Origin of the sequence: Leptospira terpstrae serovar Hualin str. LT 11-33 = ATCC 700639 (assembly GCF_000332495.1) — a bacterium.
GTDB lineage: Bacteria > Spirochaetota > Leptospiria > Leptospirales > Leptospiraceae > Leptospira_A > Leptospira_A terpstrae.
This window is the reverse complement of sequence record NZ_AOGW02000009.1, coordinates 56,319-113,989: the sequence shown is the minus strand read 5'-3', so window position 1 is coordinate 113,989 and position 57,671 is coordinate 56,319. Positions and strand designations below refer to the sequence as shown.

General features: G+C 37.9%; 53 protein-coding genes and 1 riboswitch (2 of these 54 cut by a window edge). Of the genes, 37 read left to right on the top strand and 16 right to left on the bottom strand.

What is annotated here, in order from left to right:
* Nucleotides 1–654, bottom strand: the 5' portion of a protein-coding gene (locus tag LEP1GSC203_RS07255) for a lysophospholipid acyltransferase family protein (RefSeq protein WP_002973430.1). 105 nt of this gene lie to the left of the window's left edge; the window shows 654 of its 759 coding nt (coding positions 1–654); it begins with the start codon at nucleotides 652–654; its stop codon lies off the left edge, out of view.
* A gap of 136 nt (nucleotides 655–790) precedes the next feature.
* Nucleotides 791–924, top strand: a riboswitch (cobalamin riboswitch).
* A 1-nt stretch (nucleotide 925) separates the two neighbouring features.
* Entirely contained in the window at nucleotides 926–1,093 is a 168-nt protein-coding gene (locus LEP1GSC203_RS19755; protein ID WP_002973541.1) for a hypothetical protein, read from the bottom strand.
* 18 nt (nucleotides 1,094–1,111) lie between these two features.
* On the opposite strand from LEP1GSC203_RS19755, the gene LEP1GSC203_RS07250 reads away from it, so the two are divergent.
* The 6 genes from LEP1GSC203_RS07250 to LEP1GSC203_RS07225 all read left to right on the top strand — a co-directional run bounded on the left by LEP1GSC203_RS07250 (nucleotide 1,112) and on the right by LEP1GSC203_RS07225 (nucleotide 6,335).
* Nucleotides 1,112–1,741 (top strand): hypothetical protein, encoded by a 630-nt coding sequence (locus tag LEP1GSC203_RS07250; RefSeq protein WP_002973234.1) that lies wholly within the window; start codon nucleotides 1,112–1,114, stop codon nucleotides 1,739–1,741.
* A gap of 28 nt (nucleotides 1,742–1,769) precedes the next feature.
* Nucleotides 1,770–2,633, top strand: a complete 864-nt coding sequence (locus LEP1GSC203_RS07245; protein ID WP_002973320.1) for an LIC_13355 family lipoprotein — start codon at nucleotides 1,770–1,772, stop codon at nucleotides 2,631–2,633.
* Between the two features lie 169 nt (nucleotides 2,634–2,802).
* Complete coding sequence (locus LEP1GSC203_RS07240) at nucleotides 2,803–3,417, top strand: slr1658 superfamily regulator (RefSeq protein WP_002973504.1); 615 nt, start codon at nucleotides 2,803–2,805, stop codon at nucleotides 3,415–3,417.
* A 13-nt stretch (nucleotides 3,418–3,430) separates the two neighbouring features.
* Nucleotides 3,431–3,778: a slr1659 superfamily regulator gene (locus LEP1GSC203_RS07235; protein WP_002973273.1), complete on the top strand. Its 348-nt coding sequence runs from the start codon at nucleotides 3,431–3,433 to the stop codon at nucleotides 3,776–3,778.
* Nucleotides 3,779–3,971: 193 nt separating this feature from the next.
* The gene (locus LEP1GSC203_RS07230; protein WP_002973315.1) at nucleotides 3,972–5,483 is read left to right on the top strand and encodes a PP2C family protein-serine/threonine phosphatase; all 1,512 of its coding nucleotides are present in this window, start codon (nucleotides 3,972–3,974) and stop codon (nucleotides 5,481–5,483) included.
* Between the two features lie 267 nt (nucleotides 5,484–5,750).
* Nucleotides 5,751–6,335, top strand: a complete 585-nt coding sequence (locus tag LEP1GSC203_RS07225) for a DUF6272 family protein (protein ID WP_002973402.1) — start codon at nucleotides 5,751–5,753, stop codon at nucleotides 6,333–6,335.
* Here the strand turns inward: LEP1GSC203_RS07225 and LEP1GSC203_RS07220 are convergent.
* A complete protein-coding gene (locus LEP1GSC203_RS07220; protein ID WP_002973505.1) occupies nucleotides 6,310–6,981 on the bottom strand; it encodes a TetR/AcrR family transcriptional regulator in 672 nt (223 codons plus the stop codon). The two genes, LEP1GSC203_RS07225 and LEP1GSC203_RS07220, sit on opposite strands and share 26 nt — an antisense overlap.
* A gap of 70 nt (nucleotides 6,982–7,051) precedes the next feature.
* Between LEP1GSC203_RS07220 and LEP1GSC203_RS07215 the strand changes: the two genes are divergently transcribed.
* Both LEP1GSC203_RS07215 and LEP1GSC203_RS07210 read left to right on the top strand, forming a co-directional pair.
* Nucleotides 7,052–7,975: a hypothetical protein gene (locus LEP1GSC203_RS07215; protein ID WP_002973462.1), complete on the top strand. Its 924-nt coding sequence runs from the start codon at nucleotides 7,052–7,054 to the stop codon at nucleotides 7,973–7,975.
* A complete protein-coding gene (locus LEP1GSC203_RS07210) occupies nucleotides 7,972–8,409 on the top strand; it encodes an ABA4-like family protein (protein WP_002973429.1) in 438 nt (145 codons plus the stop codon). Before LEP1GSC203_RS07215 ends, LEP1GSC203_RS07210 begins: the two co-directional genes overlap by 4 nt.
* Here the strand turns inward: LEP1GSC203_RS07210 and LEP1GSC203_RS07205 are convergent.
* Entirely contained in the window at nucleotides 8,406–10,046 is a 1,641-nt protein-coding gene (locus LEP1GSC203_RS07205) for an ankyrin repeat domain-containing protein (protein WP_002973253.1), read from the bottom strand. The two genes, LEP1GSC203_RS07210 and LEP1GSC203_RS07205, sit on opposite strands and share 4 nt — an antisense overlap.
* A gap of 86 nt (nucleotides 10,047–10,132) precedes the next feature.
* On the opposite strand from LEP1GSC203_RS07205, the gene LEP1GSC203_RS07200 reads away from it, so the two are divergent.
* From LEP1GSC203_RS07200 to LEP1GSC203_RS07170, 7 genes are all read left to right on the top strand, one after another.
* Nucleotides 10,133–10,960: a hypothetical protein gene (locus LEP1GSC203_RS07200; RefSeq protein ID WP_002973544.1), complete on the top strand. Its 828-nt coding sequence runs from the start codon at nucleotides 10,133–10,135 to the stop codon at nucleotides 10,958–10,960.
* 57 nt (nucleotides 10,961–11,017) lie between these two features.
* The gene (locus tag LEP1GSC203_RS07195) at nucleotides 11,018–12,040 is read left to right on the top strand and encodes a zinc-dependent alcohol dehydrogenase (RefSeq protein WP_002973270.1); all 1,023 of its coding nucleotides are present in this window, start codon (nucleotides 11,018–11,020) and stop codon (nucleotides 12,038–12,040) included.
* Nucleotides 12,037–12,882: a DUF4846 domain-containing protein gene (locus LEP1GSC203_RS07190; RefSeq protein ID WP_039937571.1), complete on the top strand. Its 846-nt coding sequence runs from the start codon at nucleotides 12,037–12,039 to the stop codon at nucleotides 12,880–12,882. Before LEP1GSC203_RS07195 ends, LEP1GSC203_RS07190 begins: the two co-directional genes overlap by 4 nt.
* Nucleotides 12,879–13,997 (top strand): hypothetical protein, encoded by a 1,119-nt coding sequence (locus LEP1GSC203_RS07185; protein ID WP_002973536.1) that lies wholly within the window; start codon nucleotides 12,879–12,881, stop codon nucleotides 13,995–13,997. The genes LEP1GSC203_RS07190 and LEP1GSC203_RS07185 overlap by 4 nt, the downstream gene beginning before the upstream one ends.
* Nucleotides 13,998–14,005: 8 nt before the next feature.
* A complete protein-coding gene (locus LEP1GSC203_RS07180; protein WP_002973445.1) occupies nucleotides 14,006–14,596 on the top strand; it encodes an LOG family protein in 591 nt (196 codons plus the stop codon).
* A 27-nt stretch (nucleotides 14,597–14,623) separates the two neighbouring features.
* Nucleotides 14,624–15,415: a hypothetical protein gene (locus LEP1GSC203_RS07175; protein ID WP_002973237.1), complete on the top strand. Its 792-nt coding sequence runs from the start codon at nucleotides 14,624–14,626 to the stop codon at nucleotides 15,413–15,415.
* Between the two features lie 84 nt (nucleotides 15,416–15,499).
* Nucleotides 15,500–16,348, top strand: a complete 849-nt coding sequence (locus tag LEP1GSC203_RS07170) for a class I SAM-dependent methyltransferase (RefSeq protein WP_002973314.1) — start codon at nucleotides 15,500–15,502, stop codon at nucleotides 16,346–16,348.
* A gap of 220 nt (nucleotides 16,349–16,568) precedes the next feature.
* Here LEP1GSC203_RS07170 and LEP1GSC203_RS07165 read toward each other — a convergent pair whose 3' ends face one another.
* Nucleotides 16,569–16,898 (bottom strand): hypothetical protein, encoded by a 330-nt coding sequence (locus LEP1GSC203_RS07165; protein ID WP_002973379.1) that lies wholly within the window; start codon nucleotides 16,896–16,898, stop codon nucleotides 16,569–16,571.
* 269 nt (nucleotides 16,899–17,167) lie between these two features.
* Here LEP1GSC203_RS07165 and LEP1GSC203_RS07160 point away from each other — a divergent pair, with 269 nt between their 5' ends.
* The 7 genes from LEP1GSC203_RS07160 to LEP1GSC203_RS07130 all read left to right on the top strand — a co-directional run bounded on the left by LEP1GSC203_RS07160 (nucleotide 17,168) and on the right by LEP1GSC203_RS07130 (nucleotide 25,218).
* Complete coding sequence (locus LEP1GSC203_RS07160; protein ID WP_002973276.1) at nucleotides 17,168–18,508, top strand: adenylate/guanylate cyclase domain-containing protein; 1,341 nt, start codon at nucleotides 17,168–17,170, stop codon at nucleotides 18,506–18,508.
* Between the two features lie 96 nt (nucleotides 18,509–18,604).
* Nucleotides 18,605–19,240: a hypothetical protein gene (locus LEP1GSC203_RS07155; protein WP_002973405.1), complete on the top strand. Its 636-nt coding sequence runs from the start codon at nucleotides 18,605–18,607 to the stop codon at nucleotides 19,238–19,240.
* A 66-nt stretch (nucleotides 19,241–19,306) separates the two neighbouring features.
* Nucleotides 19,307–20,482, top strand: a complete 1,176-nt coding sequence (mreC, locus tag LEP1GSC203_RS07150) for a rod shape-determining protein MreC (RefSeq protein WP_039937470.1) — start codon at nucleotides 19,307–19,309, stop codon at nucleotides 20,480–20,482.
* The gene (mreD, locus tag LEP1GSC203_RS07145) at nucleotides 20,479–20,994 is read left to right on the top strand and encodes a rod shape-determining protein MreD (RefSeq protein WP_002973337.1); all 516 of its coding nucleotides are present in this window, start codon (nucleotides 20,479–20,481) and stop codon (nucleotides 20,992–20,994) included. Before mreC ends, mreD begins: the two co-directional genes overlap by 4 nt.
* Nucleotides 20,991–22,928: a penicillin-binding protein 2 gene (mrdA, locus tag LEP1GSC203_RS07140; protein WP_002973463.1), complete on the top strand. Its 1,938-nt coding sequence runs from the start codon at nucleotides 20,991–20,993 to the stop codon at nucleotides 22,926–22,928. The genes mreD and mrdA overlap by 4 nt, the downstream gene beginning before the upstream one ends.
* Complete coding sequence (rodA, locus tag LEP1GSC203_RS07135) at nucleotides 22,928–24,442, top strand: rod shape-determining protein RodA (RefSeq protein ID WP_002973239.1); 1,515 nt, start codon at nucleotides 22,928–22,930, stop codon at nucleotides 24,440–24,442. The genes mrdA and rodA overlap by 1 nt, the downstream gene beginning before the upstream one ends.
* A gap of 8 nt (nucleotides 24,443–24,450) precedes the next feature.
* The gene (locus LEP1GSC203_RS07130; protein WP_002973305.1) at nucleotides 24,451–25,218 is read left to right on the top strand and encodes a hypothetical protein; all 768 of its coding nucleotides are present in this window, start codon (nucleotides 24,451–24,453) and stop codon (nucleotides 25,216–25,218) included.
* Here the strand turns inward: LEP1GSC203_RS07130 and LEP1GSC203_RS07125 are convergent.
* The gene (locus tag LEP1GSC203_RS07125; protein ID WP_039937468.1) at nucleotides 25,204–26,136 is read right to left on the bottom strand and encodes a bifunctional riboflavin kinase/FAD synthetase; all 933 of its coding nucleotides are present in this window, start codon (nucleotides 26,134–26,136) and stop codon (nucleotides 25,204–25,206) included. The two genes, LEP1GSC203_RS07130 and LEP1GSC203_RS07125, sit on opposite strands and share 15 nt — an antisense overlap.
* Nucleotides 26,137–26,172: 36 nt before the next feature.
* Between LEP1GSC203_RS07125 and LEP1GSC203_RS07120 the strand changes: the two genes are divergently transcribed.
* Nucleotides 26,173–26,742 (top strand): LIC10729 family protein, encoded by a 570-nt coding sequence (locus LEP1GSC203_RS07120; RefSeq protein WP_232225822.1) that lies wholly within the window; start codon nucleotides 26,173–26,175, stop codon nucleotides 26,740–26,742.
* Here the strand turns inward: LEP1GSC203_RS07120 and LEP1GSC203_RS07115 are convergent, their stop codons facing one another.
* Nucleotides 26,743–27,087 (bottom strand): STAS domain-containing protein, encoded by a 345-nt coding sequence (locus LEP1GSC203_RS07115; protein ID WP_002973307.1) that lies wholly within the window; start codon nucleotides 27,085–27,087, stop codon nucleotides 26,743–26,745.
* 118 nt (nucleotides 27,088–27,205) lie between these two features.
* Between LEP1GSC203_RS07115 and LEP1GSC203_RS07110 the strand changes: the two genes are divergently transcribed.
* Genes LEP1GSC203_RS07110 through LEP1GSC203_RS07095 form a run of 4 tightly spaced genes read left to right on the top strand, consistent with a single transcriptional unit; the run spans nucleotide 27,206 to nucleotide 30,037 of the window.
* Nucleotides 27,206–27,925 (top strand): LIC_12936 family protein, encoded by a 720-nt coding sequence (locus LEP1GSC203_RS07110; RefSeq protein WP_002973510.1) that lies wholly within the window; start codon nucleotides 27,206–27,208, stop codon nucleotides 27,923–27,925.
* 15 nt (nucleotides 27,926–27,940) lie between these two features.
* Complete coding sequence (locus LEP1GSC203_RS07105; protein ID WP_002973532.1) at nucleotides 27,941–28,651, top strand: J domain-containing protein; 711 nt, start codon at nucleotides 27,941–27,943, stop codon at nucleotides 28,649–28,651.
* A gap of 11 nt (nucleotides 28,652–28,662) precedes the next feature.
* Nucleotides 28,663–29,679, top strand: a complete 1,017-nt coding sequence (locus tag LEP1GSC203_RS07100) for a type I phosphomannose isomerase catalytic subunit (RefSeq protein ID WP_002973310.1) — start codon at nucleotides 28,663–28,665, stop codon at nucleotides 29,677–29,679.
* Between the two features lie 55 nt (nucleotides 29,680–29,734).
* Nucleotides 29,735–30,037 (top strand): hypothetical protein, encoded by a 303-nt coding sequence (locus LEP1GSC203_RS07095; RefSeq protein WP_002973260.1) that lies wholly within the window; start codon nucleotides 29,735–29,737, stop codon nucleotides 30,035–30,037.
* 17 nt (nucleotides 30,038–30,054) lie between these two features.
* Here LEP1GSC203_RS07095 and LEP1GSC203_RS07090 read toward each other — a convergent pair whose 3' ends face one another.
* From LEP1GSC203_RS07090 to LEP1GSC203_RS07075, 4 genes are read right to left on the bottom strand one after another with little or no spacing between them, the layout of a single operon-like run.
* Complete coding sequence (locus tag LEP1GSC203_RS07090; protein WP_002973497.1) at nucleotides 30,055–30,915, bottom strand: pirin family protein; 861 nt, start codon at nucleotides 30,913–30,915, stop codon at nucleotides 30,055–30,057.
* The gene (locus tag LEP1GSC203_RS07085) at nucleotides 30,912–31,973 is read right to left on the bottom strand and encodes a glycoside hydrolase family protein (RefSeq protein WP_002973416.1); all 1,062 of its coding nucleotides are present in this window, start codon (nucleotides 31,971–31,973) and stop codon (nucleotides 30,912–30,914) included. The genes LEP1GSC203_RS07090 and LEP1GSC203_RS07085 overlap by 4 nt, the downstream gene beginning before the upstream one ends.
* A gap of 15 nt (nucleotides 31,974–31,988) precedes the next feature.
* Nucleotides 31,989–32,531: an SRPBCC family protein gene (locus LEP1GSC203_RS07080; protein ID WP_002973357.1), complete on the bottom strand. Its 543-nt coding sequence runs from the start codon at nucleotides 32,529–32,531 to the stop codon at nucleotides 31,989–31,991.
* 43 nt (nucleotides 32,532–32,574) lie between these two features.
* The gene (locus tag LEP1GSC203_RS07075; RefSeq protein ID WP_002973465.1) at nucleotides 32,575–33,894 is read right to left on the bottom strand and encodes an MFS transporter; all 1,320 of its coding nucleotides are present in this window, start codon (nucleotides 33,892–33,894) and stop codon (nucleotides 32,575–32,577) included.
* A 47-nt stretch (nucleotides 33,895–33,941) separates the two neighbouring features.
* Here LEP1GSC203_RS07075 and LEP1GSC203_RS07070 point away from each other — a divergent pair, with 47 nt between their 5' ends.
* The 3 genes from LEP1GSC203_RS07070 to LEP1GSC203_RS07060 all read left to right on the top strand — a co-directional run bounded on the left by LEP1GSC203_RS07070 (nucleotide 33,942) and on the right by LEP1GSC203_RS07060 (nucleotide 41,446).
* The gene (locus LEP1GSC203_RS07070; protein ID WP_002973309.1) at nucleotides 33,942–34,916 is read left to right on the top strand and encodes a cysteine synthase A; all 975 of its coding nucleotides are present in this window, start codon (nucleotides 33,942–33,944) and stop codon (nucleotides 34,914–34,916) included.
* 210 nt (nucleotides 34,917–35,126) lie between these two features.
* Nucleotides 35,127–41,006 (top strand): LamG-like jellyroll fold domain-containing protein, encoded by a 5,880-nt coding sequence (locus LEP1GSC203_RS07065; RefSeq protein ID WP_002973410.1) that lies wholly within the window; start codon nucleotides 35,127–35,129, stop codon nucleotides 41,004–41,006.
* A 68-nt stretch (nucleotides 41,007–41,074) separates the two neighbouring features.
* Complete coding sequence (locus tag LEP1GSC203_RS07060; RefSeq protein ID WP_408605595.1) at nucleotides 41,075–41,446, top strand: c-type cytochrome; 372 nt, start codon at nucleotides 41,075–41,077, stop codon at nucleotides 41,444–41,446.
* Between the two features lie 11 nt (nucleotides 41,447–41,457).
* On the opposite strand, the gene LEP1GSC203_RS07055 is transcribed toward LEP1GSC203_RS07060, so the two are convergent.
* Together LEP1GSC203_RS07055 and LEP1GSC203_RS07050 are read right to left on the bottom strand one after the other, a co-directional pair.
* Nucleotides 41,458–42,213 (bottom strand): hypothetical protein, encoded by a 756-nt coding sequence (locus LEP1GSC203_RS07055; RefSeq protein WP_002973438.1) that lies wholly within the window; start codon nucleotides 42,211–42,213, stop codon nucleotides 41,458–41,460.
* The gene (locus LEP1GSC203_RS07050; protein WP_002973343.1) at nucleotides 42,210–44,174 is read right to left on the bottom strand and encodes an acetoacetate--CoA ligase; all 1,965 of its coding nucleotides are present in this window, start codon (nucleotides 44,172–44,174) and stop codon (nucleotides 42,210–42,212) included. The genes LEP1GSC203_RS07055 and LEP1GSC203_RS07050 overlap by 4 nt, the downstream gene beginning before the upstream one ends.
* A 91-nt stretch (nucleotides 44,175–44,265) precedes the next feature.
* Between LEP1GSC203_RS07050 and LEP1GSC203_RS07045 the strand changes: the two genes are divergently transcribed.
* The 6 genes from LEP1GSC203_RS07045 to LEP1GSC203_RS07020 all read left to right on the top strand — a co-directional run bounded on the left by LEP1GSC203_RS07045 (nucleotide 44,266) and on the right by LEP1GSC203_RS07020 (nucleotide 52,755).
* On the top strand, nucleotides 44,266–45,636 hold the full coding sequence (locus LEP1GSC203_RS07045) for an MBOAT family O-acyltransferase (RefSeq protein WP_002973306.1): 1,371 nt from the start codon (nucleotides 44,266–44,268) through the stop codon (nucleotides 45,634–45,636).
* Nucleotides 45,637–45,645: 9 nt separating this feature from the next.
* Nucleotides 45,646–46,734, top strand: a complete 1,089-nt coding sequence (locus LEP1GSC203_RS07040; RefSeq protein ID WP_002973356.1) for a DUF1574 family protein — start codon at nucleotides 45,646–45,648, stop codon at nucleotides 46,732–46,734.
* Nucleotides 46,735–46,819: 85 nt separating this feature from the next.
* Complete coding sequence (locus LEP1GSC203_RS07035) at nucleotides 46,820–47,134, top strand: hypothetical protein (protein WP_156808577.1); 315 nt, start codon at nucleotides 46,820–46,822, stop codon at nucleotides 47,132–47,134.
* 40 nt (nucleotides 47,135–47,174) lie between these two features.
* Nucleotides 47,175–48,506, top strand: a complete 1,332-nt coding sequence (locus LEP1GSC203_RS07030) for a TolC family protein (protein ID WP_002973455.1) — start codon at nucleotides 47,175–47,177, stop codon at nucleotides 48,504–48,506.
* The gene (locus LEP1GSC203_RS07025; RefSeq protein ID WP_002973213.1) at nucleotides 48,503–49,642 is read left to right on the top strand and encodes an efflux RND transporter periplasmic adaptor subunit; all 1,140 of its coding nucleotides are present in this window, start codon (nucleotides 48,503–48,505) and stop codon (nucleotides 49,640–49,642) included. Before LEP1GSC203_RS07030 ends, LEP1GSC203_RS07025 begins: the two co-directional genes overlap by 4 nt.
* Before the next feature lie 2 nt (nucleotides 49,643–49,644).
* Nucleotides 49,645–52,755: an efflux RND transporter permease subunit gene (locus LEP1GSC203_RS07020; protein WP_002973259.1), complete on the top strand. Its 3,111-nt coding sequence runs from the start codon at nucleotides 49,645–49,647 to the stop codon at nucleotides 52,753–52,755.
* On the opposite strand, the gene LEP1GSC203_RS07015 is transcribed toward LEP1GSC203_RS07020, so the two are convergent.
* Nucleotides 52,704–53,510 (bottom strand): dienelactone hydrolase family protein, encoded by an 807-nt coding sequence (locus tag LEP1GSC203_RS07015; RefSeq protein ID WP_039937464.1) that lies wholly within the window; start codon nucleotides 53,508–53,510, stop codon nucleotides 52,704–52,706. The genes LEP1GSC203_RS07020 and LEP1GSC203_RS07015 overlap by 52 nt on opposite strands.
* A 285-nt stretch (nucleotides 53,511–53,795) precedes the next feature.
* Here LEP1GSC203_RS07015 and LEP1GSC203_RS07010 point away from each other — a divergent pair, with 285 nt between their 5' ends.
* Nucleotides 53,796–55,502 (top strand): acyl-CoA dehydrogenase family protein, encoded by a 1,707-nt coding sequence (locus tag LEP1GSC203_RS07010; protein WP_002973470.1) that lies wholly within the window; start codon nucleotides 53,796–53,798, stop codon nucleotides 55,500–55,502.
* 94 nt (nucleotides 55,503–55,596) lie between these two features.
* Here the strand turns inward: LEP1GSC203_RS07010 and LEP1GSC203_RS07005 are convergent, their stop codons facing one another.
* Both LEP1GSC203_RS07005 and LEP1GSC203_RS07000 read right to left on the bottom strand, forming a co-directional pair.
* Nucleotides 55,597–56,778: a fatty acid desaturase family protein gene (locus LEP1GSC203_RS07005; protein ID WP_002973242.1), complete on the bottom strand. Its 1,182-nt coding sequence runs from the start codon at nucleotides 56,776–56,778 to the stop codon at nucleotides 55,597–55,599.
* A 59-nt stretch (nucleotides 56,779–56,837) separates the two neighbouring features.
* Nucleotides 56,838–57,671 carry the 3' portion of a flavin reductase family protein gene (locus tag LEP1GSC203_RS07000; RefSeq protein ID WP_002973351.1) on the bottom strand. It continues 252 nt past the right edge of the window, so 834 of the gene's 1,086 nt are visible here — the last part of the coding sequence; the start codon falls outside the window, past its right edge; its stop codon occupies nucleotides 56,838–56,840.

The window sequence follows — 57,671 nt, the reverse complement described above, 5'->3', positions numbered from 1 at the left end:
GAGTTCACTACGAACATAATTGATTGTTTCTGGTGCATCGGTCACTTCCCAAATGGGATTCCCAACTGACATTCGAATAGGTTTATTTAAATTGTAAGCATCTAAATACAAAGGAATGATTGGTAGATTGTATCGTTTACTAAGAACTACCATACCAGGATATAATTTTCTACTCTTTCGAAATCCACGATACCAAGTTCCTTCTGGAAAAATTCCAATCCCTAAATTTCCGCGCCCAATTCTTCTTTTAAAATCTTTGATGGTAGCTGGATCCGATTCACTTCGATTCAACGGAATCAAGTCAATTGACTTTACAATTCCTTTGACCATTTGCTCTTTTCTGTATAACCATTTTCTTTTTTTCCCTTTATTAGGAATTCCAGAATCATAACTTGTAAGTGCCGTTGTATAAATTCCGTATCGTTTGAGAACTCCACGAATCACAAATGCATCATATGGCATAGTAATTGCTTTTAAAAATTTATTTCTAGGTTTGATATGGTTCGAAATAAGGATTATGGATCGACCGTTTAACTTACGCAAAATATGGTCGTTTTGAATTTCAACTTTTTTGTTTCCATACTTCAAACGCATTGGTTTCACCACTATCCACATAAGCACAAATCCGATGGATCTTCCCACATAATAAAACATAACTTTTCCTCTTATTTTGTAAGTGCCCTAAAATCCAGTTTGGTTGCAAAAGTTTACAGTAGATTTTCGCTACAATTCCGAGTCATTTCTGTTTCAAATTAAACTTTCTTCTTAGCTAAGCCCAGCTTTAAAATTTGACAATTCCTTCGTTTACGAAAACCTGGAAATTACCTTTAGGGAGGAAACAGGTGTAATTCCTGTGCTGACCCGCAACTGTAATCCAAATCAAAGTTTGGTGAGCCAGATCTTCCCCGTAAAGTTTACCTCGTGGTTAAGGAACTTTACAAACTGCATCCAAATGTCCACCATTTGGGAACAGGGGCCCCGAAGGCATCGGGGCACCCGAAACAATCGCAAACAAAACTTGTATTTTAGGATACCCTTCTAAAAAACTAACAATAGTTTGTTTATCATTGAATCGGAGTTCCCCTAAATTCAAAACATTTAGGAGACTTCTATGACTAGAACAATCAAAACAACAATCCTTTCTTTGGTTTTATTAACACAAATCATCGCATGCCAAACAGAAAAACAAGTTTCTGAATCCGATGCGAATAACAACCTACTCGTTGGTTTACTTGCTGGAAGTGCAGCTTCAACTTCTTTTTTATTGGATTACAATGGGCAGTGGAACGCAGGTTATACTTACAATGCCAGTGGACAAATGACAGGCACTCCGAATGGACGACTAATCATTGCCACTAATCCAGATGGTTCAGGAAGTATCATTTCTGGATTTAATTCCAACGCAAACTACTTTGGTGGTGGCGATACAACTTATAGAATTCTTTCCTTTGACAAGGCAACTCGTAGACTTTACTACCAAAACACACCCGGTGGAAACAACTTTGCCAATTCTACTTTTGGAAGAATAGATTATACACCTGTCACCACTTCTGGATGTGAGCTTGGAGCCTCAAAATGTTTCTATTTTTGTGAAGCAGTTTCTGGAAAGGCAACACTTGCTGAAGTACAAGCAAGTACAGTAACTAGTAACTCAGTCAATTATGCAACGAATGGTTGTGGTGGATTTACATTCAGTAGAGCACTTTCAAGAACTGAAAACTCAACTTGGACTGGACTTTAAAAAATAGTTTCTTAACTTGGGAGATGTGATGCAAAAACTATTAAAAAATAAAACATTATGTCCTTTGTTTCTGATGTTTTTTGTATCATTCTCTTTCTGCAAAAAATCTCCTTCCGGTACAGCGGATGAGAATCTTGCCGCCTTATTGCCTTTACTGAATGCAGCGTCAAGTGCCAGTTTCTGTCCCAAATCACCGCTACCTGCAGATATCTATCTTGCAACAACTGTTGTGAGCGCTAGTGCCAATGTATCCGGATTTTCTGATCCCAATAAAGCTGTGAATGGAGTATGTGGTGCTGGTGAACTTGTGGGATCTTTGGATGTCTACGCACTAGACATAACAGGTGCAGGTGCTACTATGATTCTCAGTTGGGGTGGGCGGACAGTCAAAAATGTGGCCGATAGTATTGACTTCATCATTTATGATAATAGCTTTCGTATCTCCGACGACACTAATACTTACGCGATGGATCCATCTGTCATCCAAGTATCAATCGATAACACTAACTACTGCGGATTTAATCCTAGTTATACGGGTGCCAATGTCAATCTGATGAGTAGTTGGTTACGATTTGGTGGCTTAAGACCTGTGTATTATAACATGACTACAAAACCATACACAAACGAAGATTTATTCATCAATACCGGCGGATCTTTTTTGTTAGGTGGCGGTGATGGTTTTGATTTAGAAGACCTAGATCCCAATGATCCAAATGACACTGGTTGCGATAACACAGTTGCCAACAACATCAAAACAACTGGATTTAAATTCTTAAAAATTACTTCTGCTGCCAACGTAAATAATCCCAACACGGGAATTCAGTTTCCATGGCCTCCTGGAAGTTATAATGGAAGCGATATTGACGGAGTGGTGGCACGCGAAATCCAATGAGCCCGTCCGGCCATTATGTCAATTCCAACCTTCCTTCGAAGTTCTACTAAAAAAAACAGAAAAAACCGACCTGTATTTCAGTTGACCGATTTCTAAAAAAAAGTTCTTTTTTAGAACTACTTCTCGGTGCGGATCCACTTTGAGCGAAAACCAAGCTCGGGTTTAGGAGATGGCAAGTATTACAAACTCTAAACGCCATTATGCCAAAAATAAATCGGAGGCAAAATTGAATCAAAAAGCACCCATCGTTATCGGGGAATACAATTTCATTTCAGAAAATTTACCTCCTGATGGCCAACTCCGATTGATCTTCCAACCAATCGACATGACTTCGTATTGGAGCCGATGTGGCCTCACTGCAAATTTTGTTGCAGGATTTTATTCTTATTGTTACGAAGCTAGCGAAACCAAAGCCAACGCCCTTTCCACAATCATTAACGAACTTTTGGAAAATGCTTCCAAGTTTTCGAAGGCTATGGAAGGAAAAATTAACGTAGAATTGAAACAATACGGAAATCTTTTAAGAATTGATGTTTTAAATGTGGCGTCAAAAACCTTACGAGATAGTTTTGAGCTTTTTGTAAACAAACTCTTGTCGGAGAACGTGGAGGAGATGTATTTTTCTACACTCGAAACCAAGGTAGACGGTGATACTCAGTCTGGTTTAGGACTACTGATGATATTAAAAGACTACCCCGTCCGTTTTGGTTATAGTTTCAACGAGATCGATGCCGATACTCATGAAATCACGGTAAGAGCAATTATCAACGTAGAAGAGATATAATAGGCGAAGCTTCATGGAAATCAAAGACTTAGATTACAATATAAAATACGACGAAGCCACTAAGACTGTCAAATTCACAGGTTCTATAAGATTACAGAACTTACCCGCTTATGAACCCATAAAAATATTTTTAAGAGACGCAGCCAAACTTTGCCAAGGGTCTCTGTTAACCTTGGACTTTCGAGATTTACAATTTGTAAACAGCTCGGGGATCACAACCCTATCCATGTTTATTATTGATTCAAGAAAAAGTGCAGCTTGCCAAATCAAAATCCAAGGTTCCCTCAACGTTTCTTGGCAGTCAAAATCTCTATCCAATTTCAAAAAACTTTGGGACCAAGTGGTTTTGGAAATTTCCTAAACCACAAATTCAAGCCTCTACTTCTACATCCGTTCCTATCGAACTTCATACTAAATTCGAACAAGAAGCGGGAAGTTTCATTCCATCTCCTCAAATTATAAAAAATCATTTGCAATTTAAGCAAAATATATGAAGTTAAAAATAATTTTCCTCATTCTCCTACACAAAATCAAAAGAAAGAAACCTTCACTCTATGCCACAATCTCCCGCCAACGTAAATCGATTCGTCCTATCTGACTATTACAAGAAACAACTGAACGAAATAGCCTATCAAGGGGAATTTCGTGCAGAAACTTTTGCGACCAAGTTCCGATTCTTCTTCCTCGGAATGATATTTATTTTTTCGACTTTGGGAATGCTTTCTGGCCGTCCTCTTGTTGAGTTCTATTACCAAATTTCCTCCATCTTAATTCTACTCTGTTATAACTTTATTGTACTCTATTCATTAAGGAAATCTGGTAAATACCTCAATGTATTTAAATTTCTTTCTTCCTTTTTAGAAATATCCCTGCTAACTTTCGTTATTGGGTATACTGCACAAGCACAAAAAAACCCGAGCCTTGTGTATGCAGCTCCAATGATCTATGTGTTTTTTATTTTGATCGCACTCGCTTCGATACGCAATAATACTAAGGCAATCATTTTTGCAGTTACAGTCCTTATTGTAGAGTATGCATTTTTAACCATTTACTTCTATCCAGAGATGTCCGATTTGAATACAAAACTCATCGAATTATCTTCTTATCTCAAACCAAACTACCTAGAAGAAAACAGCACATTCTTTTTAGTCAGTGCAGTACCTATGGGAATTTTTCTCATCCTCCTATACATGATAGTAACAGGAGGATTGATACTCTATGCAATCCGCAATACATCTCGCACAACTCATGAACAAGCTGATTTAATTTTTAATGCAGAAAAACAAGCCATCTTAGAAGAAAATATGCATCTCGGTATGGAATTGGAAGTAGCAAGGCAAATTCAAGCCATGGTACTTCCTCGCAATGAAGAATTAAAAGAAATCCAAGAATTAGAAATTTCTGCAAGAATGGACGCAGCAAATGAAGTGGGTGGAGACTATTACGATGTGGTCCATCATGAAGATGGAACAGTCTACATTGCCATAGGAGATGTAACAGATCATGGTCTTGCATCTGGAGTTGTGATGCTTATGACACAATCTGCTTTTATCACAACTTTACGTTCAAAAGTAATCTCTTTACGTGAGTCTCTTCGATCCATTAACTCTATTTTATTTTCAAATATTCATGTACGAATGAATGACATACGTAATCTTACCTTGTCTTTATTTTCATATAAAAATGGTATATTTACCACCGTAGGACAACACGAAACCATTATGGTCTATCGCCATTCCCTGAAAAAAACAGAAATTATAGATACAATCGATAATGGTATGTTAGTTGGTTTGACAGAATCTATTGACGAATTCATTCATGAAAAACAAATCACTCTCCAACAAAACGACGTTATTCTTTTGTATACTGATGGAGCAACAGAAGCCGAAAATCAAAAAAGAGAACGATTTGGATCTGACCGATTAATCGAATCACTCGAAAGACATATAGAACTCGAAACAACGGATGCTATCTTAGATGCCATCTTTAAAGAAATATATGACTTTATCGATGGTATGGATGTTTATGATGACATTACCATTATGATCATGCGTAAACGAGGGTAGAGACCCAATAATTGGAAATTGGTTCAATTCATAAGAATGAACTTACCAGGATACAGCATTGTAAAATACAATTGATACTGGGGAAATCCTAATCTCAAATACAACCAAATCTCTGATAGACGAGTTTATTGATAAATAACTGAAGAACATTATTTTTGTCAAAAGTGTGCACAAATCCCGAAGAACGCCGATTAATGCAACAGGCAATAGAAAAAGCGCTTGCGACATTATAATAATTAGTCTAGATTCCTTAGTTGAACTACGACTATGCGAAAATACGGAAATTTTAAGTCCACCAATAGCATTCAACAAGTACCTAATTCCATAATTGAAATCCATTTAAAACCTTTGGATTTAATGCGTTATTGGCGACGGATTGGAATCCTTTCCGACTTTATTGGTTATTTTTACGGATTCTCTTTTTTACCTAACATCCCTACCGAATCGATAGATATGAAAAACTCGGAAATCGTAAATTCCATCTCTACCGTGTTTAACGAATTATTAGAAAATGCAGCCAAGTATTCTTACGATAAAAAAGCAGATATTGAAATCTCACTTATTCATAGAGGCAAAACATTTGAAATTTTAGTTCGTAATAAAACAAACGAATCAAATGTCACTTCTTACGAAGCCAGTTTAAAAGAAATTTTTTCTACTAAAAATCTAGAAAAACTGTATATAGAAAAACTAGAAACCAATGAAAACGATCAACATCGTTCCGGTATAGGCCTGATTATGGTTTTAAAAGATTATCCAGTCGAAATGGAAGTTTCTTTTGAGACTGAGGGGGAAGATACAATCATAACCAGTAGGGTGATTTATTTTACAAACGGGTTCCCTCAATCATAATCTCTAAAATTTGACCCACTTCTTTGCGAAAGGAATCACCTTCCTCTTTGGATTTGATTTGTTTCCATTTTCGTTCGTTTAACACGGCAAAACCGTGGACTCCGCTCCAAAAACTCATCATAAGAGTATCAGTAGGAACTGAATTTTTTAATTTTAATGATTTCTGGCCGAATTCCACGATCTTATACATTCCCATATAGGCCAACTTTCCGCACTCCCGCAAATCGTCTGATAAAGTATCCCCTGATACATAAATCTCACCACCAAACATGAGTTCAGTCCTTCTTGGATTTTTTAGTAAAAGAAAGATATATTCTACTCCGGCCATCCTAATTTTTTCCAAAGGATCCTCTGAGTATGCCCAGGCTCTTTCCATACCCTCAGATAGTTCTCGAAATCCTTCCGTCACCAGTGCCTGGAGGAGGTCCATTTTTTTAGGAAAATGTCTATAGGGTGCGGAATGGCTCACTCCCAAATCGGTGGCTATGTCCCGAAGACTTAAGGAAGAAACTCCCTTGGTTTCTAATACTTTTCTGGAGTGTTCGAGAACTTCTTCCCGCAAGTTTCCATGGTGGTAGGTGCTCACTTTTGGAGCGGTCGCAGCAATTGGTTTTGAAAGGTTTTGTTTTTTTTTGGCAGGTTTCATATAAAAAATGTTTACAATGTATACTTTCCATGTTGACAGAGTATACATATATATTTACACTGTCTACATTATGGAATTTGCCAACTATAGAAAACAACCACTTTTTTGGAATGGAATCGCTATGGCAGCACTCACTGTTGCCATCCTCCCCTTCCTAATTCTAGATACAAGAACCCTTTTGGGAGTCAATGTCTGGATCAAACCACTGAAATTTTCCCTCTCCTTGGGATTGTATTCATTCACCACAATTTGGGTGATGGTTCGATTTTTAAAAGATTGGAAATACCAACACAGAATCCAAATGGTATTAACCATCACCTCTTTGATTGAAATCATACTTATCACCTTACAAGCTGCACGCGGAGAAGCGAGCCACTTCAATATATCCACGACCTGGAACCAAATTGTGTTTTCAGTTATGGGAACAAGTATTTCCGTCTTTTGGATTTTCCATCTATGGATGAGTTACCAAATCTTTCGAAAAAACTCGATTTCACGTTCTGTCAAAGAAAGTCTAGTTTGGGGTCTCACCATTGCTGGCTTTGGAATGATCATTGGATTTTTTATGACTTCACCAAGGCCTGAGCAATTGGAAGTTATGAAACAAGGAATCTTACAAACTAGCGGATCACACCAATTTGGTAGTGGAGATCCAGGACAGGGTTTATTATTCTTTGGTTGGAGTACAAAACTTGGTGATATGCGTGTTCCCCATTTTTTTGGAATGCATGTAATGCAATTCTTTGTTTTTCTTGGGGCATATTTATTGGGTAAAGAAGATTTCCTTTCCAAACAAATGTTAGTTCGTTTTACTGGAATTTTATTTTTACTGATGAATATCGTTATGGTCATCCAAACTTTAAATGGAGAATCTGTTTTTAACCTGAATCCCTTTTATACGAGTTTCTATGGAATTTCGCTATTTCTCATTTCATTCAGTTTCTTTAAATTAGTTTCAAAACCAAAAATATTTTCAACACAGGTGACTATATGAATCCTTCAATAATCTTTAAAATTGCCAATGGCATCGCAGTCCTATCGTGGTTGGTATTGATACTTTCACCAAATCAAACAAAGGTGATCCGACCCCTCAGAGTATTTGTTTCAGGTCTTGTCCTTGGTGGCGTCTATGTATTTTCAATCCTAATAGGGAATGGACAGGCAGAAGGTGACTTTTCCAGTTTGGAATCGGTAAGATCATTATTTGCCAATGATTACTTTTTACTAGCTGGTTGGATCCATTACCTTGCCTTTGATTTGTTTTTGGGGACTTGGGAAGCAGAGGACGGGGCCAAAGAAGGGATCAACCGATGGATTCTTGTTCCAGTCCTAGCCCTTACCTTTTATTTCGGGCCCGCAGGTTGGCTTATGTATTTGGTATTTCGATTTGTGAAAAGGTTCCTAAATAAAAGGGAAAATTTCACCTAACCCCCGTAAACATCTAAGAGAGAAAGGACTCGCTGGCAACGGTTCTTTTTCTCCTCATCCCCTTCTAATTCAGCGATTTCTAAATTTTCAAAAGCAAGATCCCTACCAGTTTTTTCCTCGAAGGTTTTCGCATTAGATTTTGCACCTGATTCTAATAATAAAGCAAGAACTGCAGAGTTTCCAAATTTACATGCTTCGTGAAGTGCCGTACTACCACTGTTATCTGCGACATGAATGTCAATACCTGCTTGGATCAACCTCTTTGCCATACTAGGTTCACCAAAAACAGAACACCAATGTAATGGTGTCATTCCATTCACTGATTGCAGATTGACTTTTGCACCTCTACGAATGAGTTCATCCATTAGAGTTGTTTTTTCTTGTAAACGAAGAGTGCTATCTTGGCATAATTTAAAGATCGCAGTTTCTCCATTGGCATCCACTTGGTTGGGATCAGCTCCTCGCTCCAAAAGACGCATACATAATTTGTATTTTGCTCGTACAAAACATTCTTGTAAAAGCGAAAAACCTAAAGGGTTGCGAATGGAATCGGTGATCACATAATCCAAAGATCCTACAGTCCGAACAAAAGAATCCAAAAGATAAACATCATCAGAATCCAACCAGTCCAAAGTTTTGTCCTCGTTTATAGATTCCAAACTTGAACCTAAATGACTTTCATAACCTTCGGGAAATTTCTGTTTCAGAAGAGGAATAAACAAAGGTTCTGTTTCTGCATGACAGACTACATCATGGATGAGTTGCCAATGTTTTTGATTCGGTATCACTTGGTTGGTAAGAAGAAAGATTAAGCTCTCATTCAACTTCTTTTGGGTAAGTTGGAAGGTTACTTGCAAGTTTCCTTCTTTAAAATGAACTTCTGAAATCGTGGCTTGATTTTCAGGCCAATGGTACATGATAAGTGTTAGGAGCTCATCTTTTGCCTGTTGGTTTAAAAGAGAAAAATTTTCCTGTAAAGATAATATATTCCCAGACAATGCATAAATCTTAGATGCAAGTTCACTAGATACAAATTCAGGAAGTATTTTATCGGAATCACCATGTTCATCAAATTGAATTTTGTAGATATGTGTAGCAGCAAAACTTCCGTGCAAAAAAGTATTCCACTGGTCTGCAATCGCTAAGTACAATTTTCCTGAGACAGAATGATCATCTAAAGTATCTACAGTAATAGAAAGTCTTACTGGTGAAACGTTTACATTTTGATTGATGATGATTTTTAAAGTTTTTGAAGGAGATTCGGTGGTAATATCGAAAAGGAAATTTTTTAATCTTACTATTTCAGGGAGTCCCGAAATAGAAATCCGAAGATCGTTTTCATTTCCATCCTCATCTTTCAAAAAAACTAGTTCCTCGTTAGACCAATCAGAGATAAAATCCGTAGTATACCTTCCGAAAATTTGGCCTTGGAGTTTGTGATCAGGGATTTGTTCTTTAAATTGAATATCAAATAACACGAGTGAGTCGGAAGACGCCGATGTAAACTCTGTGCGGTAATCAAAATGGTTCCAGGCGGAACAATTTTTACAGCGATACTTCCCTTTTTTTCCTTCCAATTTGGAAGTTGAAACAGAGTGACCACTAAAACAATTAGAGCAGGATAAGATCGTTTTCATATTTCGCTTGTTCCGATATATAAAACAGGAGAGTTTTGACGGATCAATCGAAAATTATTATCTTATCAACATTCAGGTAGGAATTCATGAGACAAAACCAATATTTGGTCATCGGAGGATCGGGAGAAGCAGGCCAGAGCGCCATTCTTTGTCTTAAAGAGAAAGACCCATCTGCCTATATCATAACATCAACTACAACAAACGAACCTGTGTCGAATGCAGACCTTACTTTATTTGGCAAAACTGCAGAACCTGGACTTGCCGTTAAAATACGTTCAGATCTGAAAAATCATAATATTTCTCCAAATTTTCAAGCCATCATCTATACTCCAGCACTTGGGGAAGTAGGGTTTCCGATTGCAGAAAGTTCTCCCCAACAAATCAAAGATACACTGGCCATTTGTTTGGATCCCATTTTGGAATTGGAGGAATCATTGAATCCAGAGCTTACTATCGCCTATTCAGCGTTTTATTGGCTAAGCCATACTTTATCGTTTTACGGATCCATGGGTATTGCGAAGTACAAAGCGGATCTTTGGGCCTTGGAAAATCCCCAAAGAAGAAGGATTGTCAGAGCAGGAACTTTTTTCTCCAAAAGTGTTCGAGGGATATCTATTGTCTTACAACGAACTATGAAAAAAACAAACAATCCAGACCTCCTAACTTTAAAAAGTCGATATGAAGATTCTGGTCAAAAGTTTATGGATTTTTTTCTTTCTTACGCATGGGAACATGAAAAAGCAGCCTTCCAATCCCAATTTGACACAGCATACCGTCCCACGGAACGGAAAGACTTAAGTCGTGGTTTAAGTTTTGCATTGGAATCGAAGGCACCTATCGTCACTGTCCTTGGGGACTGGACTTTTGAAGAAAGTGAACTACCTCAAGTCCCTAATTGGTTTGGACAATTTTAGTTGTCTTATTTTTTCATAGCCGAATAAATAGACCAATCGGTATACGGAGACAAATTAATGCGTCGACTCATGTTTCGTAAAAAAGGTATTTTAGAATGGGAAGAAGTGGATCCCCTCGTTATCACAGGTGAAAATCAAGTAATCATCGAACCTATTTCGATTGCACGGTGTGATTTGGATCTACCTATTGTTCGCGGAGAAACTTTATTTCGAGCCCCATTTCCCGTAGGACACGAGTTTGTCGGTAAAATAAAATCCCTTTCTGAAGATCTGGCAAATTTGTATTCTATAGGAATGACTGTGGCCGTTCCTTTTCAAATTTCTTGTGGATCTTGTCCCGCTTGTTTGAACCATCATGCCAATTCTTGTGATTCAGTTCCTTATACTTCGGGGTATGGAATGCCTCCAGGAGCGAACTCTTTTGGCGGAGCAATTGCAGATGAAATCAAAATTCCATTCGCCAAACAAATGCTATTTGTAGTGGATAATAAAATAAATCCTGTCGGGATTGCTAGCTTCAGCGATAATATTGCCGAAGTTTGGAAACTGGCAGGAAGATTTTTAGGTCAAAAAAAAGATCCCAAGGTACTCGTTGTGGGCGGTCATGCAGGAAGTATTGGACTTTATACGGCTTTGTTTCTCCACCAAACAAAAAAAGCAGAAGTTTTGTATGTGGATACAGATACTACAAAGATCCAGCTAGCAGAGTCTTTAGGAATCCCTGTGGAATCCTTTTCAAACTTCCCGAAACCAACAAAAAAATACGATTTAGTATGTGATGCATCTGCAAACAAACAAGGTTGGGATTTTGCAGTTCGTTCCCTCGGTAGAAATGCAATCTTTAGTTCTGCTTCTATCTTTTGGACCAACCAATGGGAAATTCCTTATCTAGAAATGTACAACCAAGGTGTGGAAATCCATTTAGGCCGTGTTGAATCAAAAGATTCCATGGAAGCACTCTATCCTTATATTTTATCCGGTATCTTTACACCGGAAAAAATTGTGACTAAAACAGCTAACTTTGATGATGCGAAAGAAGCATGGTTGGAAGAGTCCATCAAGTTGGTGATCACAAAGTGAAATCCATTTTTTCCCAATCGAAAACTATTACTAATCGTTCTTTTCGATTTTACGTATTTCTGATTGGGATGACTCTTACTATTTTCAATCTTTGTTTCCAAAATCTTAATGCTGAATCCATACAGGAGCGGTTCTCACCACCTAACGGATTCCAACGAAACCGTTTTCCAAACGAAAGTTTTGCTACTTATTTACAAAATTTTCCATTAAAACCCATAGGAAGTTCCGTTTTACTTTATGACGGAAGAACCAAAACCAACCAAGTCCATGTTGCCGTTTTGGACTTTCCCCTATTACTAGATGATTTAATCCAATGTGCCGATGCAGTGATGAAACTAAGGGCTGAATATTTTTATTCGCAGAAAAAATACAACCAAATCCAATTTAAAATCAGCAATGGAATGGAAGTTCCGTTTTCTCGGTTTGTTAAAGGAGAAAGAGTCCAAGTTGTGGGAAACAAATCCCAATGGAAAAAAGGCAAATACAAACAAGGTACAGGACGGGATGTATTCGAAGAATACCTACATTTTATTTATAGTTATGCAGGGACAATTTCCCTAAAATCAGAACTCAAGAAAAAAACCATTCAAAACTTAACTCCTGGTGATGTGTGGATCGAAGCAGGATCTCCGGGCCATGTGGTTATTGTCGTAGACCAAGTAACAGGAAAAGGTGGACAAACTTTATTTCTTTTGGCACAAAGTTATATGCCTTCACAGGAAATGCACATTCTAAAGTCACAAAGTAAATACTCTCCTTGGTTTGAATTACCGGAGAACCAATCGTTTCAAACGCCAGAATGGGAATTTCCTTCCAAAGAATTTTATGGATTTGTAAAATGAAATATTGGTTACTCTTACTGCTTATCTTCACATTAGACCTTTCTGCAAATACCTACGAGGAAGAGGTTATCAGCTCTATTGAGTCTATCCGAACTATCAAAGCTTCCGAAGACAAAAATGAAATCGGTCAATTCAATTCTCTTATGGATGCCAATTGGAAAAAGTTTTCCGAAAAAAAATCTGTATCAATTCCTATCATTCAAATAAAACTAAAAGAGGAATTGAATTCTCCATCACCTAACCAAATGGTATTACTAGATTTAAGTTGGTTTTTAGCAATTTCCAATCCAAATAAAGAAGACTTAGAGATCATCCTAAAAACATTCGAAGCCATTGACTTTCAAGACCCACTCATTGTTCAAAATACTCAACAGTACTTTCGTTTGGCTTTATTTTTGAGTGAAAAACAAATTCCGGACTTTTTATATTCTATCGACAAAAGGTTTTTGAGAAATGAAAACAGATCTTTTTTTATTCCTCAACATGTGGCTATGGTTGATGCTCATGCGCAAAGGACCCACCTATATGGTGTATATGGAAAACAAAGCATCAAACACCTAACCATTATTTTAAAAAAAGAAAAAGATACCAAACTTAGACAATCGATTACAAGTATCCTAAGAAGAATATGTACACCAGATTGTGCCAGAGACATTTATGAGATGTTAGAATCCGAGGAAGATCATAAAACCTTTGTGAATGGAACCTATATTTTATTAGATAATGCAGGACCTTTAGGAAAAGAACTATATTTAAAACTAAAGCCGAAATCTCTCTCAAAAGAAACACAAGATTATTTCATAAGCGAACAAAACTATGTTAAAAATCAAAGTTTCGAATTTTTCATTACCAAAATGAAGAAAAAGTATGGAGAAAGTTCCAACAGTTTTTCTGATTCACAATTATTATCAGAAATCGAAAAAATGATTCTTGAAAATGGGGAATCTCATTCCATACATCCTTTGGACTTCCTTTCGAACACAATTGATAAACAAGTTCTAATTGAAAAAATAATCGAGGCCCGCAGAAAATGTTTTTTGCGAATCAACCATCATGGAATGCAGGATATCGATCTAAACAATTTAATTTTGAATACACTTTACTATAAAGAATAAACGAAGAAATGAATGTAATTAAAAATATCGCAGTCTATTGCGGATCTTCCCAAGGACTTGATCCATACTATATGACCGCAGCCTTTGAGTTAGGTGAATATTTTGGTACCCACCAAATTGGTTTGATTTACGGCGGAGCTAGCGTAGGTCTTATGGGAGCTGTTGCCAACGGATGTTTGTCAAAAAATGGATCGGTCACAGGAGTTTTGCCTAAATTTCTAAAAAAGAAAGAAATCGAACATGCAGGACTTGAAAAACTCATCCTTGTAGAAAGTATGCATGAAAGAAAACTCAAAATGTTCGAATTATCCGATGCCTTTGTGGTTTTGCCAGGGGGACTTGGAACCATGGAAGAATTTTTCGAAGTCATCACATGGTCTCAGTTAGGTTTGCATCACAAACCCATTCTCATTCTGAATTGGCTTGGATTTTATAATCCCCTCCTTAAACTTATGGAAACAATGGTCGAGTCTGGATTTTTGAAAAAAGAAAATTCGGCCCTCGTACAAGTTCTAGAAACTTCCAAGGATCTACTACAAACCATCCAAAACTATTCACCGTCTAAGACGGAGAAATGGTTGTCGGAAGGCAACGTCTAAAGTTCTATTACCGAAATGATTTATCACATGCGGAATCGATTATACTTCCTTTCACTCTCCCTTGTGGTTGGAATTATTTTTGCAAACATAGGGGTAGTTTTAGCCGACCCAAGGCATGGGGGGCAAGACCAGAGACATGGGAATGAATCTCGTCTCACACCACTCCGCCACCTTTCTCCCGAAACAAATCGAATTTTGAATGCCCCGCCACCGAAACACCAAGTTACTAGTTTTGAAAGTGGTGTCAGAGATAAAACCGCTTACCCCTACATCCAAACTACATTAAATTTTGTGGAAGGCCATCTTTCATATAAGGCATTTTTATCTAGTGGCCAAGAAATTTCTTACTCCACCCGTGGAGAACATATATGGTATTCCCAATGTTATGGTGACCTTTGTGTTTTGGTTACACAAAAAAATTTGTTAGCGGTTAGTAACTCCAGTTATGAATGGGAAAAAGGACATCATTTCGGAGAAGAAAGATATCGAGTCGCGATGGGCCATAAAGCTGCATTGGTCGCAAGCGATAGAAAGTTATATTTATTCAATAGTTATACTAACCATTGGGAAACTATCAGTTTAGAACAAGAATCTCTCCAATCCTTTGCCAATTTATATGACAAAGTGGCCATCACAACCACTCGCAGAATGCTTGTGATCGATCTCCCTTCAGAAACTCAATTTGAACAAAATTTACTCCTACGCGGAGTCTATCAATTTGAGATGAGAGATGGTTTTATTAATTTTTATTCTGGCGATAAACTTTGGATGTTTCGCCACCAAACACAAATGTTCGAAGAAGTGGATTTAACGGACTGATAAAAAATTCCGGATTCGGTTTTCCATTTTCTCGGTTTCGAAAATGTGGGCGCCTCACATGGATTCGCTGACAACGATTTCATCGTGAAAGTGACCGCGCTTTTCGCTCCAATCTTTCCTGCGGAAAGGATTTCCGCTGCAATCGCTGGCGCGGGAATTTGGAAGGTGATTCTTGGAAACACTCTTACCAAGTACCAATATGATGTAATTAAAATTTTCAGACTTATTTACCTAATGAATCCAATTAAAAAACAATCCAACAAATATAGTTTACAAACATTTGTTTGCTTTTTTGTTTTTTCATTCTGTTTCCTTTTAACTTGTGATCAAAATAGTTCACCTGAGCAAGTTGCCTTTGAAAAGGTATATGATGAAAAAAAATGGGGTGATGGTTCAGGTATTGGCTCCTGGCCGGAAAATGCAGGCCCCTATCTAAAACTTTTACAAGAATCCTTGAACGATCCAAAGTATACAACGATTGTAGATCTTGGATGTGGTGATTGGAAACTAATGGAAACCTTGAGTATTCCAGAAGAAAAAAAATATGTGGGTTATGATCTTGTCACGGATCTCATTGCACAAAACACAAAAAAATATTCTAAAAAAAACGTTAAATTCTTGGTGATAAAACAGTTAAGTGACATTCGGAATGTGTCAGCAGACCTATTGATCGTGAAAGACGTATTACACCATTGGCCTATCGCCCATATAAACTATTTTCTGAAAGAAATTTTACCGAACTATCGGTATGCGCTGATCACGAATGATTATAATTTTTTCGCTTCCAATCAGGATATTGCCTTTGCAGAGTTTCGTCCGATCAATTTACAAAAAGAACCATTCTTACCCGTGATTGGCCTTCGGGTGCTTTTTGATTATCCTTCCCATGGAATCATCAAACGTGTCTACTTGTATCAAAATCCCGCATTTTAGTGTCTAGAAAGGATACCGCACACCGTTAGGTTTTAGGTTCAAACTATTTTGAGAGATTCCATTTAGTATGAAGTTTTGTTTGTGTTACGATGCGGTAAGAAATTTTTTCCGAAGCCCGTTCAGTTTACGTCCGCTAACAAAGCTTCCGGTAGAATCTGTCGTTTCTTGCTTTTAGAAAATTTAAGACAATACAATTCTGCTTCCTGAAAACTACCTTCGCCTAAATATAAGATAATACGATTTTTGAATGATACTTTTTTGCATTCTCCCGCATGGAATCAAGTCCACCAAAAATATCCGCCAGGACCAGCTCCTCAATCAAAAGGATCCTTAAGCCTGATCGATTGCATTTATTTTCTGAATGAAGAAAATCAGGTGCGTCTGCTTCTTTGATTACTTTTATCTCAAATGGATTTGTGCAATTGAAATAAATAAAGAGTGGGAGGAATGAATCATCCCTAACGACTGAATTTAGGCCAATTTCTGAAATTCCAAGTTCTTTTGCAGCTTGTGAAAGTTTCATCCCGTTGGCACCGTCTGCTACTACCATTGATTTCACTTAGGATTGTTTGCTGGGTCATATGCATGGCAGAGTTTCATTAGATTATGATTGATGTTTGTTTGTTTGTTTTGCATTCGAGATGCAAGCAAAACAAAAATCTCCCTACCTGAAATTAATAAAAATTACAGTAGCTTTGTAATTTTTAACTAGCAAGGAAAACAAACGATAGAGTTCTATTCTAATTGGAAACTGAATCTCGTTTGGCGAAAATTCCTACATCTTAATATTCGTAAATCCATTGCAAAAGGTCTGTCCCAATGTTTGATCTCTCTTTTTTAGAACCGGAAAGGAAAACGTTAAAAATCAAAAAGGCAGGTGATACCATATTAGAAACCGCCTTAGCCAATCACTTCCCCCTTTATCATTTATGTGGAGGAAATGCACGATGCACCACTTGCCGCGTTTTTGTTACGCATGGATTGTCCTCACTGAGTGAAAGAAATGATAGGGAAAAAACAATCGCGGATCGCAAAGGTTGGCCAAAGGAAATTCGTTTGTCCTGCCAAACTGAAATTTTTGGGAATGTCGATGTGCAAAGGATCATTCGTGACGAAGAAGATCTTAAAACGGTAACTTCCGAAACAAAAAGTTCGAAGACGGGCGAAGAGTGTTATGCGGCCATTTTATTTTTAGACATCAAAGGATTTACTTCTTTTACAGAATCAAGTCTTGCCTATGACGTTGTGTTTGTTCTCAATCGATTTTTCCAAGAGATGAGTGAACCAATTCTCAACAATGGTGGATTTATCGATAAGTTCATTGGAGATGGAATCCTTGCCTATTTCTTTTTGGACAAAACAAAATTACAATCCTCAGAACTCAGTTTGGAAGAGGCAAAAAAACAAATGTTTGTCCAAGCATTACGTGCTTGTTTTCGGATGTTTGACCAACTTCAAAAATTTAATTCCTATGTAAAAGAACGATTCCACCATGAGTTTGAGATTCGATTGGGATTACATGCAGGACAAGTCATCTATGGTGACATCGGTCACTCCGATCACAAATCACAAACAGTCCTCGGAGATACTGTAAACGTTGCCTCCCGATTGGAAGCATTGAATAAAAAAACGGGAACAAGATTTTTGATCTCTGACGAAATCTATAAGTACATCTCCGACAAAATTCAAATCGACAAAAAAATTCTAACCAGACTGAGAGGGAAAACGGATAAGATGGCCGCTTACTCCGTGTTAGGGTTTAAAGAAAAAGATACCATATTAGAATTACAAAGATCCTTAGAATTGGCATTGCATCTAAATCCAAATTTAGCTCGGGATTTTTACGTCCACTTTCTCGAAACAAAACCAGAGTTCCAAAAATTTTTCCAAAATACGGATATGGAAACCCAAGCGAAAAAGTTACTTGCCATGTTCGGAAGAACGATCGAAAGATTTGGAAATTTGAATCAAATCCATAATGAACTTAAAAATTTAGGAAAAATGCATGAAGAGATGGGAATCAAAGTTACGGATTTAGCAGAAATTGCACCAAGCCTTCTCTATGCTTTAGAAAAAAGTTTAGGCGAAAGATTCCAAACGGAATGGAAACCCATTTGGGAAGAAGCCCTTGGATCCTTGGTTCGGCTGATGAGCTTTTAACTCTCGAATTCCGACAGAAATCATAAATAAAATTATGACTAGAGAGACTACTTTATTCAATGATTAATTCTCATTTCTCTATACGTCTAATTACCAATGTTTCCAGAAAGACCTGTATGGATTTGGGAGGGCAACCAAGAGTTTGTACTTTTAAAACTTTTCCTTCTACTTCTTTTCTTTTATCTTTCTTTTCGCCTTTCCGCTTACATCACCCGAAGGATCGAGCTTGTCCGAATGCATAGCAAACGATTGGATCGTTTGGCTTTTCGAGCGGGTTGCACCTTAGAAGAACGTAATCTTCTGCAGTTATTTTACAATCAACTCGACAGTCGCCATCGTGTGGTCCTTGCCCACAACCATGCCAAAGAATACCTCCGCCAACATTTGCTTACTTATGTATCCTCCTTGGACAAGGCGGACTTTCCTTCCTTTCTCACTCTCATCTCTAAATTTTTAGGAACCGCCAATGATCCAAGGCCACTTTTCCACCTCCGAGAATTTGCCATCGTCCAAATGGGTCCAAAAACCTATTTCGCACAAGTGGTAGATCCTGGGGCCGGGGAAGTTCGCTTAAAGTTGGGTCTTACAAAGGAGACCATCCCCTCTTTGGATCAGGTTCGGGTGACTGCCTTTCGCAGTCAGAAGGGATTACAAACCATTCGTGGTGGGGCAAGAATGGCCTCCCCCTCTTCATTTTATTTCCTACCCGAGATTACGAACCGCAAAGATTGAAAAATTAACCAAATTGGATTCGCGCTTGAAATTTTATTTCCAATAAAATTAATGTGACATAAGTCCATGAAGTGGAATCGCATCAATCAAAATGACGAATTGTTTTCCCTACTCTTCGTATTCCTGTTTTCCTTTACTTCCCTAATTTGGAACGGCAACTTCATGGTGAGAGGGATTGCCAGCTTTCAGGGTGTTGGCGACTTTTTTTCTGGGTCCTTTGATTCCTTTGGATCCCTAATCAAAAGTAGCTATAACAAACTTGAGTCGTTCGAACGTGTCCGAGAAGAGCGTGATTCTTGTTTGAACGTGATGGAAGAATACCGCCAACTTTCCAAAGATGTGGAAAGGTTGAAAGCCGAGAACGCCATCCTCAGGCAAGAATTGAACTTCCCCCTTCATATCGATTATCCTACGGTTCGTGCTGAAGTATTGAGTGTTCGTTTGAATGCCATCTACCGCACTATCATCATTAATAAAGGTTCCGAAGAAGGAATTAAACCTTACATGCCCGTTGTGGCTCGGGCCTTAGATGAAAAAGGGAAATTTACAGAAGCACTTGTGGGTAAAATCATCGCTGTTTCCAAAGGATCTGCGGTCATCCAACCTATTATCAATTCCAACTTTTCTATGGGAGTTTCTATTCCAGGAACCAACCTTTGGGCTTCCCTCAATGGAAATAGTGGCCGCGGAACTGATGTTTTGTTAGATTATATTGATGCCGGAATTGTGATTGATCCTAAAGCCATCGGAAATTTTCCAATGGGACCAAATCCACCACCAACTTCAGCAAGTACCATGTTTACCGAAGGGTTTAGTAAAATTGGAAAAGCAGTGTTTAGTTCTGGTGGATCAGGTGTTTTTCCTTCGGGAATTCCTGTCGGAACGATCATCGAAGAAGGTCCAAGAAATGGATCTTTTAAAACTGCCATTTTACGCCCGTTTGTTGAATTTGATAAACTGTTACATGTTATAGTTTTGAAGAAACAACCTGAAAAGTGGCGTGAAGAGTGGCCGGCTGAAAAAACAATTCAAATTGACGGCCCTTATTTTGGCGAAATCGATTTTCCAAAAGAAAAAGATTATAATAAAAAAGATAAAGATAAAAGGCAAGGGAACTTTCCTTATACCTTTGGAACACCTCAATACACAAAACCATCTTTGAATACAAATACACAAGACTCATCACCACCAGTCCCATCTTCTCCTTCCACGCCAGATGCTCCTAAGGAGGTAACACCATGATTTTAGATAAACTTTTTATCGTTATCGGATTGTTACTCTCCCACTTCTTAAATGGATCCAATCTATTTGAGTTAGGGAATGCAGTTCGGCCAGACTTTATGGTCATCTTTGTTGTCTTTTTTGCGTTAAGAAAAGGTCCTCTCTATGGACTATGGTTAGGATTTTTTGGAGGCCTTCTCACCGATACAGCACTTGGTGGTGAAATTGGCGGAGACAATATTGTTTATTACAAAATTGGACTTCATTCCTTTTCTTATGCCATCATAGGATATATCGTAGGAAAGGTAATGCGATCTTCTTATACAGAAAATTATATCTCCATTACCATCTACATCCTTGGATTTACATTGGTTTCAAGAATCATCACGTATCTTTTATTTTTGATGTTCTTTCACTCCAACCATAGTTATTCCTTTTTGTATGTTTCTTTATATAATGCATTCATTGGTCCTGCGTTGTTCTTTTTATTCTCATGGGCCTTCCGATTAGATGCTGATGAGGTGAGGCAATGAGCCAGTCGGCGTCTGAGTTTCGTCTAGAAACAAGTTTTCGTAAACGTCTGTATTTTTTTACAGGAATGGTTGTTTTTACTTTAACAGCCTATATCCTACAGTTGTTCAATCTACAGATTGTACAAGGAAGTGAAAACTCATTAAAAGCAGAACGTTTTGTCCGCAGAAGTGAGTCCATTCCTGCTGACCGTGGAAATATTTTTGATCGCAATTTTCTCACTCCAGAAACAAGCCAACCTCTTGTTTCGAACTCTGCCTCTCTTGATGTGATTCTGAATACAAGTTTACTCAAAAATGATCCAAGAAAGGTGAAAGATTTTATTTACAAATTTTGTGAAGCCCTCTCGATTCCAATCGTTTATTACGAAAAAGAACTCCAAGACTCACGAATGATTAAAAAAATACGTTCGAGAGAACCTTTTGTACTTTTAGAAGGAATCTCACGTGAACAACAAGAACGTATTCTTGTACTTGATAATATCAATAAATATGTATATTTAGTTTCTTCACCAGCACGCGTTTACCATATGGGACCGGCACTTTCGCATGTGACAGGTTATGTGGGAAAACCCACAACTAGCGACTTACAAGAAAAAGAAATCAAAACCTACCAACTCATCGGGAAAGGTGGAATTGAATCTCTTTATGACACAACTCTTCGTGGACAAGATGGGTTTCGAATTCAAAAAAGAAACACAGAAGGAAATATAGAAGAAGAACGTGTGATTGAACACTCGGTTCCTGGAAACAATTTAGTTTTAACCATTGACCGGGATATGCAAATAGCCGCCTATCGTGCGCTAAAAGGTGTTAGGGGAACGGTCCTTGCTATCAAAGCAACCACAGGCGAAGTATTGGCTATGGCATCCAATCCTTCCTATGACCCGAATATCCTATCTGGCAAAAACAAATTAGATCGCTCCAATCACTTTACGCGTGTTACTAACAATGGTGGTTTTTTAAATTTAGCGATTCAATCTAGGTTTCCTCCAGCATCCACTTTCAAAACTCTAGTGGGTCTTGCTGCCATGGAGAGTGAACATAAAATCAATTTTGATCCTAAACAAACATTTTCTTGTCCGGCAAGTTTCACATTGAAGTCAACTTTCAAAGGTGTACCGGACCAAGTTTTTTATAACTGGGATAAAAAGAATCATGGGGATCTTAACCTAGCCCAAGCATTAGAAAAATCGAATTCTGTTTACTTTTACCAATTAGGATATAAGTTAGGGGCAGAACCAATTCTCGCCTATTCTCGGTTATTTGGTTTAGATAAAAAAACAGGTATTGATCTTCCGGGAGAAGCAACAGGTTTCATACCAAGTTCCGATTGGAAAAAAAGAACTTATGGGAACAAATGGTTTGATGGAGATACAGTAAACCTTTCCATTGGCCAAGGATTTATTTCAACCACTCCCATTGAGATGGCATTATTTTATATGGCCGTTGTCAACAATGGTAAAATTTACAAACCTTATATTGTTTCAGAAATAAGAAGCCCTCTTGACAACTCTCTCATACAGAAAACGGAACCAACAATTCTCCGAGACATTCCACTCAAACGATCTACCGTAGAAGCTCTCAAAGAAGGATTGTATTTAGTGGGATATTCAGGAACAGCCTCTGGCGTTCTCAACTCACCTACTCTTCCTGAAATTGCAGGTAAAACGGGAACCGCACAAACTAGACGCAGAGGAGCATCTTCGTCAAACCACGCTTGGTTTATTGGATATGCACCTGTGAACGCACCACCCGAAAAACAGATATTAGTTGCTGCTTTCGTTGAATTTGGTGTAGGAGGTGCAGCATCCGCTGCTCCTGCAGCTCGTGAAGTATTTAAAGCTGCTTTCCCACCAGGATCATTCCCAAGAACTGATAGATCGCGTGCGAAAACCATGGAAGAAGAAGCACCAGTAGAACAAGAGGCATTTTAATGGCTGATCGCAATACAGAAAAACTCGATTTTTTTCTCATATTCTCCGTAGTCCTCGTGGCAATGGCAGGAGTACTAACTTTATACACTCAAGAAGCCAATACTGCTGATGGACTAGGTCGCTGGTACAAACAATTTACATTTGTTTTTGTTGGCCTTATTTCGATGTGGTTTATGTCTAGAATCAACTATCAGTTGATAGGTTCTTATGCACTATTTATTTATATCTTTTCTATTGTTTTACTCATACTCACTCTAATTCCTGGAATTGGATACTTACCTTCGGGACGTGGAGCACGTTCTTGGCTAAAACTAGGACCAATCACTCTCCAAGCATCAGAGTTTTCTAAATTGGCTACAGTAATTCTACTTGGCCAGTATTTAGTATTAAAAGAAAAAGAAATGCACAAAATAACAGTGCTTATCATTCCATTTATCATCTGTTTGGTTCCTATGCTTTTCATTATCTTACAACCGGATTTTGGAACTGCAGTTTCATTTTTACCAATGTTATTCACCATGTTGTATTTAGGTGGTGCTGATATTTTGCATATTGGATCCCTACTCACATTTGGTGGAATTTCTCTCATGGTTCCCATGTATCTTGCTTACTCTCAATTAACTTTAGTTCAACCACTCATTGATTTACTTCGCAAAGATAACAAAACTGAACTTGTATCAATAGTAAACCAACTCCAAGGTAAAATTTGGCTAATCCTGGATGGTAAAAAAGTTTCCGGTCTGACCTTACCTGGCATTGAAAATCCAAAAAATCTACAAATGATTAGAGAAGCTGCTGACATAGTAAAAGATGAATATGCGAGTTTGGGTTTTAAAATTTTATCCAATGAAGCATTTATGTTTGGTCTCGGTGGAACATTGGCACTCATTAGTTTGGTGATGATTTTTATCCGCATTGCCCGTGGTTCTAAAAATCTCAGAAACTATTATATCACAATTGGAATATTGGGACTTTCCATTCTCTCGGCAATTGCCGTTCACAAATCCATTCCTTTCCGTGAAAACCAAGTCATTCGTCTTACAGCCTTCCTAAATCCTGATCAATTCAAACAAGGTGCTGGTTACCAACTTCGAGCATCGAAACCAGCAGTTGGTTCTGGAAAGGTTTTTGGAAAAGGACTCTTTCATGGAGAAATGACAGAAGGGCGAATCCCCCATGTTCCCGAATCGGGAACAGACTTTATCTTTGCTTCTTGGGCAGAACAAACTGGTTTTTTTGGAAGTGTGTTACTTCTTTTCTTTTTAATGTCAATACCACTGCGAGGACTACAAATTAGTTTTGAAAGTAAAGACAGGTTTGGATCCCTACTTGCAGCAGGAATTGTAGCAATGATATTTTTCCATATTGCTATTAATGTGGGAATTGTCATTGGACTGCTTCCTGTAACAGGCGTTCCACTTACATTTATGAGTTACGGTGGATCCCATTTAGTAATGGCAATGACTGCTGTTGGAATTATCCTTTCGATTAAAAAACGTAAGTTTGCAAACTAAAAATCGACATGAAACCAACCAAAAAAGAATTGGGGGCAGAAGAGTTCTTTCAGACCAAAGTCAAGTTAGAAAATGATTTGATTCGTCTGGAAGAACTAGATAGAGAATCAAAAGAACGGATCGAAAACATAATTGAATTATCAGAGCAACTGATTAAAATTTCAGAAACAAATGAATCACCTTACTTTTTACAAAGAAGTAAACGCCTAAATACTGAAATTCATAAGTTCAAAATCAAAAATGAATACAAACAAAAAGAGTTCGATACTCTTTTCCATATCTTAGAAAAAATCAAATCAGAGGATAAAATTGAGTTTTTAGATTCTGCCTTAAAAAACAGAATTACTCGCATTGCGAATCGTCTTACAGAAAAAAAACCAAACACATCTCCCACATCACAAAAACTGAGCGGTAAGTTGGTTTTTATATGTTATGTGTTAGAAGGTGTGAATTTTTTAATTCCTAAAAAAAGTTACCGAATCCTAAGGAACATTCCTGCATTCAAAAAACAATTACGAATCAAAGATAAGTTAGTTCCCTTGTTTCCTGGGCCAGGATTTGTATTGATGGAAGAAGGTGAGAAAAAAGAAAAAAATGTACTACTAATGAAAGACAATTCCAAAAAAGACCACGGATTTTATTTTGATGAACTAAAAGAAGATTGGGCGATTTCCAAAATATCTTTGGATGGATTATTAGAAAAAGATTCTACAAACGGACAAATTATAGGAAAAATCAAAAGAAAAGGGAAATTATACCATTTAGTCAAAATTTAAAATGTGAATGCTCTCTTCTTTATCTTTTGTTAGTTGGTTTTTCAGCTCATCCAAACCGCTAAACTTTTTTTCATCACGAATTTTGTGAACAATTTCCAACTCGATTTCTTTTCCATATAAATCTCCGTCAAAATCAAAAACATTCACTTCCACATGAAGTCCTAATCCATCAAAGGTTGGATTGTGTCCGATGTTTACCATTCCTTTGTGGTCTTTGCCACCAAACTTTGCAAAACAAGCGTAAACACCTATAGCTGGTAAAAGTTTATCCTCGGGTACTTTAATATTTGCAGTAGGAAATCCAATGGTACGTCCTCTTTTTGCTCCTTCAAAAACTAAGCCAGTGATATGGTAATTTCTACCTAAAAGAATTTTTGCTTCTTCCATTTCTCCTTTTTCCAAAAATCCACGAATTAAAGAAGAAGAGATTTTACTTTCCTTTTTTAATACGGCTTCCTTTAATTCTACCGCATAACCATAGGTAGTTTTATTGGAATTTAGAAGATTAAAGTCACCGCGACGTTCTGCTCCGAAAAAATGATTATAACCTATAACAATATGTTTTGAATTTAAAGTTTTAATCATAATTTTCTCTAAAAAATCTTCAGCAGACATTTTAGAAAGTTCTAATGTAAAATCTAAAACTACTAAGTAGTCGATTCCAAACCCACGAATGAGTTCTTCTTTTTCTCTTTCGGAAGATAGGTATTTGAAATTTGGTTTTTTGCCAAGAACCACTGAAGGGTTTGGGTAGTATGTCACAACAACAGAAGGAAGATCCAATTCCTTTGCTTTTTCGACAGTTCGCAAAAGTAGAGTCTGGTGGCCCACGTGGATTCCATCAAAATTACCGAGTGTCAAGGATGAGCCGGTTTGAAACTCGTTTTGGATCGATTCTAAAGAGCGAATAATTTTCAAAGGGGGACTTGTCTCGTAATCCGATACTTGTACTAGGTGCTTCCATTGAAACTACGAATCCTTCTCCTAACGGCAATCTTTTTATCATGCTTTGTTTCGGTGATCGCAAAAGACACGACCATTCCTAAACAGGAATTTGGCTTGGAAGAAGGATTACTGCCAGAGGACATTTCCACATTCCCAGAACTGAAAACTTGGGCGATTTACCAATCCTATGAATTGGAACCAGATGCGTCACACCTCGGCCTCCAAGACTATATTTGCCGAATGGTACCTGAAACAGGGCTTCAGTTTCTTTTAGAAAAAACCATAATCTCCAAATCGACTGTTTACCTTTATCTGGACCTAACTCGTTACCGCCCCTTGAAAGGTTCCAAATTCAAACCGAGAAAATTGAACATTCTTGTGAATGGAAGGCCCAAACTTTCAGTGTATACAGACAAAAACCAAAGTTTCTCCAATCCGGTAGAAATCCCTCTCGAACCGTCAGAATACCCTGATGGCAAGATTTATGTCGACCTTGTGCCAAGTAACAACTCGCTCGGTCGATTTTGGGGAGTTTGGGATGCTTTTGTATTAGAAAATCGATTAGATGCGAAAGATTGATTATACTGCGTATTTTTCGCGGTATTCGTCTTCGCCAATGGTTTGGAAGTAACTTGTAAGTCCGGCCACTTTGAAAACTTTCTCAATCGCTGGTTTCATATTGGCAATGGAGAACTTTCCCTTAAGTTCTTGGACATAATTCAGCTGTTTGATGAGCATTCCAATTCCAGAGGAGTCAATGTAGTTGAGTTTCTCTAAATTGATGATGACATGCAGATTTTCTGTGGGTTGGCTAGGAACATTGGTTTCCAGGAAGTTTTTAAAATCCAGGGAAGTGTAAATGTCTAAACTTCCAGAAATGCTGATCACATAGGCATCGGCATTTTTTTTTAGATTTATTTCCATGGGAGACCTACCGCTAGAGTCGGGTTTTTACGTTTTTTATCAACCTTATTTTTAACAAATTAATGATTTCATTTCAAAAGTCGAAAATATATATAGAGTCTACTACCTGGGAGTTCGTATGCGTATCTCGTTTGTCCTAATTTTATCCTTTCTACTCACCGTTGGCCTTTTTGCCGCCGACGAAAAAAATGAACCTGTCAGCCAAGCAGATTCTAAAAAGTTAAATCCGGATGGAAGCATTGCTCTTATCCCTTATAACGCAAAACAACAACAGAAGATCGAACGAATTGGTAAAGAAGTAGATGATTACCATGCAGTGATCAACGAAAAGGTTAAATTCCTAAGTTACGAAAAGAAAATCAAAGATAGTCGTTATGGCCAAGTGACCAATGCAAGGGAAATCCACCTTCCATTTGAACCACGTTATGTCATGCACAGTCGTTTTGTCATGAAATTGAAAGGTGGTGGCGGAGCGGAAGGTGGCGGATTCTCTTTAGATGAAATCTCCTTTTGGTCCAGAAAATCACTCACTGAAAAAGGCAAAGACCCTGTCACAACTTACCGTGAATTAAAAAATAATACATCGGGTGGAGTGAAAGGACTGACTCTTTCTGTTCGCACAGTAACCAATGCAGATGATAACACATTGAGTTTTGAGTTAGAAAAAATCCAAAGCCCATGGGAAAGACTCCGTTTAGCAGCAGCATACCGAGACAGACTCCGCGAAGTGGCAAGAACCATTGACAGATACATCCAAGCGAAAGGAAGTTTAGAAACTCGCATGGTTTCTGAATCCGTTATGGAAGTTTCTGTCAGCGGGGATTTCCAAGAACCATAATTAGGCGCGGGTGGAATGAGTTTTACCATACCACCGAGCCAACCCACAAACCTTTACGAAGTCCTAGAGATTCCCTTTGGTGCCACGACGGAAGAGATTAAAACGTCCTTCCGTCATCTGGTAAAACAATTCCATCCAGACAATCCCATCACCGGTTCCTATTCTAAATTCCAAAGTCTATATTTTGCATACCAAACCCTAACCGGGGAAGGGCGAAAATCTTATGATGAAGAATTCAAAAGAAATTATGCACGTGAATTTTTAAAACGTAAACTAGAAGAACATCCTGTAGTATTACCAGTATCACGCGTTAGGTTCACCACTGGAATTCTAGAACTCGCCAAACGTGGGCTAATGAGGAAAGGTTTTCGCAACAAAGACAGAAGAAAGGTTACGGGAATCGATTATGATTTGATTATTGATCTGAAAGAATCAGAAATCATACGACCAGTGATCGCAGTCATCCCGCTTACGGTAAGATTAGTTTGTATCGATTGTATGGGTGGTGACCCTCACTGCACCGCTTGCAGTGGCCGAGGTAGTTACAAAGGTTACAGAAATCTAAAAGTAGAATTCCCTAGGTCTGCCCTCATTCACGGAAAGGTTTTTGAGTTTGATCTATCCAAATTCCGACCTGATTCCTTTACCCATTTTAAGAAAAAATACCTACGGGTGAAATTGTTGGTCCATAAAAATATCCCTTTACGAGTGAAGAGTGCTGTCTAAAAAGGAAATCGATGGAAAAGATTCCCAAAGTTTTATTTTTAACCCCCCTCTATAAGGAAAAAATTTGGGGAGGTAGAAAACTCGAAACATCTCTCGGTCGCCAAATTCCAGAAGGCTCCATTGGAGAATCTTGGGAAGTTTCTGTTTATGGATCCGATGTATCCCCTATCAAAAATCCAGAATTTTACAATCTTCCCTTAACAGAAATTATACGAAAATCTCCTGAGGAAGTTTTAGGCAAACCATTCTCAGAATCAGGATTACCTTTGCTCGTTAAGGTAATTGATGCCAAAGAAAAACTTTCCGTACAAGTTCATCCCGATGATGAATACGCTCTTAAGTATGACCCTAAATCCAATGGCAAAAAAGAATGTTGGTACGTTTTGTACGCAGACCCAGGGGCTGAACTCGTTGTTGGTTTCGATTACAACACAAACCGAGAAGAATACGAAACTCTTGTAAAACAAAACCTCGGTGAAAACATACTTAGGAAATGGAAGGTAAAATCTGGTGATGTTTTTTTATTAAATCCAGGTACAATCCACGCGATAGGTGGAGGAGTTTTACTTTTAGAAGTACAACAATCTTCTGATTCAACCTATAGAGTTTACGATTATGGTCGATTGAGTGATGATGGAAATCCAAGAGAACTCCACCTAGAAAAAGCACTTGCAGTTCTAAATTTTCAAAAATCAGATGGCTCGGAAAAGAAAACTAAGGAACTGATCACCTACCATCCTTTCCCAAGATATCTTTTCACATCAAATGATAAGTTCCGATTAGAATCTTGGGAATTTTACCAAGCTCAGAATTTCAACTTCTCTCAGTTAGGTGACCCAGTAACCTTTGGAATTTTTTATACAATTTCTGGTTCTATATATTTTCCCGAATTACAAAAGTCTGTTGGCCCTAACGAAACATTTATGATTACTGCTACCGGATTTGCCGAAACCATTTCTGCCTTTGCGGAAACTGGGACAAAACTTGCTTTTATGTCTGCGGGCTCCGATTCTGTAAAATATCAATAACCTCCCCTATTGACATTCCCATAGAATCGGTATAATGGAGACCAGAGAGGATTCTATGAAAAAATTAATTACCCTATTACTCGTGTTAGCATCTACATCCGTATTTGCTTTGTCTGAATTGGAAAACTTGATGATAAAAGAGGCAAATTCGCCAGAAAGTAAACAAGCAGCACGCTCTTACTTAAACGCTATTGCAAAAGAGAAAGAAGCGAGCGCAAAAAGACACGAAAAAATGGCGGGAAACAAAGGGGGAAAGGCAATCTCCGAAGCAAAATTTAAAGAACATTGCCTAAGCTTAGCGAAAGAATTCCGAACAGAAGCAGAAGAATACAAAAAAGCTGCAGAAGAATTGAAATAAATTTCCGGCCTTAACTTTTAAGTGGGCAAAGGAATTCGGTCTGTTTCTTTCGGAACTTTCGGAAATTCATCTTTTGCCCATCTTTCCTTTGCTCTTTCAATCGTATCCTGACTTGTGGAAACAAAGTTCCAAAAAAGATGTCTTTTTTCTGTCAATGGCTCCCCACCGAGTAACATCAAACGACTGTTTTGTTTTGCCTTAAAAGTCACAGCTGTTCCTTTTTCAAATAGAACCATAGACCCCACTGCATAAGATTCACCATTTGATTCAATGGATCCACGCGAAACATAGAGACCAGCTTCTTCTTTGTCAGAAAGAATCCAATTTACTTCCTCTGCCTCATGCTTTATTTCAATGTCAGCATAAAATAAAGGAGAATGTACTGTGGCGGGAGAATGTAATCCCAAGAAACTACCACCTAACAACCGAAACACCAAACCATCTTTTCTTAAAACGGGAATTTCTGATTCGGAAAAATGTTCAAAACTGGGATCTATTCCTTCTTTTTCTTTTGGTAACGCAATCCAAGTTTGAATGCCTTCTAAAACTTCATATTTTGGATCAAATTTAGAGCGTTCACTGTGTACGATACCAGAACCAGCTACCATCCAATTGGTTTCGTGTGGTCGGATGTCCATTTCCACTTTCAGACTATCCCTGTGAGTGATCACACCATCATACAAAAAAGTGATGGTGGCAAGGCCGATGTGGGGATGCGCACGAACCACAAGTTCCTCACCTGTGACCACTGGTACTGGACCAAAATGATCATAAAAAACAAAGGGGCCTACCGAACGTTTTTCCATTGCTGGAAGAACACGGCGGATGATAAAATTATCTCCTAAATCTTTAGAGTGGCCTTTGAGTGAACTTGTCATTTGCGTTTAGACTTCTTAGCTTTTGGTTTTGGTTTCGATATTTTCTTTTTCGGCTTTGGTTTCTTCGCAGGATTGTTTGTAGTTTGCTTCTTGATCCCTTTCGATTCTTCTACCTTTCCCACAAAAAGTCCAATGGCTTCTTTGCCTTGGGTCCAGTGAGCTTTGTCTCTTGCATTAAAGTAGAGGATAAAGATTTTTTCGGCTTCAGAATATTTGACATCACAAGCATAGACATGGCTTGCCTTCCAACCTTTTCCCGTAGGACCAAGGATGGGAGTTTGGTTGATCCTTTCAAAACCCAGTCCATCTTCACTTTGTAAAAACAAAATTGCCGAACAGGATTCCCTTCGAACGGGATTCCAAAAGATTCCATTTTGAAATCCAAGGTAACGCCCTTTCCATTCGATCACTTTGATGGAACCGGCTCCCAAATTACAAAACGGATCCATATCATTAGGAGAAAGGATGGGATCTGAGAAATACGAAAATGGTCCCAAAGGGGAAGTAGATTCCGCAACAGTTATGTATTTGGGTTCACAAAACCCACAATCAGGAATGTAAACAAGTGACGAAGAAAAATACATTCTGTACTTATTTCCGAACTTCACCAAACATGGATTACTAACAGATTCACCAAATTTTGGATCTTTGTGGAAAGGAAACTTGGGTTCAATGACAGTTTTGGGTGAGGACCAAGTTTTTAAATTTTTACTGGTTCGGACTTCGATTCGAGATTTCCACTTTCGGTAGGGAAACCAAGTCATCAGTACATGAAGAAATTTATACTTTTCGTAATAAAGGTAATAGGTCCCGTTTTCATGGAAGATAAAAGGACGCATGGCATTCCATACGACAGTTTTTCTTTTTTTCCAATGGATCCCATCTTCGGAGAGAAATTCTTGGACACCGAATATGTTGTGTGCAAAAAGATGCCAAAGGCCGTCGGAACAATTTTCAGGAAATAAAAAACTCGGATCCGCCAATACGGGCGATGGGAATCCGGGTTTTAGAATGGGATCATCTTGGTATAATTGCCAATAGATATTTTGTTTGTTCAATCGAAATGAATGTCCTTACTTTTCTAAAACAACTTTAAGGTTGGATAGTCCCTCTTCAAAGTCTTTTCCTATCATTTCTTCAAAATTCATAAAAACTAACATCAAATTGGAAGGATAAGGCATCGATCCATCAAATCCCCAAATGACTTTGGATTTTTTTTGGTCCAAAGAAGAAACCTTCATATAACTGCGTTCGGTTCCTTCAAAAGGTTCAAAAAATCGAAGTTCGGTTTCCATCTCCAAAGCATCTCCATTGATCATTTTGATCTCTTGTTCGCCGATCCCAACTTCTTTATCTAAACTTTCCCAACGTGAAATAAAACCAACTGTGCCGTCTTGGCCTGTGTAAATCTTTTTCATACTGGGATCTTTTTTTGCCCAAACACTATACTGGTCTTGGTTCTTTAACAGACGGATGTAAGCAAACACATCTGAAGCTGGTTTAGTGATATCAATGGAACGTTCTACCTGGTATCCAGTAGGTAGAAAGAGAGCCACAACTAACGGTATGGCGATGATGCCAATGATTCCTATGGAAATTTTTTTGCCGAGTGTCATAAGATAATGATCCTATCGATTTTTTTAGATTTAGTCAATTTATTTACCCACGCGGACGCAAATTCCAACTGAAAACTAGAAGGACAATGGCAATCAAAGTGGAAACGAGAACGGCGGACAATGCAACGTCCCAAGAGTATTCTGTGGCAAGGATGGCAAGTCCCTTCCCTTGGGCCGTTCTCCCTAAAGATCCAAAAAGACCGATAAACCCCGCCGCGGTTCCCACTGCTTTTTTAGAGGTGAAGTCCATCCCAGCAACACCTAACAACATGACAGGTGGATAGATAAAAAGACCAATTAAACCAAAAAGGATATAATCGATCCAAAGAGATCCTGGTGGATTGAATAATATTCCTAAAAAAGCAAAGAAAATCGGTAATATACAAAGTAAACTTACCATTCCCCTTCTTCCGTCGAATTTATCGGAGACCCATCCCATAAGAATGGTGGAGCCGATTCCCCCAAATTCTAAAATAAAAGTAGAGTATCCACCACCGACAAGGTCGGCTCCTTTGGTTTCTTTTAAGTAAGTAGGTCCCCAATCAATCAAACTATACCGAATGATATAAACAAAAAAATTAATAATCGCAAATAACCAGATGTATTTATTCATTAAGACCTGTTCAACAATCAATTGTTTGGTGGTAAGTTCCGCTTCATGATCTTCTTTTTCTTCTGGTGGATAATCATTTCTATAAACTTCAACAGGAGGAAGACCTTCCGATTGTGGAGTGTCTACAAGTCGGATGTATAAATACACGGATCCAACAAGAGCAATAACCCCCGGAACAAAGAAGGCGTACTGCCATCCAAATTGCGATGCTGCATGAGATGCGACAACACCAACAAGCCCGCCTCCAATATTATGTGCAATATTCCAAAATGCAAACGTAGTACCGCGTTCTCTTACCGAATACCAGTGACCTAAAGAACGTCCGCAAGGCGGCCAACCCATTCCTTGCACAAGACCATTGGCTCCCCATAAAAAAAGATGAATCCAATAATGATTCGCAAATCCAAAAGAAAAATTCAAAATGGCAGTAAGAAACAAACCTACTGCCATAAACTTTCTTGGATTGGAACGATCGGAGAGTGCTCCCATTAAAAATTTTCCAATACCATAAGTGATGGCTGTGACTGCGAGGATGTCACCTATCTCTATTTTCGAATAGGATAACGCTTCACCAATTTCTTTAGAAACAGGTGAGAAGTTGTTTCGAGTTAAGTAGTAGGTCGTATAACCAAGAAAAGTTGATTCCAATACTCGAAACCGAAATTTCGGATAGAGCGATTGGATTTCTGATTCAGACTTTTGTGGTATGGACGGAGCAGGAGCGAACCACCGGCGAATGGTTTGTAACATAGACTTGGAAGATGTAAGTCTAAAGGAAAGGAGTCAAGTCGATTCTCATGAAAACAGATATACGAAACGGATTTATTGATACTGTGGGGAATACCCCTTTGATACGCATCCATTCCTTAAGTGAAGAAACAGGATGCGAAATTTTAGGCAAAGCTGAATTCTTAAATCCCGGCGGATCTGTAAAAGATAGGGCTGCATTATACATCATAGAAGACGCAGAAAAAAAAGGTCTTCTGAAACCCGGAGGAACTGTTGTCGAAGGAACTGCTGGCAATACGGGAATTGGTCTCACTCATATTTGTAATGCCAAAGGTTACAAATCGGTCATAGTCATTCCAGAAACTCAATCCAAAGAAAAAATTGAAATGCTACGAACGTTAGGTGCAGATGTCACTCTCGTTCCTGCAGTACCTTATGCGGATCCCGGAAATTACGTTCGTGTATCAGAACGAATTGCATTAGAAACTCCAAACTCCGTTTGGGCCAACCAGTTTGATAACTTGGCCAATCGGAATGCCCATTTTGAAACCACAGGACCGGAAATTTGGGAACAAACCCAAGGGAAAATTGATGTTTGGACCGCATCACTCGGAACAGGTGGAACTTATGCGGGAACGGGATTATTTTTTAAATCAAAAAATCCAAATATCAAGTGCATCGTGGCAGATCCTTACGGCTCAGGAATTTATTCCTTTGTCAAAACAGGCAATATTACGATCGAAGGTTCCTCCATCACAGAAGGAATTGGCCAAGGCAGGATCACGAAAAACATGGAAGAAATGCCTGCGGATGACGCTGTCCGCATCCATGACAAAGAAGCCCTTCGTATTTTGAATTTAGTTTTAAAACAAGATGGTCTGTTTATGGGAGGAAGTGTCGGAATCAACTTAGCGGCAGCTTACCAAATTGCTAAAGATTTAGGTCCGGGACATACCATCGTGACTGTGTTATGTGATAGCGGAGCAAAATACCAATCTAAAATCTTTAACCCAGAGTTTTTGGCATCGAAAGGTCTGATTTAAGCCAAACAAGGGTAAGATTTTTGACTTGGCTATTTGAAACTGTCTCTCAAGTTACAGTGAGTAGAAATTTATTTACCTGAACCAAAGATACTTTCCCAAAGTTTAGGAAAGAAATTCTCTCGACTTTATCGATTCTTGTATTTTACTTTTCGATAATAGAAAGAGTCGTGAAATCCTAAGTTTTATGACTCTTTCTAGTCTGTAGAAAATATGAGTTATACCCTAAGAATTTGTATCTATATTATTTTGTTACCGCTCTTTGCCTGTAAATTTCCAGGGATTGACCGCTCTATATTAGAAACTTATACTACTTTTCGTTTTTTACAAGCCAACACCCTTACTTATTCTGTTTCCTTTCGTGTCTCGGGACTATTAGGATCCGGTCTCCAAATTGAAAACAATGGAGATATTGTGGATGTTTCGGCTAACCAGACTTATACTTTCTCAAAAAAAATTCAATCCGGCTCCCCTTACAATGTAATCGTCAAAACACAACCTAATTCTCCCATTCAGAAATGTATTGTTTCTTCTGGATCAGGAACTGTACTCAGCGGCAATATTGAAGGAATTCAAATTGTTTGTGGAGATGCACTGTATCTTATTTACGGGACTGCCACTGGACTTCTTGGTAACGGGCTCCAAATACAAAATGTAACTGGCGCCGGTACTGATGTAATCAATGTCAATTCTACAAGTTTTTCCTTACCTCCCATTCCCGCAGGCGAAACATATAATTTTAGCATCATAAGCCAACCAACAAGCCCAAGCCAAACTTGTTCCATAACATCTCCCGGCATCACAACAGGAATTATGGTGGCTGCTCATTTGCCAGCAGCAATCAACTGTACAACAAATTCTTTTGCTGTGAATGCACAAGTAACCGGAATTTTAGGTACTCTTACTGTTGGGAACGAACTCAAACTTACGTTAGATGGATCAAATACAATTAATGTTATTGCCGATGGAACATTTCCTTTTCCAGGCACTTATTTGAGTGGTGGAACATTTTCCATCGCGATTGATAATCCTGGCGGAATCATATCCACAGGTGTCTGCACTTTAAGTTCAGGCACAATCACTGTTGCCAATGGTGCCTATACCATTCCTGTGAATTGTAGTAATGCCTTTCTAATCAGTGGAACTGTCTCCAGTCCCGGTGGAACCACCACGAGTATCCTCAGTGGTTCGGTAACTTTGGATTTAGTAAATACAGGAGGAACTCCCTTTACTACTCAATCCATCACTGTAGCTTCTGGTGTGACAAACTTTTCTTTCCCTTCAACCATTCCTGGTGGTTCCGATTATCAAATAGTAGTTTCTTTATCTGCACCTAACCAAGTATGTACGATGACTGTCGGTGCCACTCATACAGGAACCACTTCAGATCAAGGAACAGCTGTAGTCAATTGTAGTTTACCAACACCTACATTTTCGCCTGTGAGTGGATCAGTTTTTAATGATGATGGAACTGTAACTTTAGCCACTCTGATCCCAGGATCAGAGTATCGTTATACTTTGGGAAACGGAGGGCAAGTGGATCCCACTTGTGCTACAGGAACCATGACAACGAGCACTGTATCAATAACAAACACAAACCAAGCTGTCATCAAAGCTATTCACTGTAAAACAGGTTGGGTGGATTCCACAGTTCAAAATTCTACTTACACTTTAAAAGTTGCTACACCAACTCCTAGTTTGGCGACAGGATCTCTTTTGAATTCAGGACAATCGGTTAGTTTTTCGACAACAACAACGGGCTCTACTTGGGTTTGTCAGGAAGGAGCAGCAGGAACACCGACTGATCCTGTTTGTGGTGCCACAGCAAACACTTGTTCGTCTGGTACACTAGGCAATTATATATTCCCCACTCCCGGTTCTTCACAAAACGTAAAAGTTCGAATGTGTAAACTCGATTATGTAGGTAGTGATATACTAAGTTTGAACTACCAACCGAATGTTTACACAGTGAGTGGAACTATCAGTAACTTAACTATTCCCTTCGGTGTAAATACATTTGTTTTACAAAATAATTTAGGGGATGATTTGACCATTGCTGGAAACGGAACCTTTACTTTCAACACTGCGATCCCTACTGGCTCCAACTATTCTGTGACAGTTTTCTCAAATCCACAAAACCCTTGGCAAACTTGTAACGTAACCAATGGATCAGGTACTATCGCCAATTTAGCCATTACAGACGTTGTCATTGCCTGCTCGGTAAATCAATATACTATGAGTGGAAACATCACAAGTAACATCGCATTACCTTCAGGACTGACAGTCACTAATGGTATTGATACAATCAATGTTCCTGGAGGTGCAACCACCACACCCATCTCCTTTACAACACCTATTGCCAGTGGCACAAATTACGATATCACAATCACAGCAGAACCACCGGGATACGTTTGTGCGATCCAGTCAAATTATTCTGGAACAGTTCTTGGAACTAACATTACAAATGTGGCAGTCAATTGTGTTCTTGGATACCGTTACGGAAATACGATCACTGCAAAAAAACCAGCACCCATCCAAGTGCATTACTATCGCGGTCAAGTGAGTACTACGGCCGGACAAGCAGCCAGTGGATCAACGGATGCAACGGGAACTTCAGCCACCTTCACAAATATTGGTGGGATCACATTTGATGGAACCAAAGGATTTATTGTTGATTCAGGAAATCATAAAATTCGAGTTTTTAATCCCACAACCGGTGCTGTGACTTCCCTAGTTGGAAATGGAATCGCAGGGAATACCGCCGGCTCAGGATCTGTGAGTGCATTCAATAATCCGAGAGCCATCACAACAGACGGAACCTATCTCTATGTTACAGAATATAATGGAAATAGGATCAAAAGAGTTCTCATTAGCTCCGGTTATGCGGAAACTCTTGCAGGTGATGATTCTACAATCTCACCAGCAAATGCCAATGTGGATTCTACAGACCCAACACTTGCGAGGTTTGCTTCACCAGCAGGGATTGTTTTTGATGATGATAAATTGTATGTAGCAGATCGCAATAATTCAGCCATCCGAGTGATCAAACTTAGAAACCGCGAAGTCACTACACTTACAAGTGGTGGTGATATCAACCAACCAGAAGGGATTACGATCGCAGGTGATTATATTTACGTAACAAATTTAGGTACATATAATATCACTAAAACTCATAAAGTGACAGGTACTACAACCATTCTTGCAGGAAGTTCAACCGCTGGTTTTGTGGAAGGAGTGGGAACCGGAGCCAGTTTTTTAATGCCTCACGGACTCACTCATGATGGAATTTTTTTATATGTAGCCGATTATGGTAACCATCGCATAAGACGTGTCCATATGCTAACCGGCGAAGTCATTACTATCGCAGGTTCTGGTGGCACTGGTCTAGTGGATGGCGAAGGAGTGAATGCATCTCTCAATGCTCCATTATACATTGCTAATATTGGAAATGTTTTAGTATTTGGCACGGCACATGCACTGAGATCACTCAATGTTTCTGGACTTTTAGCCTACTACCCTCTCAACGGATCCGTTTTGAATTTATTAAATAACCAAACCATCACGGCAGTAGGAAGTCCTGGTTTTGGATTGGGCCGGTTTGGAGAAACTGGGGGAGCTGCAAGTACATCCGTTGGAAATGCAGGGATCGCACCTTCCCCAAGTGCTGCGACTTCTAACATAACATTATCTGCTTGGTTCAATTGGGATGGAACCAATGCGGGAATTGGTAAGGTAATCGTATTTAATGGCGATCTTGCTTCTTCAGGACATGGTCTCTTTATCGATTCCAGTAAACAATTGGTGCTTGCTCGGGGTGGTTATCCTAGTGACTCAACATACACAACAGTCATTCCCAACTTATGGACCCATGTTGCAATGACAGTAGATAACAATAATATCTATCGAGTATACATGAATGGAAACCTTATTTTTGAAAAACAACGATCTACCAATCCAGTCACAGGAAATCTTACGATCGGTGTAGGCTCCGGTGGTTCCTTTTTCTTTCCTGGTCGCATAGCTGACGTTAGATATTATAACAAAAATCTCAATGATGCAGAAATCAATGACCTAGCACGTACAGCAGATTCGACTCTCGTAGGAAATTCCTATTCTTCTCGCCCAATTGAACTACTGATGAACTATCAATTTAAGGCAAATACAGACCCACTGGGTCCAGTTGGGAATACTCTTTCCTTATACGGTGGGCTGACTGGATATGCTCCTGGTCGTGACCGTAGTCCCAATGCGAGTGTACGTTTTGCCCTTGGAAACAATGGTTATGCGAATGGAACCGAGTTAGGATTACCATTAGGCCAACATCCACGGAGTGTATGCGTTTGGGTGAATCCTGAAACTTATCCTTCCAATCCCAATGAACATTTGGCCATTTTTTCTTACGGAACTCCAGGCCCTGGTTCCGAATTCATATTGTCTATTTTTAAAAATGGACTAGGTGATAATTTAATTCGGTTCGGAGGTTTAGGTGGTGGTGAAGTATTTACAACTTATTCCATTCCGCTCAATCGATGGTCTCACATATGCGGAACCTTTGATGGCACTTATGGATATATCTATGTGAATGGAATAGATATTGTAGGCCCTTCCAATATTGGTACCTCCATAAACACAACACCTAGTACGGGAGTTTACATTGGTAAAATCATGACTTTTTCTACCCAGACTTTTGCTGGTAAAATAGATGACATACGCGTCTATTCAAAAGCTCTTACAGATAAAGAAGTGAGACGTCTCTCTGCTCAAATTCCCGTAGGTCTTGTAGCTCGTTTTGATTTTAACAAAGACCTTCAGGATGTGAGTGGGTTTGGTAACCAAGTTACCAATATGGGTGTTGGCCTTTTCACTGACCGATTTGGCCAAGCTGCTGCTGCCATAAGTACAAACGGTACTAATTATATCAATGTTTCTACAACCGATACCCAATTACCCTATAGCCAACAACCAAGGACAGTTTGTGTTCATTTTAAATCAAACCTCACTAATCCAGGTACAATGGTAAGTTTTGGACAAACAGCTACCGACCGTTTGGTGGCACTTGGAGCAGGATCAGGTGGAGGAAAATATTATTTCGCAGGTTTTGGAAATGATGTTGAAGAATCATATTATAACCATGAAAATGTATGGCACCAACTTTGCGGTGTTTACGAAGGACCTGATGGTGGTTATGCGGCAAATTTATACCACAATGGTGTTAAACTCAGGACAGAAACCAAAAATACGTGGGATACCAATCCAACTGCGTTTACCATTGGGACACGAACCGACCTTTCAACAAGTTTTTCTGGACTGATCGATGATGTTTTAGTTTATAACCGAGCCCTTGGACCCAATGAAATTCAATCACTTGCAGGTTTTGATCCAAGACAAGTGGTAACTTGGTCTCCTACATTAGCACTAAGTAGCTTACGTCTCCACCTAAGTGCCGATAGTTTATCAAACCAAGGTAATGGAACAGCAATTACAACTTGGCATGATAGAAGTGGTAATGCTGCATCCTTTTTTAATGGAACAATGGCACCTACATTCAACAATGCTGGATTCAATGGAAAACCATCCGTTTCTTTTAATGCAGTAAACTCAGAATACCTTTACCGTGGTCCTGCTGCAGACATTCCTTCAAACAATTCAACTTTCTTTCTAGCATTTAGTCGAACAACATTAACCAATGGAACTTTATTTGAATCGGCAGCGGGTGGTGTCTCTTACTATTTGGATTCCAATATCGTTCGTATGGCAAAACCTTCAGAAGGACTCATCGGAAGTAGTTCTGGGGCATTTGGGGGGACATTGATCCCTTATTTGATTGCGGCAGAATATACAGCAGGTTCCTCTTTTGGATTTTATCTAAATGGTACAACCATGGGAATCCCTACAGATACAACGAAAGTATTTACACAAAATAATATTTATTTAGGTACCAACGAAACCACCACAAGTTTCTTTTCCGGCCATATTGCAGAAGTTCTTTATTATAAAACAAATCTGTCTAATCCCGGTAGAACTATTGTTTATTGTTATTTGTCGCAAAAGTATAACATTAGTTTGGTTGGATCAGGGTTCTACTGCGATTAATTCCATTGAATTCGTCAAATTGGAAAATAATTTCTTTGGCTAAAACTCACCAGGATAAAGCAGCTTGGATATTGATTCGATGTTTTATAATCTTACTTTTTATTAACAACTGTACCCAAGAAAATGAATCTCCAAAAAAAGAACCTCCCCCACCACCTGCAGTGACTGTTCCTTTTCCAGAAGCAATGTATGTACAAAATGGATGTGCTTCCTGTCATGGTATGCAAGGCAATGGGCGGGGGACAAGAACAGCATTGTTTGCAAACGTACGAATTCCTAATTTTCAAGATAAGTCAACATATATCTATGGATCTTCAAAAGAAGCCATTGCAAAAACTATTAAAAACGGAATTCCTGGAACCTATATGAAAGCCTATTTGCATATGCGAAAAGTGGAAATTGAAGCGGTTGCTGAGTATATCCAAAAAATGCAAAGATAATCTTTGATTTTTTATCTACCTAAATTCATCAACACAGTAAACATTTCACAAGAAGTGACAGAACCTAACTCACAAGAGTCACTTAACTCTTCTAGTGCGATTGTGATTTCTTCCGATTTTTTAGTCTTTAATCGATTCAGAGCGCTGGTTTCTAATTCCTTGGCTTTAGAAACTTGCACTTCCAGATCTTGAACCTTCCAAGGCATTGGTCTATTTCCCCAAGTCAAACTTTCCAGAAATAAATTTATATCTTTTTCAATTTGAGGATAAACCGACTCGTAACATGTAATTAAAATCGTAAAACCAAATTCTTCTTCAGTTGCCGTGATATAATGTTGTACAATTGTATCTTCTTTATCTTTGAAAGTTCCAGACATTCCTAAAAATTTATACCCATTGTCAATGTTTGGGATTTTTTGTAAGGAAAAGGACTTACGAATATTGGTAATCAAACTAAAACGTCTAGATTCTGCATGGAAAAGAATTGGATGTAACGGAAGTTTGTTTTCAGATTCTTTAAATAGAACTACTAGTGCAGGGATAATTTCTCTACCTGATTCCTCTTTCAGTGGAGATGTTTTGAAATGATCAAACTTTGTAGTTAACCCGTTAGATCTTCGTTCCGTAAGATACCACTGGGAAGGTAGGACAAAGGATAAACAATTAGTCCGAAAACAAGAACGCCAGCGATTCGACTCAGCATTCAAATTTACAGAAGCCAAAATGCAAATAATAAAACATCCCGTAACCATCCGAAAAAAACTCATACATTCAGTTCCTTTCGATCTCTAAAATAATCTAGGGAATTTGGGTTTGCGAGTGCATTTTTATTTTTTACCTCTACACCAGCTACCGTTTGTTTAACGGCAATTTCCACTTTTTTTCCATTCACTGTATAAGGAATTTCGGGGACAGAAAGAACTAAGGAAGGCACATGCCTTGGAGAAGTTTCTACTTTGATCCGTTCTTTGATTTTTTTTACCAAACTTTCATCGAGTGTAACACCATCCGCTGTGACTACAAATAAAATCACTCGAACATCATCCTTATACTCTTGTCCAATGATGACACTGTCTTTTACTTCAGGAATGGTAGAAACTACTGAATAAATATCTGCCGTACCAATGCGAACACCACCAGGATTTAATGTAGCATCAGAGCGACCATAAATCACCAATCCATTCTCAGGTGTAGTGGAGGCAAAATCACCGTGACACCAAATATTATGATAAGTTTCAAAGTAAGCAGATTTATATTTTGTACCAGATTCATCATTCCAAAAGGATAGAGGCATAGAAGGAAACGGTGTGGGGCAAACTAATTCTCCCTTTTGATTTTCTACCGATTTGCCCATATCATCAAACACTTGCACATCCATCGCCAAACCCTTACATTGAATTTGACCTTCAAACACAGGTAAGATGGGATTTCCCAAAGCAAAACATCCGTTTAAGTCTGTTCCACCAGAGATTGAAGAAAGTTGCACATCTTTTTTAATATTTTCATATACATAACGAAACCCAGAGATAGGCAAAGGTGAACCCGTCGAAAGAATCACCTTGAGTGTAGAAAGCGAATACTTAGTTTGAACGGACACTTTTTCTTCTTCTAATACAGAAAGGTATTTGGCACTAGTTCCAAAAACATTGATGGATTCTTTTTCTGCTATTGACCATAAAGTTTCCCAAGATGGATGGAATGGATTTCCATCAAATTGATAAAGAGTGGCACCCAAGGCTAAAACGGATTGAGACCAATTCCACATCATCCAACCGCAAGTTGTATAATAAAAAAACCGATCTTGTTTGGATACATTACAATGTAACGAAAGTTCTTTGGTATGATTGAGTAAAACTCCTCCGCCCTGAACAATACATTTCGGAAGGCCTGTGGTTCCGGAAGAAAACATAATGTACACGGGATCAGAAAAGGAGATAGAAGTATAAGCCAACTGATCAGAAGGATTGGTTTTATCAATCTCACTGTATCGGAATGGAAAATTTATTTTACCAAAATCTTTGATTGGCTCAACAAAATCATATACCAAAGTCTGTTTAAATTCAGAATCCTTAGTATTGGTCAACTGGATAGATACTTCTTCCAATTTATCCGTAATGGATATTTGTTTACCTTTAAATAAATAGGATTCAACTGAAATAAGGACTTTGGGATTGATTTGTTCAAATCGATCTAAAATTCCTCGAACTCCAAAGTCAGGTGAGGCGCTAGACCAAATTGCACCTAACGTTGTTGTTGCCAACATTCCTATGGTGGAGATAGGTGCATTGGGCACAAGACCAACAACACGATCCCCTTTTTTAACACCCAATGAAATGAGGTGTTTTTGTAACTTCAGAACTTCTTGTTTTAGTTCCGCATACGTTAACCGTTGTATTTGGCCATCTTCCGAATAAAATACCAATGCTAAATCATTTGAATTCCCAACTTCTAATAAATTCTCAGCAAAATTATACAAAGCTCCAGGCAACCAAATCGATTTTGAAAAATGAATTCCATGTTTTATTATTTTTTCTGGTTCTTTGTGTAACTTAAAACCTGAATAGAACAACCACTCTTTCCAGAACAGTTCATACTGTTCCACTGAAAACTTATGAAAAGAAACATAATCAGAAAATGATTTCTGAAACTTAGTTTCCAGATGGCCTTGAAAACGGGATAGATTCGTATCATTTGAATGAGGTGTCCAAAGTATATTTTGAGTCGCCATGAAGACTTATCTTCCTGGATTTGATTTTTGAGGCAAGTATGATTGTGTAAAATGACTGGTAGAAAAAAATATCGAGGAAATTCTAGGGAAAATGCTGTTCAATTCTATCGATTATTTTTTCTTTTTTATAGCCTGTTATATTATCTATTGGATTTCACCTTCTCGCTTTCGTAATTATGTCCTTATCATTTTTTCTCTAATATTTTATGGGTATTGGAGCGGTTCCTTTTTAATTCATTTTTTACTTTTTATCATTCTCACTCATCTTTGTGTCCTAGGAATTCTCAAAACAAAAAAAAGAATTTTTCTAATTTTGGGTGTTTCGATCAATTTGATCAACTTATGTTTTTTTAAATATTTCCTTACCTACATAAAATATTTAATGTTAGAAGGTGACCTAACCATTCCTTTCTTTCAATCTTTGTCAGAAATAGTATTACCTTTAGCCATAAGTTTTTACACTTTCCAAATGATAGCTTATTTGGTTGATGCATGGCGAGGAAAATTTACAGAATCACCTTTTTTAAACTTTCTATTATTCATTTTATTTTTTCCTCAACTCATCGCAGGTCCCATTATGCGGCACGATGACTTTTATGATCAAATCAATCATTCCAAACTGACATTAGATTTTGTACAACGAGGTATCCTGCATATCATTTCTGGGTTAGTAAAAAAAGTTCTCATTGCTGACCAAATTGCTAAAATCATCAATCCTGTTTATTTAAACCCTGGCGAATATGATGGTATATCGATTCTATTAACAACGATAGCCTTTTCTTTTCAGGTATATGGTGACTTTTCCGGTTATACCGATTTAGCAAGAGGATCAGCATTCTTACTTGGTTATGAAATTCCAGAAAACTTTCGTTCTCCTTTTTTATCTGTCAGTTTTACAGAACTATGGAACAGATGGCACCACACACTTTCCACATGGATAAGGGATTATCTATATATTCCGTTAGGTGGTAACAGAGTATCAGAACTTAGGTATAATATAAATACCATCATCGTGATGTCCTTGTCAGGTTTATGGCATGGAAATACTTATACTTTTTTTCTATGGGGATTTTCCCATGGTATTTTTCTTTCTCTGGAAAGATTTGCATTTGGTAAACCTGACAGAAAGTCTATGTCTTTCCTAAAAAAAATATTTGCTGTCATTTGGATCTTTGTTGTGTTTTCTGTTCTAGCTACTTTCTTTCGTATCGATACGCTTAAAAAAATTGCAACATTTTGGTCTGCCAGTATCAATCTTACTGGTAAAATCATTTATCGCCCAGACTTTTGGGGACTAATTCTTGCAAGTTACATAATTCAAATTTTAGAATTCAAAAACTATTTTTCTGATCGATTCAAACCTTATACTAACTTGATTATTTTTATTTTGTGTTTATTTGTATACTTTGCTCTTATCAGAATTGAGTCACCGGTAGAGACATTTATATACTTTCAATTTTAATGGGAATTTATGAAATTTAATCGAACTTATTTTTTACCTTTCTTTATTTTACTTACCATTTTCGTAATAGATAAATTGGTTTGTATTCCCGACGTCAGAGAAAGTGGCCGAAGAAATTACAAAGCAGGTCAAAATATTTTACTTGGAATGCCAGTCATTTGGGTAGAAAATAAAAAAATCCAAAGTAGCGGAAAAAAAGTAGCAGTCGTTACAGGGACATCACGTTCCGAACCATTCCATGAATGGGCAGAAATTCCAGTTAACAAGTCAACAATAAAGGAACCTGTGTATTTCGAAACTCGGACTGCAGTAAAAGCTTCTGAGTTTTTATTATACTATTTATTAATCAAATCAATGACCGATTCTGGTTTTAAACCTAATGTTTTGTTTTTAGAATTTTCTGATGAAATGTTAAACGAAAACAATATTTATACATACAAAACAAAATGGGCTGAGCTCATGTTGCACGAAAACGAATTAATTGACATTTATGATTCAATGAATTCTGAAATGCAACGAGATATTATTGCACGTCTTCTGTTCTTAGGTTATAACTACCACTTCAAACCAGTATTAGCTGCTAAAAACCTTCTAACTGGAAATCGTGTAACCAATGATACTTATTTTATAGGTATCTCTTCTTATATGAATGTGAAAAGACCTTACAAACCCGAAGATATTGGATACGATGTTAGTCAATTCCCTGCTAAAGAGTTTCAAGAAAGAATCATAGACTATGCTGAATCGAGAAAACAACATTTTTTGAGCCGCTTTCAAATCTCAGAAACAGAAACAAATTTCTTTAAAAAAATAGTAGATCATGCGGAAAAACACAATATTCCCATGGTAATCTGGGAACCACAAATTCACCCGTATTACAACGACATTCGTCATAAAATCACAAAAGGTGGGATTTTTAAGCAGTACATCCAACAATTTGTGAATTCAAATTCAAAAAATATTCGTCATGTAAGTTTAAATGAGGGAAATACAAAATGCACTACTTATGTGGATTGCAGTCACGTTTCCCCTGTTTGCGTACCCGAAATTGCAGATAAGTTATTGCAAATTGCAAAGGAGATCCCAAACTTTAAGTAAGGTTATGAAGCTAAATCTGAAAAAACTCAATTTCTGGAGAAAAATTTTTCTGTTTAGCTTTTTGTTTCTTTTTTCCGCTAACTTTATGTACCAACGCATTGTTGATAACGAAGTCAACTGCGGACTCATAGGTTCTCCAGAAAGTGGATGCCCGTACGCTTTTTTAGACCATGCCTTAGGTTTGAATCCAGGTCACGATTTGCAGGAAGATGGGGAACATACTGACCATGTTTGTTTTTCTTGCCCATGCAATTTAATTATGTCTTGCTCATGGGATTTATATCTCTCTCATGTACTCATTCAACTTCACAAAGTTTATATCCACCAACCTGATCTTCTGATACCGAAACTCGTTACTTTAAATAGTTTTTTTCGACCTCCCAAACATAACCTCACTTAGTTGATTCGCAATTTCATTGCGTGAACACTTGGGAGGTTCTATGAATTTTAATTTTTTTCCCAAACTATTTAAGTTAATATTAAGTTGTTTGGTTTATATTTACATCTCGATTGGCCCACTCCATTCAGAATCAAATGATTCCTATGGAGTTAGTTGCCAAAAGTTCAATTCTCTAACAGAGCTCAGTCAATGTATTGTGCGTAAACATCCTGACTATCGAATTGAAGAAATCAAACTAAGAGAAATTTCCGGCAGAAAAAAAATTGCCTCTTATTACTTTCCATCAAATCCGGTTTTCAATAGTTATGCGGCAATTAGAAAAGGAGATTCTACAGGTCCCGCTTTACTATCTGGACCCACTGCAGCAAATAACTTTCAGGTTATGGTCAACCAAGAAATTTTTACTAATGGGAAAAGAGAGATCGCAATTCAAATTGCAGATGAAGAATTTAAAGCACAAGTCATTCGCTTAGAATCCGTTAGGCGATTTTTAGAATTTGGAGTTCTAAAAAAAATGACTCGATTTCGATATCTTTATCTAGAAGAAGAAAATAGTCTCAATAGTTTAAATCTAGTGAAAGAATTGAAAAAAGTATCAAAAGCTAGAGTGAACGAAGGTTTATCTCCAGGGATTGATGAATCCCTATCGGAATCAGAAGAAATTCGGATATTTAAAATTTGGAACCAAACACATAGACTTTCCGAAAATGCAAAGTCAGAGTTAGAAGTTTTACTCGGTGCTCCTCTAGAAATAGATATAACCCAAATTCAACATTGGTTTTTACCCAAAGACTTACCAAAAGAAAAAGTATATCTAATTCAAATGGCAATGCAGATGAGACCAGAACTTTCTCTTTCTGAAAAAGAAATTGAGTTATCGGTTCTACGCCAAAATGAAGTTAGACGTCAGAAAATTCCCAACGTAACTTTAGGTGCCTTTACACAAAACGATGGATTTAATGAGAGAGTGGTTGGGGGAATGGTAAGTTTCCCTATGACTGTTTGGAGAGATTATGAAGGGGAAACCATTATAGCATCTTCAAAAATTGATAGCTCTAAAGAACTGAAAGAATCTGTTTCTAGAAATATTAAACAAGAAGTTCTATTTGCTCTAACCAATTATTTAACTCTTTCTGAAGAAATTAAACTATATGATACACAAACAATGGAAAGGGCTGAATCGGATTTAAAAAATCTACAAGAAGCCATTCGATTTGGAAAAATAAAAATTATAGATGCCATCAACCATCAACGAATTCTTTTACAAACAAAACTAAACTACCTGAACACAAAATCAGAATTTGAATTAGCTCAAATTGAACTCGTTCGTGTTCTCGGACTACCTAGCGACTCATTAGGGGTCAAACCATGAAAAAACAAACAATATTACTTTTTAGTTCCCTTATCCTCATTGCCTTCTCTATTTATCTTTGGAAATTCCGAGGAACAAACACTAGTTCCGAAATTTCAGACGAACCCAAAGATATAGTGAAATTATTAGAGGAGAATAGAAAAAACCTCTCATTAGAAACAGACGTTGTTAGAATCGAACCGATCCAAACTAAAATTGAACTGATTGGAGAAACAGAAGCTGTTCCCGACGCAATCATTGATGTACCAGCTAGGATTTCAGGGCGAATTACTTCAGTTTTCTTTGTGGAAGGTGATTCCATCGAAAAAGGACAAAAGTTAGCAACCATTGATTCCCCAGAACTTGCAAAACTGAGGTCTGCCTATTTAGTTGCAAAATCTAAATACATTGCCACTGAACAAAACTTAAATAGAATCAGTTCCTTGGTCAAAATGAATTTAGCCGCCAAACAGGAGCTAATTGATGCTGAATCAAATTTGAAAGTCATAGAATCAGAAAAAATTTCGGCAGAAGAGAATTTACGAGCAAATGGACTTGCGATTGATAATTCTGCATCCGGAGTATATACAGTATATGCTCCAAAGTCTGGACTTGCCTTGTCAAGAAATGCAATCCCTGGATCCATTGTATTAGGAAACCAAATCCTAACTACGATTGCAGAACTTTCTCAACTTTGGTTTCAAGCAAAGATTTTTGAGAACGATCTGAAATTTCTTTCAGAAGGTATTTCTGGAAAAATCATATTGAATGCTTATCCTGATTCAGAATTCGATGGAATATTAGAACATATCGGTGAAAAAGTAGATCCCGAATCCAGGACGGTTCACGCAAGACTTGTTTTTAAAAATAAAAATCGTAAAGCAAAGATTGGATTGTTTGGAAAGGCAACATTAAGTGTCAACGGTAGAACAGGAATTCAAATTTTAGAAAATGCCATTCAATCTTACCAGAATCGAAAATTTGTATTTATAGAATCGCAATCTAACGAATTCAAATGGAAAGAAATCACAACAGGAATTACTACAGATGGAAAAACGGAAGTACTTTCTGGAATCACACAGGGAGATAGGATAGTTACAAAAGGAGCCTTTGAACTCAAGGCAATTCTCTTCAAATCAACATTTGGTGGAGAATAATTATGGAATTTTTAACAAAAATTGTCCAAATATCATTACAAAACAGATTATTCATAATCATATTAACAGCTTTACTAGTGTTTGGTGGAATTTATTCACTCAATCATTTAAAGGTGGATGCTGTTCCTGATATAACCAATGTCCAGGTGCAAGTGATTACTACATCACCGGCCTTATCCACTCTCGAAATTGAACAATACATTACATTGCCAGTGGAAAGAGCCATCACAGGAATTCCTAACTTAATAGAAGTAAGGTCAGTATCAAGGTATGGATTTTCTCTAGTGACTGCTGTCTTTGCAGACGGGACTGACCTATGGAAAAGTAGACAGTTAGTCAGTGAAAAATTAACTGAAGCATCGGAAAACATACCGGCTATTTTTGGAAAACCAGTGATTGGTCCTATTACTACCGGACTTGGAGAAGTCTTTCAGTTCACCTTAGAAAGTGAATTGCATAACCAAATGGAACTCACCACCTATTTGAATTGGTACATCAATCCAACTCTCAAAACAGTTCCTGGAATTGTAGAAGTGAATAGTTTTGGTGGCAAAACAAAACAATACCAAGTCATAGTCGATTCATTCAAAGCAGCATCACTCGGTGTTTCCTTAAACCAAATAGTAAGTGCAGTTCAGTCCAATAACCTTTCAACGGGAAGTGGGTACATTGAAAGGTCCGGCGAACAGTTGATTGTAGGAAGTGATGGATTATTAAAAACAACTTCTGATTTCGAAAAAATCCAAGTAGGTAAAATGGGAGATGGTTTTCCTATTTATTTAAGTAGTATTGCAAAAATCATAGAAGGTCCAAGATTACGTAAAGGCGCCGCCACTGCCTCAGGAAAATCAGAAGTAGTTGGTGCCGTAACACTGATGTTACTCGGTGAAAATTCTCTAGAGGTAACTACCGCAGTCAAAGAAAAAATCACTCAAATAGAAAAAACTCTACCGTCTGGAATGAAAATTAAACCGTATTATGATCGTTCCATTATGGTAAAAAACACTCTAAACACGATTGTATGGAACCTTTCCGAAGGGGCAATCCTTGTAATCATAATCCTATTCCTGATGATTGGTGATTTTCGCTCAGGATTAGTCATTGCCTCTGTCATTCCCCTTGCCATGTTATTTGCTATCACTCTTATGTTTATGAGAGACTTACCCGCAAACCTAATGTCTATGGGTGCAATTGATTTTGGTCTCATTGTTGATGGTGCTGTCATCCTGATTGAGAACTCTCATAGGCGTTTAGGATTAAAACGAAAAGAATTAAAAAGAGATCTTACCGGCAAGGAACAAAAGGAAACCATATTAACTGCGACGATTGAAGTTCGTAAAGCCACCATTTATGGTGAAATCATTATTGGAATCGTTTACATCCCTATCCTTACCTTAAGTGGAACTGAAGGAAAAATGTTTATTCCAATGGCTACTACCGTTTTATTTGCGTTACTCGGAGCTTTCTTTTTGACTCTCACACTCATTCCTGTATTAGCCTCTTATTTCTTGAAAGGGGGTCATATCGCAGAAGGAGAAACAAAATTTTTCCAAACAATCCACAACTGGTACACTCCTAAACTGGATTATTGTCTAAGAGAACCTAAAAAAGTAACATATTCCACAATTGTTATCCTTGTTCTTTCTATTATTTTATTCTTTCGGTTAGGTGGGGAATTTTTACCAAAATTAGATGAAGGAAATCTACTCATCGAAATTAGTCGTTACCCATCCACAACTTTAACTGAATCATTACAATCTTCTATGAAAATAGAAAAAGCTATTCTTAATGAAATACCCGAAATCACTGAAGTGGTTTCAAGAACCGGATCTCCCGAGTTAGCAATTGAACCAATGGGTGTCGAAAAAACTGATATGTATATGGATATGAAACCAAGGTCAGAGTGGACCTTAACCAAAGGGGAAATTGAATCTAAGTTACAAGAGATTATAGAAAGAGTGGCCCCTCAAGTGGCTTACGGATTGTCCCAACCGATTGAAATGAGAAACAACGAAATTATGGCTGGAATCCGAGCCGACGTGGGTATCAAAATTTTTGGAGATGATTTGCTTCAATTGAAATCTATTGCAGAAGAAATCTCTACAAAAATTAAACACATCCCAGGTGTTGTTGACTTAAGGATTGAACAATTGTATGGTCTGGAATACCTCAGAATCAAACCTAACAGAGAGAAATTGGCAAGGTATGACCAATCAATATTAGATATCAACCGAGTTACGGAATCTATTTCGTCGGGAGTCCCAGCAGGTATCGTTTATGAAGGTATGAAACGTTTTGAAATTGTTGTAAAAACTGATGTTGGGTCAAACCCAGAACAAATCAAAAATATTCCAGTGAAAGTTGGAAAAAATACATTTGCTCCTTTACACGAGTTGTCGGAAATCCAAATCGAAGATGGCCCCGTTCAAATTTACCATCAAAATCAAAACAGATATGCGTTAGTTCAGTTTAATATTCGTGGTAGTGATATGGTTAGTACTGTCAATTCAGTACAAAAAGTTTTAGAAAATGAGATTAAGTTTCCAGTAGGTTACCATTATACGACTGGAGGTGAGTTTGAAAAATTTGAATCCGCCACAAAAACACTTTATGTTGTGGTACCTATCACACTCATCATCATATTTTTAATTCTTTATTTTGCGTTTAACGAAGTTTCTGCGGCCATCATCATCTTTTTAAACGTTCCTTTTGCAATCACCGGTGGAATTTTTGCACTTTATCTCAGAAGTTTACCATTTAGTATTTCGGCTGGTGTAGGTTTTATAGCACTCTTTGGAATTGCGGTTCTCAATGGACTTGTGTTGATAAGTTTTATTCGAAGTTTAGAACATGTGGGAATCACTAAAGAAGAGGCAGTCAAAGAAGCAGCCATCTCTAGACTAAGACCTGTTCTTACCACAGCTCTTTTGGCATCGATAGGATTTATACCAATGGCAATCAGCACATCACCAGGAGCAGAAGTCCAAAGACCTCTTGCTACCGTAGTGATCGGAGGGTTAGTGTCTGCCAGTGCACTTACCCTCTTTGTACTTCCTCTCGTCTATTTAAAGTTTGCTGCAAAGAAAGTTTTCATGCTTTCAAAAGATGTATAGTCTGCTTTTTCATTGTAGGCCAATCCAGGAAGTCCATGTTTTTCAGAACCTGGTCTTGTAAACCCATGAACGGCTCCTGGATGAGAAACAAATGTCACAGGAGCTTTTGCATCTGTAACTGTTTTGATAAAAGTTTCAACTGAGGCTTTCGGAATAAAAGGATCATCAGCTCCATGATGTACTAAAACTTTGCTTTTGATTTTTTTTACCCCAGAAGCCAAGTTTTTACTTCCTAAAAATCCATGGAAGGATACCACTCCTCCTTTTAAATCAGCGCCATCTAATGCAAGTTCAATGACACCGCCGCCGCCAAAACAATAACCGATTGCACCAATTTTTCTAGAATCCACATTTGGATTTGATTTTAGGATATCGAGTGCTTTGTAGATTTTTTTAAGAATGATTTTTGGATCTCCATTGGCACCGGACAGTTTTCCTGCCTCTACATGGTCTTTTGCAAGAATCCCTTTCCCATAAACATCCATAACAAAAGCTACATAACCTTGGTCTGCTAATTGCCTTGCCCGTTGTTTTGGATACTCGTTTAATCCCCACCATTCATGAATCACTAGAATGCCAGGTCTTTTTCCAGTAATTGAGGAATCGGTAGCGAGATAACCTTCGTAAGTTTTCCCATCCAATTTGTATTCCACTGGCGATCCAGCAACTGTTGATTTTATCGGAAGTTGGGCAGTAGGCACACTGGCGCATTGAATAACGAAAACGAGTGTAAGAATGGAAATGAGTTGTTTCATAAGTCTCCTGTTCCGACAAAACAGCAATGGCTTTGACGGAGATAGATTTAGAATTCTAAATTGAATCAATAAAAAAGAAACCTTAATTTCTCATTAATTTTGCTAGATTTCCTCCAATCTAAAATTTTGTTACTATGTTCTCTTTTGTTTTCCTATTCTATCCCCGTAAACAAAGTATACCGATCAGTTCACCAGAAAGATCAAATCCAATTTTTTTTGTTATACGATTATTTTTTAATCGCCTCACATCTATAAAATTTGTCTTCTAATCCAAAAGGTAATGATATGATCCAAAGCAACTACTTTCAAACCAACGAAGATTTAAAGGAACATTTTTACGAATTAATCGATTGGAACGAAATTGTACCTATATACGAAAATCAATTCTCAGACTCAAAGTTATACTCGGAAAACAATAATCCTAGACTAGAATATGCACCATCTAATGTAGATGAGGCGAAATCATTTTACGAAGAGATCCTAAAATCTTGCGGAGAAATCAGCGGAATGTATGTATCTCAGGTGGCAGGTGTAGTAGATTCCAAAGGACTAAAATTTGATAATGGAAATGTAATTCACCCGCAAGAAATGGTGGATGTAATCAAAATGTACCATGATGCCGGTCTTGGTCCCGTTGCATTTAAAAGAAGATATGGCGGATTAGGAGCACCAAGCATCATCAAAGCAATGATTGCTGAGCTCATGTACAGGTCCGATAGTTCCATCACCATTGCTGTGGGTAGTATGGGACTTGCTGCCATCTTAGAAGTCTGTGCATCCGACGAAATGAAAGAAGAATGGATTCCTAAATTAATTTCAGGAAATTACACAGTCACTATGGGACTTTCAGAACCAGATTTTGGATCAGATTTACCGAATGTTACGACCAAAGCAACAAAGACAAATGATAAGTGGTATCTCAATGGGACCAAAAGATTTCAAACTGTAGCTTGCGGTATCAACGGAAGTCCGGGGATTACACTTACACTAGCACGAACGGGAACACAAGAAAGTGGAGCAAGAGGTCTTTCCTTCTTTATCGTTGAAAACAAAAATTATGCTGTCCAAGGAATAGAAAAAAAACTAGGAATCAAAGCATCCGCAACATGCGAAACTGTGTTTGAAAATAGCGAAGGGCATTTGGTTGGTAAAGAAGGTTTCGGACTTGTGAAGTATGTAATGGGAATGCTCAATGGCGCCCGCCTCAGTGTATCTTCCCAAGGAACCGGGATTGTTACTGCAGCTTATGAAGAAGCCCTCAAATATGCAAAAGAAAGAATTCAATTCGGAAAACCAATTTATGAAATTCCAGCAGTCCGTCGTATTTTGGACCGTATGGAAAGAGAACTGGCTGCCATGCGTTGTCTTATGGTGGAAGCCGCTTATTCCGTTGACAAATATTATTGGTATGAAGACGGAAGAACCGTAACTCCAGAAGAATCTAAAATTGGAAAGTTTTGGGAAAAGGTAGCAAATACACTCACTCCCATTTCTAAATATTACAACTCTGAAATGTGTAACGACTTAGTATATGACGGATTACAAGTATTAGGTGGTGCAGGATATACGGAAGATTACGATCTTTCCAGACTCTACAGGGATGCAAGGATTACAAACATATATGATGGGACCACACAAATCCAAGTCAATGCAGCCATTGGAGGAGTGACTTCAGGAATGAGCCCTACAGGTGCTTTCCGGGCTTACCTAGATCATTTGTCAAATGGCTCCGAATCCAATCCCAAACTACAAGAAATCAGAATCCTTTTTGAATCCATAGTAGAAACATACAAATCCATTGCAGACCAACAAATAAAAGATGCCCATAGCTTTGAAGTGGTGGAATCAGCAGCGAGAGTAGTTGTGGGTTATTTGATGGAAAGAGCCAAAAACAAATCCACTAACAGAAAAGAACTACGCACTCAGTGGTGTAAAGAATTTCACAAGGACAGTCTTGCAATTCTTTCTGCAAACAAAATCAAACTGAGTTAGTAAACAAAAAAGAGGGGCCCCATTATTGAGGCCCCAGAAAGGAAAGGGATGGATTTTCCACAATGCGCCAGTGGAAAATCCAAAATTGTTCAGGTTAAGTGAGAGTTACTGATTTCTCTTCCATCGGAAGGGAAACTTGAAAACTGGGTTGAGTAACGATAGCCTTTGGTTCCAAATAAACTTTTCGATTACCCATTAATTTCCCTGCAATCGAATCAGGAAAAGAATATGCAATGATACGTTTCCATACAGAGGCAAACTGTTTCACAAAACTTCCTGTATTGTAGTGTTGTCCATACTTAGCACAAATTTCTTTCAATCGAGGAGCCACTTCACGGTAACGTTTTGCTGGCATTCCAGGAAACATATGGTGTTCAATTTGGTGGCTGAGATGCCCGGTCATTGTATAAAACAACTTACTACCATCTAAGTTAGAAGAACCTTTGAGTTGTCTTAAGTACCATTGTGCTTTTGACTCACCAACGATTTCTTCAGCAGAAAAGGATTCCGCATTCTCAGTAAAATGACCACAAAAGATCACAGCATATGTCCAAAGGTTTCTAATTAAATTTGCGATCATATTTCCCAGAATGACTTTTGGAAAATTCAATCCGGCAAGAAGTGGAAACAAAATATAATCTTTAACAAGTTGCAATTCAATCTTCTTAAAGAAGACAGCTTTATAATCTTTTAAGGTTTTTTTCTTCCTTTGTTTTTTAGGAATTTCCATGTATTCCACTCGGTAACCATGAGCACCAATTCCCCATTGAAAGTTCATCGCAAGGAATAAATTGGTGAAAGGTTGTGTTAGGTGCACCGGTTTCCATTTTTGCCCTTCAGTCAAACGAGTAAAATTATATCCATAGTCATGGTCTTTGTTTAAAACATTTGTATATGTATGGTGCATATAATTGTGATAAAATTTCCATTGATGAGCATCACTCACAATGTCCCATTCGAAAGTTCTGGAATTAAAACGAGGGTCATTCATCCAATCATACTGTCCGTGTAGAACATTATGACCTAACTCCATATTGTTTATAATTTTCGAAAGAGAGAGTAATAAAGTTCCTGCTACAAAAGAAATAGGTTCAAAACTAAAGTGAATGAGCCCACGACCCAAGATTTCAGTATATCGGTAAGCTTTATAAATAAAGCGGATATGATCTGCATCTTCTTTTCCCACTTTGGACATCACTTCTTCCCGAAGGGCTTCCACTTCATTTCCAAAGGATTCAATCTCTTCTTTGTTTAATTTTTTACTAATCGTTCTCATTTTTTTTTCCTATGATAATTTCTTTAATTGCTGATGTTCTAATTTCTAAATTTAATTCTCTAGAGTTCTATTTCCAAATTTGATTCGGCGCGGGAGATACAAATTTGAATGTTTTCTTCACCTAACTCAGATACTTCGTCTTTTGATAAATCAGTTACGGAACCAGCAGTTTTTTTACAAACACAAGTATGGCAAATTCCCATTCGACATCCACTTTGAGGGTAGATCCCTTGGTCTTCTAATTCTTCTAATAAAGAACGTTCACCTTTCACCTGGATTGTTTTATGACTTAGAGATAGAAACACATCCACAGTTCCTGTTTTTTTAACCTTCAAAGAAGATTGACCAGGTAACATAAATAATTCAGACTTCACTTCGTTTCCTTCTAAAAGTGAAAGTGCTTTGGTTTGCATTGGTGCTGGGCCGCATACATAAACTGAATAAGTTTTCAAATCATCAGTATACTTTTTCAAAATTTCTTTAGTTAAAAAACCAGAATCATATCCTTCTTTAGGAAGATCTGAAAATACATAACGAATTTCTAACCAACCGGTTGCTTTTGCGATCTCTTCCAAGGAAGAACGTAAGATAATATCTTCAAATGACCTAACAAAGTATAGAAGAGTAACTTTGCCATTGTATTTTAAGGATTGGAGTTGTTTGAGAATAGAATGAATTGGAGTGATTCCACTTCCACCAGCCAAAAACAAAAACTTAGAAGGTAAAGTCTTTGGTAGGACAAATTCCCCTGATGCCTCGCCCAATTCTAACAAATCCCCTTTTTTGATATTTTGATTGATAAAGTTGGAAACTAGACCACCTGATTGGCGTTTTACGGTGATGGATAAATACTTTTCGCCTGGTATAGAGGACAAAGAATAAAACCTGGTCAC

Coding starts and splice junctions, on each gene's coding strand:
- LEP1GSC203_RS07250 (WP_002973234.1), top strand. CDS start 1,112: ATGACTAGAACAATCAAAACAACAATCCTTTCTTTGGTTTTATTAACA.
- LEP1GSC203_RS07245 (WP_002973320.1), top strand. CDS start 1,770: ATGCAAAAACTATTAAAAAATAAAACATTATGTCCTTTGTTTCTGATG.
- LEP1GSC203_RS07240 (WP_002973504.1), top strand. CDS start 2,803: ATGGCAAGTATTACAAACTCTAAACGCCATTATGCCAAAAATAAATCG.
- LEP1GSC203_RS07235 (WP_002973273.1), top strand. CDS start 3,431: ATGGAAATCAAAGACTTAGATTACAATATAAAATACGACGAAGCCACT.
- LEP1GSC203_RS07230 (WP_002973315.1), top strand. CDS start 3,972: ATGCCACAATCTCCCGCCAACGTAAATCGATTCGTCCTATCTGACTAT.
- LEP1GSC203_RS07225 (WP_002973402.1), top strand. CDS start 5,751: ATGCGAAAATACGGAAATTTTAAGTCCACCAATAGCATTCAACAAGTA.
- LEP1GSC203_RS07220 (WP_002973505.1), bottom strand. CDS start 6,981: ATGAAACCTGCCAAAAAAAAACAAAACCTTTCAAAACCAATTGCTGCG.
- LEP1GSC203_RS07215 (WP_002973462.1), top strand. CDS start 7,052: ATGGAATTTGCCAACTATAGAAAACAACCACTTTTTTGGAATGGAATC.
- LEP1GSC203_RS07210 (WP_002973429.1), top strand. CDS start 7,972: ATGAATCCTTCAATAATCTTTAAAATTGCCAATGGCATCGCAGTCCTA.
- LEP1GSC203_RS07205 (WP_002973253.1), bottom strand. CDS start 10,046: ATGAAAACGATCTTATCCTGCTCTAATTGTTTTAGTGGTCACTCTGTT.
- LEP1GSC203_RS07200 (WP_002973544.1), top strand. CDS start 10,133: ATGAGACAAAACCAATATTTGGTCATCGGAGGATCGGGAGAAGCAGGC.
- LEP1GSC203_RS07195 (WP_002973270.1), top strand. CDS start 11,018: ATGCGTCGACTCATGTTTCGTAAAAAAGGTATTTTAGAATGGGAAGAA.
- LEP1GSC203_RS07185 (WP_002973536.1), top strand. CDS start 12,879: ATGAAATATTGGTTACTCTTACTGCTTATCTTCACATTAGACCTTTCT.
- LEP1GSC203_RS07180 (WP_002973445.1), top strand. CDS start 14,006: ATGAATGTAATTAAAAATATCGCAGTCTATTGCGGATCTTCCCAAGGA.
- LEP1GSC203_RS07175 (WP_002973237.1), top strand. CDS start 14,624: ATGCGGAATCGATTATACTTCCTTTCACTCTCCCTTGTGGTTGGAATT.
- LEP1GSC203_RS07165 (WP_002973379.1), bottom strand. CDS start 16,898: ATGGTAGTAGCAGACGGTGCCAACGGGATGAAACTTTCACAAGCTGCA.
- LEP1GSC203_RS07160 (WP_002973276.1), top strand. CDS start 17,168: ATGTTTGATCTCTCTTTTTTAGAACCGGAAAGGAAAACGTTAAAAATC.
- LEP1GSC203_RS07155 (WP_002973405.1), top strand. CDS start 18,605: ATGTTTCCAGAAAGACCTGTATGGATTTGGGAGGGCAACCAAGAGTTT.
- mreC (WP_039937470.1), top strand. CDS start 19,307: ATGAAGTGGAATCGCATCAATCAAAATGACGAATTGTTTTCCCTACTC.
- mreD (WP_002973337.1), top strand. CDS start 20,479: ATGATTTTAGATAAACTTTTTATCGTTATCGGATTGTTACTCTCCCAC.
- mrdA (WP_002973463.1), top strand. CDS start 20,991: ATGAGCCAGTCGGCGTCTGAGTTTCGTCTAGAAACAAGTTTTCGTAAA.
- rodA (WP_002973239.1), top strand. CDS start 22,928: ATGGCTGATCGCAATACAGAAAAACTCGATTTTTTTCTCATATTCTCC.
- LEP1GSC203_RS07130 (WP_002973305.1), top strand. CDS start 24,451: ATGAAACCAACCAAAAAAGAATTGGGGGCAGAAGAGTTCTTTCAGACC.
- LEP1GSC203_RS07115 (WP_002973307.1), bottom strand. CDS start 27,087: ATGGAAATAAATCTAAAAAAAAATGCCGATGCCTATGTGATCAGCATT.
- LEP1GSC203_RS07110 (WP_002973510.1), top strand. CDS start 27,206: ATGCGTATCTCGTTTGTCCTAATTTTATCCTTTCTACTCACCGTTGGC.
- LEP1GSC203_RS07105 (WP_002973532.1), top strand. CDS start 27,941: ATGAGTTTTACCATACCACCGAGCCAACCCACAAACCTTTACGAAGTC.
- LEP1GSC203_RS07100 (WP_002973310.1), top strand. CDS start 28,663: ATGGAAAAGATTCCCAAAGTTTTATTTTTAACCCCCCTCTATAAGGAA.
- LEP1GSC203_RS07095 (WP_002973260.1), top strand. CDS start 29,735: ATGAAAAAATTAATTACCCTATTACTCGTGTTAGCATCTACATCCGTA.
- LEP1GSC203_RS07090 (WP_002973497.1), bottom strand. CDS start 30,915: ATGACAAGTTCACTCAAAGGCCACTCTAAAGATTTAGGAGATAATTTT.
- LEP1GSC203_RS07080 (WP_002973357.1), bottom strand. CDS start 32,531: ATGACACTCGGCAAAAAAATTTCCATAGGAATCATTGGCATCATCGCC.
- LEP1GSC203_RS07075 (WP_002973465.1), bottom strand. CDS start 33,894: ATGTTACAAACCATTCGCCGGTGGTTCGCTCCTGCTCCGTCCATACCA.
- LEP1GSC203_RS07070 (WP_002973309.1), top strand. CDS start 33,942: ATGAAAACAGATATACGAAACGGATTTATTGATACTGTGGGGAATACC.
- LEP1GSC203_RS07065 (WP_002973410.1), top strand. CDS start 35,127: ATGAGTTATACCCTAAGAATTTGTATCTATATTATTTTGTTACCGCTC.
- LEP1GSC203_RS07055 (WP_002973438.1), bottom strand. CDS start 42,213: ATGAGTTTTTTTCGGATGGTTACGGGATGTTTTATTATTTGCATTTTG.
- LEP1GSC203_RS07050 (WP_002973343.1), bottom strand. CDS start 44,174: ATGGCGACTCAAAATATACTTTGGACACCTCATTCAAATGATACGAAT.
- LEP1GSC203_RS07045 (WP_002973306.1), top strand. CDS start 44,266: ATGCTGTTCAATTCTATCGATTATTTTTTCTTTTTTATAGCCTGTTAT.
- LEP1GSC203_RS07040 (WP_002973356.1), top strand. CDS start 45,646: ATGAAATTTAATCGAACTTATTTTTTACCTTTCTTTATTTTACTTACC.
- LEP1GSC203_RS07035 (WP_156808577.1), top strand. CDS start 46,820: ATGTACCAACGCATTGTTGATAACGAAGTCAACTGCGGACTCATAGGT.
- LEP1GSC203_RS07030 (WP_002973455.1), top strand. CDS start 47,175: ATGAATTTTAATTTTTTTCCCAAACTATTTAAGTTAATATTAAGTTGT.
- LEP1GSC203_RS07025 (WP_002973213.1), top strand. CDS start 48,503: ATGAAAAAACAAACAATATTACTTTTTAGTTCCCTTATCCTCATTGCC.
- LEP1GSC203_RS07020 (WP_002973259.1), top strand. CDS start 49,645: ATGGAATTTTTAACAAAAATTGTCCAAATATCATTACAAAACAGATTA.
- LEP1GSC203_RS07015 (WP_039937464.1), bottom strand. CDS start 53,510: ATGAAACAACTCATTTCCATTCTTACACTCGTTTTCGTTATTCAATGC.
- LEP1GSC203_RS07010 (WP_002973470.1), top strand. CDS start 53,796: ATGATCCAAAGCAACTACTTTCAAACCAACGAAGATTTAAAGGAACAT.
- LEP1GSC203_RS07005 (WP_002973242.1), bottom strand. CDS start 56,778: ATGAGAACGATTAGTAAAAAATTAAACAAAGAAGAGATTGAATCCTTT.